General features: G+C 48.1%; 32 protein-coding genes and 4 pseudogenes. 7 read left to right on the top strand and 29 right to left on the bottom strand.

Annotation, left to right across the window (positions count from 1 at the left end; all coding sequences use genetic code 11):
* Positions 1–94: 94 nt before the first annotated feature.
* Together NDI45_RS23530 and NDI45_RS23525 are read right to left on the bottom strand one after the other, a co-directional pair.
* Positions 95–394: a GIY-YIG nuclease family protein gene (locus NDI45_RS23530; protein ID WP_190791634.1), complete on the bottom strand. Its 300-nt coding sequence runs from the start codon at positions 392–394 to the stop codon at positions 95–97.
* 180 nt (positions 395–574) lie between these two features.
* A complete protein-coding gene (locus tag NDI45_RS23525; RefSeq protein ID WP_190791635.1) occupies positions 575–940 on the bottom strand; it encodes a hypothetical protein in 366 nt (121 codons plus the stop codon).
* A 1,089-nt stretch (positions 941–2,029) separates the two neighbouring features.
* Between NDI45_RS23525 and NDI45_RS23520 the strand changes: the two genes are divergently transcribed.
* The 3 genes from NDI45_RS23520 to NDI45_RS23510 all read left to right on the top strand — a co-directional run bounded on the left by NDI45_RS23520 (position 2,030) and on the right by NDI45_RS23510 (position 3,729).
* Positions 2,030–2,455, top strand: a complete 426-nt coding sequence (locus NDI45_RS23520; protein WP_190791636.1) for a hypothetical protein — start codon at positions 2,030–2,032, stop codon at positions 2,453–2,455.
* Positions 2,456–2,645: 190 nt separating this feature from the next.
* Positions 2,646–3,191: a hypothetical protein gene (locus NDI45_RS23515; protein ID WP_190791637.1), complete on the top strand. Its 546-nt coding sequence runs from the start codon at positions 2,646–2,648 to the stop codon at positions 3,189–3,191.
* Positions 3,192–3,366: 175 nt separating this feature from the next.
* Complete coding sequence (locus NDI45_RS23510) at positions 3,367–3,729, top strand: hypothetical protein (protein WP_190791638.1); 363 nt, start codon at positions 3,367–3,369, stop codon at positions 3,727–3,729.
* Between the two features lie 277 nt (positions 3,730–4,006).
* On the opposite strand, the gene NDI45_RS23505 is transcribed toward NDI45_RS23510, so the two are convergent.
* The 3 genes and pseudogenes from NDI45_RS23505 to NDI45_RS23495 all read right to left on the bottom strand — a co-directional run bounded on the left by NDI45_RS23505 (position 4,007) and on the right by NDI45_RS23495 (position 6,233).
* A complete protein-coding gene (locus NDI45_RS23505; protein ID WP_190791639.1) occupies positions 4,007–4,918 on the bottom strand; it encodes a hypothetical protein in 912 nt (303 codons plus the stop codon).
* A gap of 375 nt (positions 4,919–5,293) precedes the next feature.
* Positions 5,294–5,818 (bottom strand): hypothetical protein, encoded by a 525-nt coding sequence (locus NDI45_RS23500; RefSeq protein ID WP_348249116.1) that lies wholly within the window; start codon positions 5,816–5,818, stop codon positions 5,294–5,296.
* A 182-nt stretch (positions 5,819–6,000) separates the two neighbouring features.
* Positions 6,001–6,233 (bottom strand): annotated as a pseudogene (locus NDI45_RS23495) (hypothetical protein).
* Between the two features lie 398 nt (positions 6,234–6,631).
* Here NDI45_RS23495 and NDI45_RS23490 point away from each other — a divergent pair.
* Together NDI45_RS23490 and NDI45_RS23485 are read left to right on the top strand one after the other, a co-directional pair.
* A complete protein-coding gene (locus NDI45_RS23490; protein WP_348249115.1) occupies positions 6,632–7,339 on the top strand; it encodes a TIGR02466 family protein in 708 nt (235 codons plus the stop codon).
* A 253-nt stretch (positions 7,340–7,592) separates the two neighbouring features.
* Positions 7,593–7,886: a transposase gene (locus tag NDI45_RS23485; protein ID WP_348249114.1), complete on the top strand. Its 294-nt coding sequence runs from the start codon at positions 7,593–7,595 to the stop codon at positions 7,884–7,886.
* 41 nt (positions 7,887–7,927) lie between these two features.
* Here NDI45_RS23485 and NDI45_RS23480 read toward each other — a convergent pair whose 3' ends face one another.
* The 10 genes and pseudogenes from NDI45_RS23480 to NDI45_RS23435 form a co-directional block, all read right to left on the bottom strand.
* The gene (locus NDI45_RS23480) at positions 7,928–8,677 is read right to left on the bottom strand and encodes an SDR family oxidoreductase (protein WP_348249113.1); all 750 of its coding nucleotides are present in this window, start codon (positions 8,675–8,677) and stop codon (positions 7,928–7,930) included.
* A gap of 148 nt (positions 8,678–8,825) precedes the next feature.
* On the bottom strand, positions 8,826–9,647 hold the full coding sequence (locus tag NDI45_RS23475; protein ID WP_348249112.1) for an alpha/beta hydrolase: 822 nt from the start codon (positions 9,645–9,647) through the stop codon (positions 8,826–8,828).
* A gap of 148 nt (positions 9,648–9,795) precedes the next feature.
* Positions 9,796–10,215 carry a DUF6130 family protein gene (locus tag NDI45_RS23470; protein WP_348249111.1) on the bottom strand — a complete coding sequence of 140 codons (420 nt, stop codon included), beginning with the start codon at positions 10,213–10,215 and terminating at the stop codon, positions 9,796–9,798.
* 251 nt (positions 10,216–10,466) lie between these two features.
* Positions 10,467–11,459 (bottom strand): alpha/beta hydrolase, encoded by a 993-nt coding sequence (locus tag NDI45_RS23465; protein ID WP_348249110.1) that lies wholly within the window; start codon positions 11,457–11,459, stop codon positions 10,467–10,469.
* Between the two features lie 165 nt (positions 11,460–11,624).
* Positions 11,625–13,064 (bottom strand): SidA/IucD/PvdA family monooxygenase, encoded by a 1,440-nt coding sequence (locus tag NDI45_RS23460; RefSeq protein ID WP_348249109.1) that lies wholly within the window; start codon positions 13,062–13,064, stop codon positions 11,625–11,627.
* 550 nt (positions 13,065–13,614) lie between these two features.
* The gene (locus tag NDI45_RS23455) at positions 13,615–14,244 is read right to left on the bottom strand and encodes a response regulator transcription factor (protein WP_190790637.1); all 630 of its coding nucleotides are present in this window, start codon (positions 14,242–14,244) and stop codon (positions 13,615–13,617) included.
* A complete protein-coding gene (locus NDI45_RS23450; protein ID WP_190790636.1) occupies positions 14,241–17,051 on the bottom strand; it encodes a PAS domain S-box protein in 2,811 nt (936 codons plus the stop codon). Before NDI45_RS23450 ends, NDI45_RS23455 begins: the two co-directional genes overlap by 4 nt.
* A gap of 38 nt (positions 17,052–17,089) precedes the next feature.
* A pseudogene (locus NDI45_RS23445) lies at positions 17,090–17,673 on the bottom strand (thioredoxin domain-containing protein).
* Positions 17,674–17,953: 280 nt separating this feature from the next.
* On the bottom strand, positions 17,954–18,583 hold the full coding sequence (locus NDI45_RS23440; protein WP_348249108.1) for a response regulator transcription factor: 630 nt from the start codon (positions 18,581–18,583) through the stop codon (positions 17,954–17,956).
* A gap of 6 nt (positions 18,584–18,589) precedes the next feature.
* Positions 18,590–25,444 (bottom strand): AAA family ATPase, encoded by a 6,855-nt coding sequence (locus NDI45_RS23435; RefSeq protein ID WP_348249107.1) that lies wholly within the window; start codon positions 25,442–25,444, stop codon positions 18,590–18,592.
* A 995-nt stretch (positions 25,445–26,439) separates the two neighbouring features.
* Here NDI45_RS23435 and NDI45_RS23430 point away from each other — a divergent pair.
* Positions 26,440–27,387 carry a transposase gene (locus NDI45_RS23430; protein WP_348249106.1) on the top strand — a complete coding sequence of 316 codons (948 nt, stop codon included), beginning with the start codon at positions 26,440–26,442 and terminating at the stop codon, positions 27,385–27,387.
* Between the two features lie 148 nt (positions 27,388–27,535).
* Here NDI45_RS23430 and NDI45_RS23425 read toward each other — a convergent pair whose 3' ends face one another.
* The 10 genes and pseudogenes from NDI45_RS23425 to rd form a co-directional block, all read right to left on the bottom strand.
* Complete coding sequence (locus NDI45_RS23425; RefSeq protein ID WP_348249105.1) at positions 27,536–28,753, bottom strand: IS256 family transposase; 1,218 nt, start codon at positions 28,751–28,753, stop codon at positions 27,536–27,538.
* A 310-nt stretch (positions 28,754–29,063) separates the two neighbouring features.
* A pseudogene (locus NDI45_RS23420) lies at positions 29,064–29,303 on the bottom strand (SDR family NAD(P)-dependent oxidoreductase); the annotation flags it as partial.
* An 88-nt stretch (positions 29,304–29,391) separates the two neighbouring features.
* A complete protein-coding gene (locus tag NDI45_RS23415) occupies positions 29,392–30,360 on the bottom strand; it encodes a zinc-dependent alcohol dehydrogenase family protein (RefSeq protein WP_348249118.1) in 969 nt (322 codons plus the stop codon).
* Between the two features lie 210 nt (positions 30,361–30,570).
* Positions 30,571–31,434 (bottom strand): MBL fold metallo-hydrolase, encoded by an 864-nt coding sequence (locus tag NDI45_RS23410; protein WP_348249104.1) that lies wholly within the window; start codon positions 31,432–31,434, stop codon positions 30,571–30,573.
* 140 nt (positions 31,435–31,574) lie between these two features.
* Positions 31,575–32,435, bottom strand: a complete 861-nt coding sequence (locus NDI45_RS23405; RefSeq protein WP_348249103.1) for an alpha/beta hydrolase — start codon at positions 32,433–32,435, stop codon at positions 31,575–31,577.
* Between the two features lie 434 nt (positions 32,436–32,869).
* Positions 32,870–33,328 (bottom strand): VOC family protein, encoded by a 459-nt coding sequence (locus NDI45_RS23400; RefSeq protein ID WP_348249102.1) that lies wholly within the window; start codon positions 33,326–33,328, stop codon positions 32,870–32,872.
* A 60-nt stretch (positions 33,329–33,388) separates the two neighbouring features.
* Positions 33,389–34,651, bottom strand: coding sequence for a condensation domain-containing protein (locus tag NDI45_RS23395; RefSeq protein WP_348249101.1), 1,263 nt, complete (start codon positions 34,649–34,651; stop codon positions 33,389–33,391).
* Positions 34,652–34,719: 68 nt separating this feature from the next.
* On the bottom strand, positions 34,720–35,448 hold the full coding sequence (locus NDI45_RS23390; RefSeq protein ID WP_348249100.1) for an alpha/beta hydrolase: 729 nt from the start codon (positions 35,446–35,448) through the stop codon (positions 34,720–34,722).
* Positions 35,449–35,494: 46 nt separating this feature from the next.
* Positions 35,495–36,223 (bottom strand): alpha/beta hydrolase, encoded by a 729-nt coding sequence (locus NDI45_RS23385; protein ID WP_348249099.1) that lies wholly within the window; start codon positions 36,221–36,223, stop codon positions 35,495–35,497.
* Between the two features lie 290 nt (positions 36,224–36,513).
* Positions 36,514–36,687 carry a rubredoxin gene (gene rd / locus NDI45_RS23380; protein ID WP_348249098.1) on the bottom strand — a complete coding sequence of 58 codons (174 nt, stop codon included), beginning with the start codon at positions 36,685–36,687 and terminating at the stop codon, positions 36,514–36,516.
* A 507-nt stretch (positions 36,688–37,194) separates the two neighbouring features.
* On the opposite strand from rd, the gene NDI45_RS23375 reads away from it, so the two are divergent.
* Positions 37,195–40,932, top strand: coding sequence for an NB-ARC domain-containing protein (locus NDI45_RS23375; protein ID WP_348249097.1), 3,738 nt, complete (start codon positions 37,195–37,197; stop codon positions 40,930–40,932).
* 758 nt (positions 40,933–41,690) lie between these two features.
* Here the strand turns inward: NDI45_RS23375 and NDI45_RS23370 are convergent.
* The 4 genes and pseudogenes from NDI45_RS23370 to NDI45_RS23355 all read right to left on the bottom strand — a co-directional run.
* Positions 41,691–42,749: a diguanylate cyclase gene (locus NDI45_RS23370; protein ID WP_348249117.1), complete on the bottom strand. Its 1,059-nt coding sequence runs from the start codon at positions 42,747–42,749 to the stop codon at positions 41,691–41,693.
* Positions 42,742–48,042: a PAS domain S-box protein gene (locus NDI45_RS23365; protein ID WP_348249096.1), complete on the bottom strand. Its 5,301-nt coding sequence runs from the start codon at positions 48,040–48,042 to the stop codon at positions 42,742–42,744. The genes NDI45_RS23370 and NDI45_RS23365 overlap by 8 nt, the downstream gene beginning before the upstream one ends.
* A 124-nt stretch (positions 48,043–48,166) precedes the next feature.
* Positions 48,167–48,642: pseudogene (locus tag NDI45_RS23360) on the bottom strand (IS6 family transposase); the annotation flags it as partial.
* 68 nt (positions 48,643–48,710) lie between these two features.
* A partial coding sequence (locus tag NDI45_RS23355; protein ID WP_348249095.1) for a DDE-type integrase/transposase/recombinase occupies positions 48,711–49,009 on the bottom strand: 299 nt, incomplete at its 5' end.

Here is a 49,009-nt window from a genome sequence, read left to right as displayed (position 1 = left end):
TAGTTGTCGATGAACGTGACGGTAGTGACTGCTTCACGGGGTGCAACCATTGCCCTGGCTCGCCTTCAGCAAACTTGTCCCTATTTTACTCCTTCTAGAGTGATGAAACAGGGATATAGTGCTTTTCCTGAAAGTCCAATTCCCCCAGCAAATAGGGGCAGTAGTAGATCTGGTAATTCCGCTTTTTATTTTGGCGGCTCAGTTGCCCATAGCGATGATGGGAGCGTCCACCCCAACGAGTTCTGAGATTGCTTGCCTTACCCACATACCAAACTTCTCCAGCCGCATCGATCACGGCATAAATCCCCGGTACATCTGGTAGATTCATCCTGCTAGAGAGCGAAACGTTTGCCCACTGCTGCCATTCAGGTTGAGACTGGGAAGATGAAGTCATGATTCTGAGACTAGCAACAGAACATCAAGGCAAGCGACCGCTTCGCGCAGCCGCCTGTGGCGGATCGATCTAAGCCATCCGCCTGTGGCGGATCGCAGGGATTACCACGCTGGTATTTGCTTATATCTTTGGCAGCGATCGCAGTTCACCACAGATAGCGATCGCTTGCGCTTCTATAAGCTACTCTTCCACCCACCATTGGTACACCACATCCGTCTGCGTCCCCTGCCCGACACTGACTGCTAGCGTTTGCCCCTGATTGCCATAAAACTCAAACCGACATAAGCCCATTCCTGTCCCAGCACAATCCACAATCTCCGTATAACCCAGTCCCCGAAAATAAGTGATTTTAGAGGACAACCCAAAGGGATTCGACTCTTGAGCGTTGTAGCTGGGACTCCATCCTGCATTCAAAATGAGCTGTCTTGCCTGAGCATAAGGCATTCCCTGTTGCAGGTTAGGAACCGATTGAGCCTGAACAGGTACTGTCCCTAGAAAGGGAGCCGTGAATAGAGCAGTGATAATCGGAAAAATAGAAATTCGCATAAATTGCTTCCAGGGCAAGGCACTCCTTACTGTAGAATGCCCAGGCAAGGCAGCAGGGTAACGGGAAGCGTGTTTCGGCTTGAGACTCTGACTACTGCCTTCGATCGCAAATCATCAAAGGGTGTTCGTTAGTCGAAACCCCTGTATTCTGCCGTCTGAGAGCGATCGCCAGATAGAGATTGTTTGAAGCTGCTATCAGGTTTCAGTAAACCTTCGAGATATTCCTCAGCAGCAGGGGAAAATTAAACAACCGTAGCATTCCCCTGCTGTATTTCATGCATTTTACAAAAGTTGCTCTACTGGCTCTAATACTGACTGCCACTGCCACTTGCCTTCCTGCTCAAGCTCAAGCCCAACGGTTAAGAACTGAGAATTTCCAAGTAACAGTAATTCACAATTGCGCCAACGACGGTCCTATTTGCGACGATGTTTCTTACGTTGGAACAAATCTCAACTTCGGTGAGATGATTCGTCTAAACGGAACTACAGTTCACACGATTTGTGCGGATGGAATCACTCCCTGTCGTTTCGTGGGGTATCAGTTCCATAGTGGACAGTATCGCTACCTTGTAACTCATGAGGGGACTTTAGAGGTTTACCGAGGGAGAGAGCTACTGCTGAAAGAGCAGGGAATCTGGGAAACACCTGAGTAGCAACGTGGACGTTGATAGACTCCCACGCCCCTACCCCACCCTCTTCTTAGCTCCACTCCTGCCAGCACTGCTAAAAGCCAAAAAGACAGAGGGAGCAACGATATTGAGACGCCATCGCAGCAGTTGCAGCTCTTCAGCAATGGAGCCAGCGAGTATCAGAAGCGATTGTAGGTTCACTTGGGCAAAAAATCGATTGCAGGATGACTGAGTAAGCACTACCTTCGCAGTTTGCCTAGTCAGGGCAGCAGGGTAGCAAGGAGGGCGATCGCTTTTCTTAGGAGCAGCGATCGGGCGGGATTGCAGGGGGCTTGCTAAGGAACCTACGCGGATTGAGGGAATCTACCAAGTTAAGGCAAAGCGAGTACAACCCGTCAAAGTCAATCTACTTGTACCGTATCTCCGATTTATAGAACCATAACCCTATGAATGACTCATTATGTTGAAGTTCAAGTTCAAACCATCGTCTCTGCTGATTAGTCTACTCGCCTGCTTAGCCATTACTTTCAATGCCATTACACAAACCGCGACCGCGACCACAGAGGTGGTGCAATGTTCTAGTACAGATGGTTCTGAACGGAGTAACCCCATCTTTTTTGCAGCCGTCCAGCCAACGTCACAAGGATATGACCTGTTGATTGTTGAAGAGCGGGGAAAGTACATTTTTACGCTTAAGCCGGATTTAACCATTCGTGAAGTCAGTTCCATTCAGGGGCAGGAGCTGATTCCCTGGAATCTCGCTGCCTATGATGGTTCTCCTATTTCTCTTGAACTGCAAAATGGCACGTTTACCATTGAAATGATGGTTAGTACCCGTTCATTTTGCAGCTTTCGTGGAAGGGCACAAATCCTCAATAGCCTTTGATCCAGTGCGTCGCAATGTGAATGTCACAAACTCCCAACATTCTGGTCGAGAGCTGTTTATTGTTTCAATGCTGCTTAACCCACACATTAGGACATCGCAATATTTACAGTCAGAATTTTGTAATTTCTGCCAGGATTCGAGAAAGGCTTTCTCCGTTCTATAAATACTCACAATCTCTCAGGTCACAGCGATGAAATATAGTTTTTTCTATGGATTAGCAGCGACGGTTACTCTCCTTACTGTATCCTGCCAATCCCCTTTACTACAGCAGGCTTCGCAGCAGCAAGTTGGAGCTGTAGCTCTCGCTACTTCTCCAGCACAGCCAAGTTCAGCAACCTGCGATCTAACCAGCAGCATTTATCGAGATGTGGGCAATGGAGGGTTTGAGCTGGAGTTTAGTTCCGCAGATCGGTCTTTATCCGGTGGTAACGTTGCAAGCGCGACGTTGAAGTATCCAAACGGTAGTATTCTCTATACATTCTCCTTGACTCAAGCCCAGGGTTATGGCACTGTTTCACTCATTCAAGCAGGGGGAAGAGACAGTTTTACAGTGAACTTTTTTAATGCTGACCTTACCCCTGCTTCCTGGGCGTCCTGGCGGCGGAGTGCAACACCCACCTACCTATTCATTAGCGGTCTAGGGACTGCTCAGTATTACCGTGAGAGGAATCAGGTCGGTGAAACGGTTCCGCTACTGGGCGACGTGATGTGGAAGTTCGATCGCTGCAAAAGTTGATCCGGACTGTTTGCTTGAGATTCTTGAAACGGGGATAGGTCGATCGAAAGAGAGATCAGGGGGCGATTGTCAGATAGGGATGCTTTGAAGCTGCCATTAGACTTCAGTAAACCATCAGGATTTGCTCCTACAGATGGGAACACTTAAGCATTCGCAAGCACTCCTTGTTCCCCTCATGTACTTCATAAAAGGTGTTCTAATCGCTGTCATGCTGGCTGGCTTTACGGCTGGTTTCCCTGTTCAAGCTCGGCAAGTTGTCACAGATGACGACAATCAGGTGGTAGACGACAATAATGCGACACCCAATGGTGCGACCATTACGCCACCTCAGTCAGCGATCCTCTCTGTCCCATGCGTTAATGGGGGTGGTTCAGGCGGATGGATGTATCAAAACCTGCCAGAACATTACTTTCCGATCGGGCTAATTACCGTGAATGAATGGTCTCCACGCTCAATTCCGGAGCATTCAATGTATGACCCAGAAGCTCTGTGGAGCCAGTACGGAACTTGCATTATCGTTCCTGCAAGATATCCATAGCCAAGACAAGACTTCTTCCTACCACACCACAGTGATTATAGAAATGAAAGCCCGATCGGCAAGCCAATCGGGGGAAGTGCTAACTTTTCTGGTTCAGTGTGTCCAGCAACAGCAACAGAATTTGCTATCGATAAGCTGCTTCGCTTTCCAATCTCCCAAGATCTAAAATAGTGGTGGGGCAATAGCAGGGGACGATTGTCTCTTCCAAGCCCATAGAGCTGGAAGCGGCTGTCAACAGCCCCATAACACCTAAGTCTCTTAAGTCTCTAAGCTCTGGTTAAGGAGCCTTGGGCAACCAGCGAAACTGGGACTGATGAATCCAGCAGTTCTGGTAAGTCTCGTAGTACCAGTCTTCAGCCCCAGGAAGGTGGCGATCGGGATTAACCTTGATGATTCCCTTAGCAAATACTTTGACGACTCTTCCAGTTTCTGGCTGCGCTCTACAGTTGCTTGGCGGATCAAACACTTCCGCGTTGAAATTCGCACTCGCCACATCTTGGGATCTTGATACAGATGAGGAATTAACAGTTGCTGCGGGAGCGGTTATACCTGGCTCTTTTACAGGATTGGTTGCTGGCGTCGCAGTTTGTGCAAGCGGGGTAGGTGTTACTGGAGTTTCGGATGGGGTTGTGGTTGGCGTTTCAGATAGGGTAGACGGCGATTGCTTCAGGGAGTCAATAAACTTTGCAAGCGAAGCGTCACTCAGCCCTGTGAATCTCCAGTAGCCATTGGTTCCTGTCATCTGAAATTCAACCACTTGCCCGGAAGGATTGAGCACTGATACGAGGGCTTCATTCCCCATGCGGTTGATGCTCAAGACCTTGAAGCTTCCTTTCTTGGCACTTTGATCCAGGTCGGTAATCGACTCTTCCAATTTCGTGCGAATTTGCTGCTCGATAATGGGGCGCATTTGTTGCAGCATCCCAAGACCAATCATCGTTCCCAATTGCTCAAACCCATTTTGAGAGGTTTGCAAGGTTGCAGTCGCCTCTTTTGAGGCATACGCCACAACTGCATCCGTAGTTTGGGTTGATATCTCTTTAATATCTACACGCGATTTCAGATCCTTGCTGAGATACCCAATATCAAAGAGCGCATAGCTTGGAGTCGTGCGCCAATACGCGAAGGTTCCACCCAACACTACCGTAAACGCGCCTAAAACCAGACCTACCTTATGCAGCGTTTTCATGGTCGTTCTACAGCCCTTATGCCACAACTTGCCCTCTTGCCCTAATTCTCAAGATACTCAGAGATTAAGCAAACAGACCAAGGCAGCCTCTTTCCTCAATTGGTTTTCATGGAGACTTTTTACGCTCTTTATCTTGAGCAGGTTTCTATCGATTGGTTGACGGTTCAGCTACAAACGGCGCTTGACTCGTCCATTAACCAATCCACGGCTCTCTCAGAAACTGAGTTTGCGGCACTGGACGGATGCCCCTGTCATTGTTCTATGCGGTTGGAAAACGGAAGTGAGCAATCGCTTGGCGACGGTACTGAAACTTGGGGTAACATTCTACCACTGAATTACACCCGCCTTGCAGCACAATGAACTCCAACAACGGAACTAAAACCAACCAGGAGAGTCCAGACGATCGCAAGTTCCGCTAGGTTGCCAACTACTGAATCCCGGCAACGGGACTGAAACACAACCTGAAATCGATGCCGATCGCTCAAACAGAGTCATCCAGCCACAGTTCAAGCAGTCCCAATGCACCTGAACCCCTTGAGTCGAACTGATCGGCATTTCACAATTCGGACACCGACCCGTAAAAAGAGGATGAGTATCCAGTAAGTCCAGTTGATCCGTTAACAGGCGTTGCCTGGGCTGTAAAACCAGTTCCCCGTTGTAATAAGCTGCCCCTTCTGGCTGCCATTGCTCCTCCGCCTTGGAAGCTTGGGTAATGCAAAGCTGTTCCCCTTGGGGAGCGATCCGCCTTTGGCGGCTGCGCGGAGCGGTCGCCCTAAAGTCACGACACTCCTCTGACTCCACGCCCAAAGGATGGAGGGTGCAGCGAAGATGCGGATTATGCGTGTAAAACTCACAGAGCTGCCATTGAGGCGGGTAGTAGGGATCGGGTGAACTGGACATCGACTGACTCAGACTTGGGGCATTCCCAGTGTTCCCTGCACCCACGGTAAAGACAGCTCCTTCTTTCTGTTTGCAGTCTGGGAATTTTGCTGCTTAAAACTCAGAAGAATTCCCAGAACCGATCGAGGCAATGCTTAGACCCGAACAACGCGATCGCGCTTGCTTACTGAACCCGTCATTCCTCAAGCAGATGTCCCAATCCCCAACCCCTGGTTACTGCGCTGCAACTGCTGCCACAGCCCCTCAATCTGCTCATACGCCTGCCTCCGGCGACAGCTTCCTGTGCCGTCTTCAGATTGGCAATATATCCCACGCGCTGGGCAAATTCTTGAAGGTTGGCATTAAACACCAATCGTTCTGACTTAACCCCACCTCGATAACGGCTGCGGGGATACAAGAATTCAGATCGATCCATCTTTGCCCCTCCTATCAATCGTTCCCTTCAAGCCGCATCAATCGTTCTCGGCAAAACAGCGCGTCCCGTCTGGCGCCCTTGTTCACCCGATGAGGCAATTGTGACTGAGCAATAAAACTTGCGCAATTAGCAAATCAGTTGCGCATTTTCTAAAACTCTGAAACCGTTATTACTTGGAGCTTTCAGATATTGAGACAAATCAAGTCACGAATCATAATACCCTACGTTTGAAGCCCAAAACGCTTGCCTAATATAGGATCAGGAATTTACGCAATTCATTTGCTAAGTGCACCAAATCATTTGCTCAGTCACACGTCCGCACCCCTCTTTCATGCAACAATGCCCAGCAAAGGTGCCAATCTAGTGTAAAACTGAAAACTGTCGTTACATCAATCAAAATGCCCATTGAAACCTGGTTTCCGCTGGCGATTTATTATGAGGATTTGCCAGATGCCTCGAAACATCGGCAACGTTTGATTGAAGCCGTCCTGGAGCTAGAGCAGGAAGGGATCGAACCTCAGAATTATACTGACATGGCGTGGACGGGAGATATTCACGGTGTGAATCAAATTCATACTTATCCAGCTTTTGAATGGATTGTGGAACAGGTTGAGCAGCACACAACGACGTATCTTGAAAGCATCGGTGTAGATCTCAGCAAAGTGAATTTATACATTCAAAGAGCATGGCCCATTGTCTCTCGCACCGGACAGGAAGTTGGGGCGCATTGCCACAACACAGCTCATGTGAGCGCAGTTTACTATATTCAAGTTCCCACGAATGAGATGAGCGACCCAGGGAGCCTCCTTTTTTTCAATGATGCGCGGGTGAATGAGGTGTGTCCGGGATTGGGCAGTGAAAACACAGACATCGTAGATGCAGAGAACGATCTCAATCAGCTTTATGTGGCTTACCCGCCTGTCGAAGGGCGATTGCTAATCTTCCCAGCAAAGCAACGCCATGCAGTTAGCATGAACGAAACTCAGGAATTACGTCTGTCTCTGTCGTTTGACATTGTATTGACAGCCACTGGAGAAGTCGCAGGTGCATACGAGTTTCTAAGCCCACCGCCAAATCAGTGGAAAAAATTTAAGACCGATCACTAAACGGGGTCATTGAAGCATAGATGTAATGGGCTGCAATGCTACAGCGTGAAGGGATTGAGCCTCGTGATGAGAATATAATTGTGGATGCCGACGCCGTTAGCAGTGCGGAAGGCAACACCAAAGAAGCCAACTGCCACGGCTTCGGAGGGCCCACCGGGGTCAAAGACCGTGGCACGTTACTAAGGCAAAGTCGGGAACTCGGGAGTCCCGTCGATTCCTCTGATATAAGGGGTAGGGCAGTACAACCAGACCAGTGGAAGGGCAAGAAGATGACCGGCATCCAGTGCATCGTTCAGGGGCAGTGAAACAGTGGTTGGACGAGCACGAGCAGGAGATCGAACTGCTGTACCTGCCGCCATACTCGCCGCAGTTGAACCCAGCCGAGTATCTCAACTGTGATGTGAAGCAGGGGGTGCGTGCCAAACCACTGACTAGAAATCAGGCTCAGTTGCAGCAGCGAGTGTCGTCTCATTTGCATAAACTCCAGAAGCTCCCACAGCGAGTCATGCGATATTTCAAGCATCGGTTTATTGCTTATGCTGCATAACTTCATGCCTCTTCTATGATTGCCGGGTTAATATCTGGATCTTAAATCTGTGCCATACCCCCATCAACAAATAACTCAATGCCGTTGACAAAGCTGCTGTCGTCTGAAGCCAGAAAAACAACGGCTTTGGCAATTTCATCAGGTGTGCCGACTCGCCCTAATGGAATGGTGACAGCCTGGCTATCTATGAATTCCTGCAACTGCTCATCACTCAGTCCTAAGTGATCGTAACCGGGAGTCAGAACCACGCCAGGACTAATGGCATTCACCCGGATCTGGCGTTCTTTAAGGTCGAGTATCCAATTACGGGCAAACGATCGCACGGCAGCTTTGGTGGCGCTGTAAACGCTGAAGGCTGGAGTGCCTTTGATGGAAGTGAGCGAGGCATTCAGGATGATTGAAGCCCCCTCTGGCAACAGCGGCAGTGCCTTCTGCACGGTGAACAGCAAACCTTTAACATTGATGCTGAATGTTTTGTCAAATTGTTCTTCAGTGATTGATCCGAGCGGGGCGATTTCGCCAACGCCAGCATTGGCAAAGAGGATATCGAGGTGTCCTTGCTCTTGCTTGATCGTAGCGAACAGTCGATCGAGATCTGCCAGATTAGAGACATCGCTTTGTACACCCCTGATATTCTCGCCGATCGCATTTACAGCGGCATCCAATTCAGCTTGACGACGACCTGTGATGAAAACGTAAGCCCCTTCAGCAACAAATTGCTTGGCAGTAGCAAGACCAATACCGCTGTTACCACCCGTGACAAGAGCGGCCTTTCCTTCTAGTCTTTTCATAGATTGAACCTCATGGGAATTCTAAGTTCGTATGAATCATTAAAGTGTTATCGATTGTTTGCAACGGACGTTGCAAAATGCTGCGTCACAACTTTGAGAACAGCAAATTTAACCCTTCAGTGTTGTTAATGTTCATCGGTTTTCCTTGCTATAGCGCAGTTGCAGCATGCTCGATGATCTCAGCGACAGCATCCGAATGAGAAATCATCACGACATGGGATGCGCCATTTACAGCAACGGTTTCCTTTGAGTTGGCCCGTTCCGCCATGAAAGCATGCACCGCTGGAGGAATGTTCAAGTCGCGCTCACCATAAATGAACCAGGACGGGATAGATTTCCAGGCGGGCGCACCAGAGGCTTCATTAAACGCGGATTCCATAATCGGACGCTGGGTACTAGCCATTAGCTCGGCGTCGCTAGCGGGTAAATCTGCCGCAAATTGAGCGTGGAACTTGCTCTGCTGAATATATAGATCTTTGCCACCATCGGGCAATGCAACCGGTGGCGCGAGGGTCAGTGTAAGCGTGCTACCCGGATAACGTCCTGAGAGTTCGGCGGCAGTCTCACCTTCCTCAGGAGCAAAGCCAGCAACGTAGACCAGTGCTTTCACGTTGTTGTTACCATTAACCGCGTTGGTCGTTACCGAACCTCCGTAGGAATGTGCAACCAGCACGATGGGACCGTTGATGTCTTTGAGGACGCTAGCAACATAATCTGCATCGCTCTTGACGCCACGCAGGGGATTAGCTACAGCAACCGTTGGGTAACCCTTTGTGATCAGTTTAGCCAATACACCATTCCAACTGGAAGACTCGGCGAATGCGCCATGAACAAACACGATCGTGGGCTTATTGGCTTGTGCGCTGGCAGGATTCATGATGTTTCCTAGGGAGGTGATTGTAATGGTTCCTAAAAAAAGGATGACAACCAGAAACAGGCGAATGCCGTTCCTGAAGGTGGGCATATTCATGTTGTGATTTCCTTTGAATTTATTTCGTTGGATAGGGTGCAACCGTGATATGAGAAATTGACGGATGTAGGTTGCGATAACGTTCGTGAAGCGTGTGCTTTGCACTCAGCGCTGCGAAGTGTCGATCGCATCATTTCACAGGCCTGACTCATCGCTTAACATGGGGCACTGTAAACGTGACTGTCTCACTGGTAATCGCTTTGTGCGTGGGATCTGCTAGTTCGATCAGCACCTTGTGTAAACCAGGTTCCAGACCAACCAGAATGATTGTTTCACCACTGGAATCGACAAAGTGCCACGGCGCATCGTCAACCGTAATGTGGATATGACCAATGCGCGGTGATACATGAAGGGCACCTTTGCCGAATACGGGCAGTACTCGCAGGTTCTCTGTCCGATACTGGATGAAAACACGACCCTGGGACAGCGGTTCGGGCAGCGGTGGATCGACAATTAGCTTAGCGGGTGCTTCATTTTCGATCGCGATCAGCGGAGATGAGCCGATGATATCCTTGGCGCTTGGGGTATAACTGTCCATTGTAGATAGGTGTTCAAGTATGGTTTTCATACCAGGCCCTTGGAGAAAGAGGAAAATTCCAAGATTGTCGCTTCGGAAAAGGTGTTAACGTTTTTTTGATCGCGATTTTTCATTCTCACAAATTAGGCAAAGATGAATTGCAGTCGTGATGGGAAAGATTAATTGTCTCTGACTAATCCAAGGAAGATCGAATTAGTCAGAGCAGTCTCACGCCTATGATGACCAAAACCTAATAAGAACGAGAATGACTGATAACTGGCAGCCAAAGAGACGATCGCAGCCTATTGTAGGTGTTTCTTCAGTTCAGCAGCAGCCTGGACAAACAGAGAACGAACTGCCGGAACCTCGGCTAAACCATTCAATAGTCCGAAGTCATGAATCATGCCGTCGTACTGCACAAGCGTCACGTCTACTCCAGCTTCGTCAAGCTTGCGTCCGTAGGCTGTACCTTCGTCGTGCAAAATATCACTCTCTGCCACCTGAATTAAGGCTGGTGGTAAGCCTTTCAATTGCTCAACCGTCGCCTGTAGAGGAGAAGCATGGATCTCTTTGCGTTTTTCTGGGTCAGGGATGTACAGGTCATACATCCACTTCATTGTGGGTGCGGTTAGATACCGTTTGTCGCCAAATTGGTGATAAGAATTCGTTTCAAAATCAGCATTGACGAGCGGCCACATCATGATTTGTAGCTTGATGTGCGGTCCTCCTTTTTCTTTCGCCTGCAAAGCAGTTACTGCTGTCATATTTCCGCCAACACTGTTGCCGACAACTGCCAAGTTTTTCCCGTCAACGCCAATTTCCTCACCATGCTCAGCGACCCATTTAGTAGCGGCGTAGATCTCATTGATAGCCTTTGGATACTGAGCATCTGGCGTGCGCGTGTAGTTGACAAAAACAGCCGCAAAACCAGAAAGCACAACGAGATCACGAACCATGCGCTTATGGGTTGGATAATCACCCAAGACCCATCCACCACCATGAATAAACATAAATACAGGCAATGTACCTTTGACCCCTTCAGGTCGCACGATATTGAGTGTAATTGTGTAATCATCAGCAGTAATCGTCTTCTCAGACTCTTCAATGCCTGAAAGATCTACTTGAACAGAAGCTTGTGCATCTACGAGTACTTGACGCGCTTCGAGTGGAGGTAATGTCTCTAGAGGCACACCTGCTGAATTCAGCTCTTTCAAAAATGCCTTCACCTCCCTAGAAAGACGTGGATCATCTGCAACTTCCAAAATCTTTGCTTGTGAGTTTACTTGAGCAACCATGACATTCTCCTTTAATATGTAGTAAACAATCCATTGAAATGACACTGTTAAGTGAATTGATGTAACAGTGATCCTTGATCAGCAGTGATTGTGAAATGGCAATCACTTTCTACTGACATCGTTTCCCAGCCGGAACTATTTGTTGCTGGTGAAAAGGTTATCGACCTAGCGCGTCGCTGCCCCGATCGGTTGTTTCCACACCGCAGCAGCATAGAGCGAGTTCTCAAAATCGGGGGCAACATCGCCTGTGATACGTGCCTCATGATGCGCCCAGTCCTCAAAGAATAAGTCGTGACTGATGCGCGATACGATTGCGGGCATGTCGCGACGAATGCTATGTATGTCACCGACTGGCAAGCCGAAGCTGACCAAACCAGCAGGATTAAATACATGAATGTCTTTTAGATAAGGGGCAGTGCCAGGTACTTTTTCTTGGTATTCGTGGGCGCTACCGAGGTAAGGGTGCATCCCCAAACCGTCGTTGCGCAGGTCTTCTGGTGGCTCGTAGCGATCGCGCCAGAGGGCAATATGCTGAGCAAAGTCAGCTAGTTCGGGACGCTTTGTTGGGTCAACGAAATAACCAGTGCCAGCGATCGCAAAATCAAACTCGAAAACATCATTGTTTACCTGGATGGCAATGCGATCGCCCATTTTCTGTGCTGATTTCCAGGGTGCAGATAGATGGATGTGAAAGTTCGGGAAAGCGATCGCTCGCTCAATCGACTTTGGGGGTGGTGCGGTACCTGCTTGATGAAAGCGCCAAGCCTGCAACCAGCGGGCTGCATCGGGTAGTTGGGGATAGTTGTCGTAAGCACCAGGGTAATCTCGTATCCGAAGTACTGACAGCGATGCGATCGCCGACCGCCGTACAAATAGGTGTACTGCCTTAGCTCCCGATTCCAGCGCCACTCCTGCCGCATCGAAAGCTGAAGCCGCCGCACCCAGCACTGCCACAGTCTTACCGCGCAGTGCTTCAAAATCAATGGCATCGGCGGTATGGGCGTACAGCGTGCGGGGTAAGTCAGCCAGTACTGGAGGGATGTATGAACCACCAGTACCAGCCACGCCATTGGCGAAGATAATTTTGCGTGTAGTCTCCACCTTTGGGACACCATTTACCTCAAGGTGTAGACGGAAGAAACCTGTGGCTGGCTCTATCCGTACCAACTTCGTCTGGTAACGAACCTGGATACCGAGAAAATGCCGATACCAGCTGAGGTACTCAGCCCAAGTCACCCGCTCAATGCGATCGATCTCTGCATAAGCTGCCGCACCATGCCGCGCTTCGTACCAGGCCTGGAAGGATAATTCTGGGATTCCTAGTTCTGGACCAGGCAAATTCTTTGGCGTGCGGAGCGTTCTCATCCGCGCTCGCGTCAACCACACGCCTGCATGAGCTTCGTCATCTGCTGCATCGATCTCTGTCACGTCACCGATTCCAGCACGCCGCAGCGCAAATACAAAGGTGCTACCGCTGCCGCTGCCACCGATTATCGTGACATTGTGATCGATGCCAGGGCGATCGGATACCCAGTTCTCGGGATCGGGACCAAGCAGGCGTAGTGCCTCACAGGCAGCAAAATTGGAATCGATCGTTGTTGTCATGTCGATCTCCTCAGATCTGGTCGCGATGGATAAGAAATTGGAGAAGAATGGAATAGCAAACAACTAACTTGTTACCAGGTTCTTGTTTGCGGATTTGGATGCGCTAGAACGTGTTATGAACTTGTTAGGCTAGGTAAACTAAAGAGAAACCTGAGTAACTTGCATTAACAATGGCTACTGTCAATTGCTCAATGTTCTAGCGATCAATATAGCAAGTCCCCCTTGTCGATAATCTCGCTCAGAGGCAGGAACAACCGGTTGATTGCGATTGTTAGGTACTTCAGCAGAAATGTCGTAACTCATTCTTAATTTGAAGAATGGAGCATTCACGGTACAAACAGCACGGTGACATCTCTTTTTTTCAAACCTACAATTGTTTGTAGGTTCTCGTTTGTATGTTCTTAATGTAAAAGGCAAACTCAAATCTGTCGCCAATTCAGAGTTTATGTTTTGAACCACAAGATGATCGCTATTTGAGCAATCTCAGGTGTTGGCATAACATCCACCTTAAGTTTAAATTTATCAACCACCTCAAGTTCACATCACTAGGCTACAAGCTGGTGATTCCTCGCTTTAAAGCAATAATGGTCGCTTGCGTGCGGTCTTTCGCTCCCAGTTTGCTCAAGATATGGTTGATGTTCGATTTGACGGTGCTTTCAGCAATATTCAAAGCAGCGCTGATTTGAATATTGCTCATCCCCTGAGCTACCAACTGAAGGACTTCTAGTTCGCGACCGCTCAACTCTGGATGGTTTATCCGCTGCGCTAGTTTAGCGCCAACATGAGTGGGAATGTACTGCTGACCCCTGTGAACAACATGAATAGCACTAAGGAGTTCGTCAGGTTCGGCATCCTTAAGTAGATAGCCTTTGGCTCCAGCGCGTAATCCCCGATAGATATCTTCATCTCCATCGTAAGTCGTCAGGATAATAATGTGGGCATGGGCAAACTCAGCACAAATTGCCATCGTTGCATCCACACCACTCACCTGCGGCATCCGTAAGTCCATTAAGGTGACATCGGGCTGTAGCTGGCGGTATTGGTCGATCGCTTCCTGCCCATTACCCGCTTGACCCACCAGCATCATGTCTGGTTGATTGTCAATCATTGCAACCAGTCCTTGTCGCACAATTGCGTGGTCATCAACAATCAAAACGCGAATAGCTGTGGGCTGACTCATGTTGCTGCCTCCCGTTGTATAGATACGATCACTGCTGTTCCCTGCCCCAATTGGCTCTCGATCGAGAGCAGGGCGCCAATGTGTTCCGCTCGTTCGGTCATACCCAATAACCCAAATCCCCGGCTGAGAGTGGTAGTGTTAGCTTCAAAGCCTCGTCCATTGTCTTTAATGCGTAAATGGCACGAGGTGGGTTCATAAACTAATTCAATCTGAATTTCCTTCGCCTGAGCATACTTGATTGCATTGGTAAACGCTTCCTGTCCAATTCTCAAGAGGTTATTCTCAGCGTCAGCGGGCAACGCATAGGGCGTGCCGATCACCTCATAAGTCAGGCAGGATTCTGTTGAGGATTGCATCATAGCAACAAATTGCTCCAGCGCTGTCCACAAGTTGCCATCTTCTAGTAACTGAGGACGCAATGCTGCAACGGAACGTCGAGCCTCTATCAGTCCGTTACGAGCCAGCTCACGCACGATGTCAATGTGAGTTTGTACGGCTTCTGGTTTAATGGTCACTAACTGAGAAACAGTTCCCATGTGAACCAGAACACCTGTAAAGGCTTGCGCTAGCGTGTCGTGGATCTCGCGCGCCATGCGGTTACGTTCTTCTAAAATTGACGCTGCTTCAGCACGTTTGCGATCGCTAATATCCAGAATCACCCCCAACATTCGTACAGGCTGTCCAGCTTCGTTATAAATGCCTCGCCCCCGACCCACCAACCAGTGAATAGTCCCATCCGGATAAATCACTCGATATTCAGTTTCAAAATCGGTATGGGTTGCTAGTGCGACCGCAACTGCTTGCTCGACTCGCTCAATATCCTCTAAGTGAACCCGATCGCGCCATGCTTGATAGCTGCTCTTCACTTCCCCAGGAACTAACCCCAGCAATCGAACGTGATTATCATTCCACTCGGTTATATTCTCTACGATGTTCCAATTCCAACTGCCGATATAGGAAAAGTCCATGGTCAGTCTGCGTTGCTCTTCGCTCTGTCGCAAGGCGTTTTCAACTTGCTGGCGCTCTTCGATCTCCTGGGAGAGCAGCAACGTTCGCTCAGTGACTTGCTGTTCTAAGGTCTGACTGTATTCGGATAAAAGCTTCTCTGCTTGCTTACGGTCGGTGATGTCTTGAAAGGCTGCGATCGCATACAGAATGTTGCCAGATTCATCAAAAATTGGAGTTCCCCAACTTTCAATCGGAATGATGCGATTCCCCTGATGAATTTCGATATCATCTACACTGCCCTGTTCGCCGTTTAGTGCTCGTATCATCATCAGTTGTTCAGTTGGGTAGGGGCGATCGGTTCCTGCCACATAGAGTTGATAGGCTTCGGCAATTTGTTCTGGGGAGACAGACGGCAGCACGCCTTTGCCCAAAAGTTGGATTGCCTTCTGATTTGCGTAATAAGGGTGACCTGTTGCGTCCAGAACCGCAATTCCTACCGGAATCGACTCTAAAATTTTCTGAAGGCGGGTTTCACTTTGGGCGAGAGTCTGGTTTAAAGACTGCATTTTAGCAAATGCGATTTGAAGCTGCTGTGCCATCTGGTTAAACGATCGAGCTAGTTCACCCAAATCACCCGATCGCTCAATTTCTACCGTCTGATCCCATGCACCGTCTGCTAGCGCTTTTGCTGATTGGCTGACGCTGACAATTGGTTTAGTGATCCACCGTGCAATTAAAATGCAGATCGCAATGCCAAGCAGCAAAGCGGCAATACAAAGCAGAATCGTCGTGTGAATGTTCTGATTAATCTTTGCCATAAAATCGGATTCAGGCAGCACCGTGACAATCAGCCAATCTAGCCCACGAGTATCTTTGAATGGCATTACCTGAATTAACTGCCGCCTGCCATCGAAATTAAAATCAAGCTGTTCCGCCGTTTGGATCTGCCACAAATTGCTGAAATGATCGCGCAAATAAGCAGCAGTCGCTCGCACGGTGGGGTTACGGCTCTCAACTGCAGACAATCGATTTGCCACCGCTCCACTACTGATAATCGCCTCTCCGGTGGAGGTAGCAACCAGTTGTCCCGATCGCTCTAGAATAAAGGCGATGCCTGTTTTACCGATTTGCAGGCTCGCTAAAAAACGGCTCATCTCATTAGGCAGAAATACATCGGTGGCGCAGACTCCCAACAGCGATCGATCAGCAGTGCTATAGACAGGCGTACTGGCAGTGATCGTTGGCAATTGGCTGGCAAAGTCGGCATAGATTCCACTCCAAACCGGTTCGCCTGCCGTCACTGCTGCTTTAAACCAGGGACGAAGCCGCGCATCGAAGGTTTTGTTACCTTGACTGACTAACTGGTCTGGCTGGCCATTGCGATCAAGGCTGTAGCCGTAGAGTTTATGATCTGTAGCAACATTACTCGATCGCAGTTCAATTGAGTTATCGGCAGGGCTGCGCCGCACTCCCAAAAGAGACCCGTTGCGATCGCCACAGTAGATATCACTTACCATTGGATAAATCTGAATTTGCTGCCAGAGTGGAAACTCACCTTTGACGGCGCTAGCGTCAATTTTTCCCTGAGCGAATGTGCTGGCATTGAGCCGATTGATGTTATGGGGTATCTCGGTGTAGGTTTGTAGTTTGCCTTCGATCCGGTTCGTCAGTTCGCGCCGTAGTTGACTGGCGAGATCGTTGATAGCTTCCTGTCTATTTCTGAAGGAAAAATACCCCACTAGTCCGACCGTCACCAACGTTTGCAGCACAAACGGCACAATCAAAACCGTCTGCAATGGCACCGTTCTAGAAATTTGAGCTACAACTTGCTTGAGGAACGCATTGGATAAGGAAATCATGATAAGAGCCGCACTGATGCAGTTGATTAACGAAACTACTAGTCGTGGAAAGCTTTAGTGATCGCAATGAGTAACGGCTCAAACTCTAAAGCGTCTGTATACTGCACGCCATTGATGAACAAAGCTGGAGTGCTAATCACCCCACTATCCATGCCGCTGGTAATGTCTTGATTGATATGAGCGACGTACACTTTCCGGGCAATGTCTCGAAGAAATTGAGTCACATCAAGCCCTAAACTGTCAGCGTATTCTGCTAAATCTCCATCCCCAGCTCTTGCTGATGCTTCAATAGCATCTCGTGCATCTGCCAAAACTGCCCTTGTGCTGCTGCCTTTTGAGCTTGAGGATGGATATGAGATTGAGGAAAATGTCGGAATATAAAGCACAAAGAATTTTCCCCGGATAAGGTCGCCTCAAACTCGCGTTGAATTGCCTGAATTGAGATGTAAAGTTCACCACATTGAGGACATTGATAATCCCCATACTCAACCAGCACAACATGGGCATTCAATGATCCTTGCCGATGGTCTTGCTCACAAGGGGGTACAACTAATTGATTGCGTTCACTCTGTATCTCCGTTGGAGAATCGCTAAGTGCATCGTCAGAAATAATATCGCTCATTCTAAATTCTTGAGGAAAAAAGATTCATCGCGTGTACTCTGAAATCTTTTCTCTTCAACCCTACAATCATTTGTATGGGTTTAGTGTATGAGGCTTGCTTAGGATTGTAGTCAATTTAAGGTCTGTATTTTGATCGACTTGAGGGAGTAGAACGAACCAAACTTAAGTTGGAGTTTGAATCAAACTTTGGTTTAATTGCCTGCTTCGTAAACCCATATCCTTCGCTCTACAGTAATGACGGGCAACAATTGCTGACCTAGGCAGAAAACCATCTTTGTTTTTACAAGTTAGCAATTCCGCGTCTCAACGCAATAATGGCTGCTTGGGTGCGGTCATTGACATCTAGCTTGCTGAAAATTCGGTTAATGTGAGTCTTCACGGTACTTTCACTAATCTTGAGAGCCGTGCTAATTTCCTGGTTGCTCATTCCCTGCCCGACTAACTGGAGAACTTCTAGCTCACGTTCGCTCAGTTCTGGAGCAGTTATCCGTTGGACTAGCTTGGCAGCCACATTGGGGGGAATATACTGTTGTCCCCTGTTCACGGTACGAATTGCTGTTAATAGTTCCTCTGGCTCAGAGTCCTTCAGTAAATATCCCTTTGCTCCTGCTCGCAATCCTCGATAAATCTCTTCATCAGTGTCATACGTAGTCAGCACAATAATCCGGGCGTTCGGAAACTCACTACAAATAGCTGTAATTGCCTGAACACCCTCTATTCCAGGCATCCGTAAATCCATCAAGGTCACATCAGGCTGCTGTTGCTGAAACACTGCGATCGCCTCATGCCCATTTCGCCCCTGACCCACAATGATGATATCCGGAGCCTTCTCTAACATCCCGATCAAACCCTGGAGAACAACGGGATGATCGTCCACAACAAGAACGCGAATGCGGCTGGGCTGATTCATGCTGACTTACTCCCGATTAATAGATACCACGATCTCTGTCCCTTGCCCTAAGTAGCTTTGAATCTTTAATTCAGCCTTGATGCGTTCAGCCCGTTGTGCCATCCCCAGTAGACCAAAGCCATTCCTCATTGCCTGGTTTTCTATATCAAATCCCTGCCCATTGTCTTTTATTCGTAAGATGCATTGGGTCGGTTCATAGACCAGTTCAATTCGGATTTCGTGCGCCTCGGCATATTTGATTGCATTGGTTAAAGCTTCCTGCCCAATCCGAAACAGATTATTTTCCAAATCGCAGGATAGGGGATAGGTTGTACCAATAACTTCGTAGACGATTTGGGTTGCGATCGAGGAGTCCAATTGAGCAGCAAGACGGCTTAATGCATCCTGTAAGTTACTGCTCTCTAAAAGGTATGGGCGGTGTAGCGCCTCTACTGAACGACGTGCCTCCGCAAGCCCAGAACGAGCTAAGCCGAGGATCTGGATGAGGAGAGTTTGCGCTTTTTCTGCATCCGTCGTTATCTCACTGGAGGCAGATCGAGTATGAATGATAATACCTGTAAATGCCTGTGCTAAAGTGTCGTGGATTTCCCGTGCCATGTGGTTGCGCTCTTCTAGAATGGAGGCTGCTTCGGCACGTTTGCGATCGGTGATATCTCTTGCCAGCCAAATGACAGAATGGTCTGAAATGGGAGAAATGCGAGTTGCAAACCAGGTTTCCCGTCTTCCCATCACCAAGCTATATTCTACTGTTAGAGGTTGCTGAGTGAGCAATGCTTGCCGAATATAGTCAAGAAATGTATCGGCTTGCGATCGCTCAAAAATTTCGTATAACGTTTGAGCCACCTGTTCGTCGATCGGTTGATGTAATTTCTCTAAGAGAATTGCTCTCAAAATACGCCCTTCTGCATTCACGACCAAGAGCGGATCGGGCATTGCTGAAAAGAGCGCACGAAGCTCTGCTTCAGAGGCTTGCAATGCTATTTCTGCCTGTTTGCGTTTAATTCCCAATGCAATCTCACGAGCTGCAAACTCCAACGCCTCAAAGTTGGGCACCGGAATGGGGTGTCGAGTAAACATCGCGATCACGCCAATAAGCTGATCATCCAGCAGTATCGGATAGCCCGCAAATGCTACCATGCCTTCTCGTTTTGCCCATTCTTGATCAATAGATGGCTCATCAAACACATTGTTGGTCAACAGAGGATAGCGATCCTGAGCAATTTGTCCAACTTTGAAGCTACCTACGGGAACTTGACTGTAGGTGCCGTCAAGACGGGTATACATCCCTGCACTGGCTTGTAACTCCAAAACATTCTGGTCTTGATTTACCGTCCAAATCCGAGCAAATGCCGCATTAAAGTGCTTAACAACGGCTTCAGCACAGCGATGCAGTATCAAGGGCAAACTAACACTTTGAGCAAGGGCACTATCCACATCGGCGCGAAAAGCGGAGAGGATTGCCTGTTCCCGAAATTGAGCCTCGGACTGGCGCAACACTTCTTCTACTTGTTTGTGAGCGCTAATATCTGTCATGAGACTGTAGAAACCTCTCACCTGAGCATTGTCATCGAAATCAGGAATAAAGGTTGCGCTGATGCACCGCTTGCCAGGTGGAAAAGCGACTTCTGTTTCTAGATGTACTGTTTGCCCTTCAAACACCTGATTGACATACGGCTCAACCCGTTGATAAACCGCTTCACCGAAAAGTTGGCGAACAGGGTTGCCCAGAATTTCATTGCGGCTACGGTTAAACCAAACCTCATAGGTACGGTTGATGAATTGATAACACCGATTGGTATCTACGTAGCTGATCAAAACTGGTAGAGCGTTGGCAATCAGTCGTAATTCCTGTTCCCGATGGCGCAGTTCTGCTTCGCTTTGCTGTAAAGCTGCCGTTCGTTCTGCTACCTGTTGCTCCAGGATACGGTTGTAATCAGCTAACAGTTTCTCCGATCGTTTCCGCTCCGTAATGTCTTGAAAAGCCACAATTGCGTAAGCCACGTTCTTATGTTCGTCAAAGACTGGAGTTCCGCATGCCTCAATAGGAATAATCGCCTCGCCCTGGTGAATCTCTAAATCATCCCTTCTTGTACGTTCACCTTTCAACGCTCGAACGATTGGCATCATCTCAGATGAACAGGTTTGATCCGTTCCAGCCTGGTAAACTTGATAAACTTCTGGAAGTTGATCGGGTGTTACGGTAGGGTCAACGCCTTTGCCTAATAGCTGAATGCCTTGTTGATTGAAATAGTAAGGGCGACCCGTCGTATCCAAGACCCCAATCCCTACGGGAACCGCCTCTAGAAATTGATTGAGCTGATTTTTGCTATCGCTTAGCTTTGAGTAGAGTTTAGCATTTTCGATTGAAATGGCTGCTTGGGTTGATAATAGATGCAAAACCTGCGATCGCGTAGCGTCTCCGGAGAATCGTTCTGGTGTGAAGGCTCCAGCCGCTAATTGGTTTTCTAGGTACAACACACCAACCAATTTACTTTGATTCAGCAGTGGTAAACAGAGTAGTGATTGAGTTTGGTTGCGTTGAATGTAAGGATCGTTGATGAAATTTCCTTCATGAGTTGCATCACTTAAAATCACAGATTGATGAGTTCGGATCACATACTGAATGACTGATTCAGGCAAACGGTTTACAATTGGAATCGATTGCAACACTTGCGTAGCCGAGACTTGCTCACCCTCATTGAGTTCACAAGCAGCCTCAATTACCCATTCTCCTGAGTTTTCTAAAATCAAGCATCCGGTTTGTGCACCCGCGTTCTCAATTAGGATCTGCATTAGAGAATGGAGTAATCGCTCCAATTCAATCTCACTCGAAATCGCTTGAGTTGCTTTCATCACTGTCGCTAAATCGAGAGCAGTATGTGAGGTACTTGAGATGGTTCCGGTCGTGGTGCAAACTGGTGTAGAAACTACGTTGGAAGACTGAGGAAATAGCTGCGGATAACGAGTTTCTAAATCTCTAACCTTTGCGATTGCTCCCCATCGTTCATAGCAATAGTGAGCTTCCTTCATGTAAAGCTGGGCAAACTTTTCTCTACCACGAGCTAAGTAGTGTTTGGCGGCTAATTCATAGGCTAATGCTTCTTCTTGCAGATACTCGTTGTTCTTGGCTCCTTGAATGGCTTGTTCATATAAGTCTTCTGCTTCAGAAAGTTGACCCAAGACTCGCGCGTTCTCTGCCTCAACGAGATGAAACTTGTGTAAAAAGTTTTCTGGACAGCTATCCGACCATACTTTCAAGCGCTCCTGATTTGATCGAATCTGTTTCAAAGCGTTCCTTTGTTCTGCTTGAGATGAACCAGGATACAAGTTGAGTAGAATCAGAGAACCATAATAGAAATAACTACTGTAGGTTGTAAATCCTACAATAGAATTTAGGATCTTTTCCGCTTCAACAAGATAATAGCGTCCTTGCTCAAAATCTGCTGTTAAACAGGAAAAATGCATTCTGAGAATGTAATAAAGACAAATTGAAAACTGTATTTGTGAGGTTTCACCCTGATGAACTATCTTTTCTGTCTCCCTGAGCAATTGATCATGCTCCTGTGCCGCTTGCCCTAAAGCAAGTTTTGCAATGAAAAATCTAGCTGCAGCCAGTGCCACCTTCGCAAGCTCGTCCTGAATCTGCTCCGCCACCAACTGATATTTTTTGTTGTCTGCTGCAACGGTTGTTAAATTTTCTCCTTGAAATAAGCGATTAAAAATGTTACCGACTAAGTTATAGGCTGCAAATTGAACATTTCCCGACTCCATGCTTGCCAGAAAACCTTTGTAATTGATCGTGGCTGCCCCTGCTAAAGGCTTTGACCAAACTTGAATAAAGCCTCCAAACAACATTTCAGCCTTACACTGCTGAGATTTACTGTTTAGCTTGTAGCTAAGCTGCACTGCTAAATCTGCAAACTCATAGCCTCGTTGATATTGCCCTTCCATCAAACCTAAGAGAAGACCATAATTTGCATAAGCCTTAATAGACTCAGCGATATTTCCATGTTCGATGGAAAGACGAACTACTCTTAAACTGACGAAGCAGTAAAGTTCAATATTAGCCGTAATGTAAGTTGGTATATCTACAGCAATTAGCAATCTAATCATTGCTTGAATCACCGGATCGCTCACTGTTGGTAAAGTTAAAAGCGAGGAAATTGAGCGATTTTCTAAGCTTTTGGCAACAGCAACAAACTCTTCACGGACTAGTTCCGTCAATTTTTTGCCCTTAATCTCAATTCCCAACTCATGCAACCCGATCAAACCTGTTTGAACTGCTTCCTCACATTTGCCTTGTAGGGTATATTGAGTGATTTGAAAAACACGAAAATCTGCGCGGTCAACGGCAGAAGAAATATGCTCTAAAGCAACTTTGGTTGTAGCGTTTAATTGCTCATAGCTAGCATTGCTCAACTGTGCTGCACAGAGAGTCCGATACAGGTTGAACATCAAGTCGTACTGGCTCATCCAGACCGATGCTTCGAGTAAGCCAATACCAGTCTCAAGATACCGAATCGCGGCTTCATAAGCTGTAGAAGAGATGGCTTTTTGAGCGGCAGCCAAATTAAGTCGTGCTATTTTCTCCTTTTCATCTTTCTGGGTCAAAAGGGATTGACCGAAGTTGATGTGGTTGACAATATCAAAAAGCATCTCACTTTGTTCGACCTCAGAGAGCCTGCTGAGCAGGAGTTGCCCAATAGAGTAGTGCGTTACTTGCTTTTGATCCTCAGGAATCAAAGCATAGGCAGCCTGCTGTACTCGGTCATGCAAGAACTTATACTCTTGAACTAACAAGTCCTCATCTAATTCAGACAGGGGTTGAATGAATCCTCCTTGTACCGCTGGTAGTAAATCCTGAAAAACCGTTTTGGGCGACTTCTCATATATAATCGCTAACGTATCTAAATCAAATTCGGCTCCGACACAAGCGGCTAAGCGGAGAATTTGCCGAGTTTTTTCTGGTAGTTTCTTCAGCTTTACGAGCATTAACTCCACTACATTATCGGTGATGTTTTGAGCTTTGATCTGAGCAATTTTCCACCGCCAGCTTAAATTTGACTCATCAAAAGTCAACAGACTTTCGCTATATAGCATTCTCAAAAATTCGCCGACAAAGAAAGGATTGCCCTCCGTTTTCCGCAGCACTAACTGGGCTAGAGCACAAACGGTTTCAACATCCTGATAGAGCGTCTCAGCAATCAATTGGCTCAACGGCTCTAGCGTTAAAGGTGCCAGGATAATCTCCTGAAGCATCACCCCTTGTTGTTGCAGCATTTCCAGCGTTAATGCCAATGGATGCGTTGAATTTACTTCATTATCTCGATAGGCTCCAATTAAAAATAGATATTGGGTCTGCTTATCCAGCAGCATCAGTTCGATTAACTTCAGTGTGGCGGAGTCTATCCACTGCAAATCATCCAAGAAGATTACGAGTGGATGTTCCTTAGAACAAAACACTCGGATAAAATGCTGAAAGACGCGATTGAAACGATTCTGAGTTTCCGCAACTCCCACTTCCGGTACGGATGGCTGCTTACCCGTAATTAACTCAACTTCTGGGATCACATCAATCATGATTTGCCCGTTACTTCCCAAAGCGGTGAGTAGGCGCGATCGCCACTGTTGCACCTGCTCATCGGGTTCACCAAGGAGTTGCTGCACCAATTTTCGTAGGGCATTGACGATGGCGCTGTAGGGAACATTGCGCTGGAACTGGTCAAACTTACCAGAGATAAAATAACCGCGCTTTGCTGTGATGGGTTTGTAGAGTTCTTGTACTAACGCCGATTTACCCACTCCGGAATAACCAGAAACTAACATCATTTCAGCAGACGCCGGAACATTGTCAATCCATACATCTCTGTGTCTCTCTATCTCCGTGTCACTTCCCCCTGTTACTCCCTCAAATACTGCCAATAATGCGGCTATTTCCGTGTCGCGTCCATACAACTTCTGGGGAATTTGAAACTGGTCTGAAGTATTTTGCAGCCCCAGTTGGATGTAATTAATCTGGCCGCTTGCTGATAATTGTTCAGCACACTGTTCCAAATCTGCTTTGATGCCCCAAGCGCTCTGATAGCGATCCTCCACATTCTTCGCCATCAGTTTCAAGATGATGTCTGAAACAGCTTCAGGGATCGTTCCATTGAGTTCATGCGGTGGAGTAGGCTGTTTAGCAATGTGACAGTGGACTAACTCTAAGACATCTGTTGTGGGAAACGGCAGTTGTTCAGTCAGCAGCTGGTAGAATGTCACTCCGAGTGAGTAAAAATCGGTGCGGTAGTCGATCGTCCGGTTCATCCGCCCGGTTTGTTCCGGAGAAAGATAGGCGAGTGTGCCTTCTAAAACGTGCGGACTTTTGAACGTCGGATTTGTGCGACTGAACTGAGTGGCAATGCCAAAGTCAATGATTTTGACAACGCCCGTATCGGGATTTAGAACAATGTTTCCAGGATTAATGTCCTTGTGAATAACATGAGCAGCATGGATTTTGCCTAGAATATCTGTGAGGTTGATGGCAAATTGGAGAAACGTGTCTAAGGGCATGAGACAGAAGCCTGAACGTTGCTGTCTCCAGTAATCTAAGGACTCACCCCCAAAGTCCTCTAGTAGGATAACGAGGGTACGCTGATACGCTTGCTGGTTGTAAGCTTTGACCACGCCTTCTAGATTTAGAGAACGGGTAATCGCATATTCGTGTCTGTAGCGCGTTAATTCTTGAGGAGAGGGATAATCTTGCTTCAGTACCTTGATAACAAGCGCTCGGCCATCTTCCTCACTGATGCCCCGATACACCAGAGACACCGAACTCTCGTAGATCTTGCGTTGAATGGCAACTCCAGGTAAAGCAATCATTTGAATTTTCTCCTGATGAGGTCATACCTCGGCTCTAACAAGCAACTATACTCATACCGCCGTAGCGATCGCCTACCACCATCCTTTGTTGTTATAGTTATGTTTCATTCTTCAACATTCGTTCAATTCACACCACTTAAGTTTGTTTAAGTTCACTTGAGTTCATTAAGTTGACCCTCAACTTAATGTAGCCTGGTCGCCTGAAATCTAAAAGGATAGAGAACTTCATACCTGATGTGGAATTTGAATTTGGTCTAGCTACCTCTTAATTAATAAAGTTTTATTACGGTAGTTTGGCTGGAACCTCTATGGTTTGTTCGGGTACCACGCTCGTTCTCAATGATTCTGATGTCATCGCAAAAGGCTAGACTCTATCGGGAAGTTGACCTGACGACGAAAGGATGGGATAGACATGAAGCTCACACCACCTACTAACGCTAGGTGGTGTCGGGTGCTAATCTATAGCTATCTGACTAGTCTATAGGTCACACGAACAAGCCCAGATGTGGATGAGCAGATGATTTGGCGCAATTAGCAAATGAATGGCGTAAATTTCTGATCTTCTGCTAAACAAGCGTTTTGAGCTTCAGAGGTAAGATATTGATGCTCCTTGGCTTGATTTGTCTCAATATCTGAAAGCCTCAAACGATACTGGCTTCAAAGGTTTATAAAGTGCGCAACTGATTTGCAAATTGCGCAAGTTTTCCGGTTGTGTCACAAAAGTTTATTAAGGACAAACGATCGGTATCGTTAGCATTCTCTTAAGCAGCAATTCCAAGGAGCGCTTCGATAAATTTCACTTGAGACACACTGTCCCCTGGTATGTTGAGACTGTGGTAGACCGATGTCCCCTAGGTTCGTCAAAGCCGTAATTCAAGCTTGGGTCGCCACACCTTCTCGAAACTAAGAACTCGCAAAATCGCCTGGGTCAGTGAATCCGCATGGAGCCAGAACGAGTGTAGTTTTCGAGCCATTCTAGAAGAGGCGATTGTCCAATGCAGCAACAACCACAATGGGTCGGTATCGATGTCAGCAAAGCAAATTTAGATGTTTACCTGCGACCGAGCGGCAAGCAGTTTCAGTTCAACAATCAAACCAGTGGCATTGTTGAATTAATCGAGCAACTCCAAGCCTTTGAGATTAAACAAGTGATCTTGGAAGCAAGTGGAGGGCTAGAACTTGAGGCGGCTCAAGCACTGCAAGAACAGGGATATGCCATTTCCATTATCAATCCTCGGCAAGGACGAGATTTTGCCAAAGCCAGTGGTAAATTGGCAAAAACAGACCGAATTGATGCGGCAGTGCTCGCTCATTTTGGGCAAGCGATGCAGCCTGCTGTTACTGTTTTACCCAATGCAAACGAACAAACACTGCAAGAGTTCGTGACGCGTCGCCGCCAGTTGGTAGACATGTTAGCGGCTGAGAAGAATCGTCAGAGTAGCTTGCGCGGTAAAATGCGGCAGGATGTTGAAGCTCATCTCGAATGGTTAGAGAAACGGATTGAACAACTCGATCGTGAGATTGAGGAACTGAGCCAAGAGCAAGAGCAATGGCGATGTCGCATCAAGGTACTCAAAAGTGTGCCAGGGATTGGAAAGGTGATTGCGACGACATTAGTTGCAGCATTACCAGAATTGGGACAGGTGAGTGATAAACGGATTAGTGCGCTAGTTGGGGTTGCGCCTTTCAATCGAGAGAGTGGCAAATACCGAGGTTCTCGCACGATTTGGGGAGGGCGATCGAGGGTGCGAAGTGTGTTGTACATGGGAGTTTTAGTTGCAGTGCGGCACAACCGTATATTGAAGAGTTTTTATGCTCGACTGTTGGCAGGGGGAAAGGCAAAGAAGGTAGCATTAATTGCGTGCATGCACAAGTTGCTGCGGATTCTCAATGCAATGGTTCGAGATGGTGAAACTTGGCGAGTGCCTGCATCAACAGATTAAGGCAGTCAATTGTTCATTTTGTTTCAACATTTGTATACAAGAAATAGTTATTGTATTCGTTCATTAGACTCTAACAATAGAGCAGAGTTTAATGTTTTTTGTGCTGAATTTATGAGTATGTCAACTGAATTGTGTCAAGGGTTAAAACTCAGCTTGGAAAGCGATCACCAAACTCAATAGCGAAGCGATTGAGGGCAGGTTTCCAATTTTGAATGGGCATCGTCCACTTTTTGGCAATATTCCCAATTGCGAGATAGATAACTTTGAGGGCAGATTCATCGGTTGGAGAAGCACGGTGGTTTTTAATCACCTTTCTGAGGGTCATATTCATCGATTCAATGGCATTCGTGGTGTAGATGGCTTTACGAATCTCAGGCGGGAAAGCAAAGAAGGGAACGATCCGCTGCCAATGATTGAGCCAGGACCTGCTAATGGTCGGATACTGCTTGTCCCACTTGTCGGCAAACTCGACCAAGCGCTGCTCTGCCTGAGTTTCTGTGCTTGCCGTGTAGATTAGCTTGAGGTCAGCCGCGACCGCTTTACGGTCTTTGTAGGACACGTAGTTAAGCGAATTTCGAACCATATGGACAATGCACAACTGCACACTCGTTTTAGGAAAGACCGCTTCAATGGCATCAGGAAAGCCGGTGAGTCCATCACAGCAGGCGATGAAGATGTCTTTAAGTCCTCTATTTTGAAGTTCTGTTAGCACCTGCAACCAAAATTTGGCGGACTCGTTCTGGGTCATCCACATGCCCAGGAGTTCTTTGGTGCCCGACAAGTTCACCCCAAGTGCCAAGTGGATTGCTTTGTTGATGACCCGTCCGTCTTGTCTGACTTTGACCACCAGGGCATCAAAATAGACAATGGGATAAACCGGGTCAAGGGCGCGGTTTTGCCAAATTTTACGCTCTGCTTCAACTGCCTCGGTGACGTTAGAGATCAGTCCTGCTGAAACCTCGACCCCATACAGCTCTTGCAGTTGAGCCTGGATATCACGGGTACTCATGCCCCTAGCGTAGAGTGACAAGATCTTGTCGTCAAAGCCGTCAAAGCGGCTCTGTCCCTTCTTGACGATCTGGGGTTCAAACTCACTGTTGCGGTCACGGGGAACACTGATTTGGGCTTCCCCAAACTCACCTTTAATGGTCTTCTTGCTGTGCCCATTGCGGCGGTTACGAGTTGGCTTGGCTTCGCTTTCAGGTTCCGCCTGTTGCTCCTCTAGATGCGTTTTCATTTCCGCATTCAAGCAGCGTTCCACTAAAGCAGCCGTCAGCTGTTTAAGAATCCCTCCGTCTCCCAGCAGGTCTTCAGGATTCTCATAGCCTTTGAGCAATTCATCAAGGAGTTCAGGTCGAAAAGTCATAGTTCAAGTGGCGTAGGTTCAGTAGTTCATTAGATCTCATTTCCTGACCTTTGACACACTTCAATTTACAATCCCACTCTACCTGCCGCCGTACTCGCCCCAGTTAAATCCAGCCGAGTATCTCAACTGTGATGTCAAGCAGGGAGTTCACGCGAAGCCCCCGACGCGAAACCAGGCGCAGTTGGAACAGTGGGTGTCATCTCATCTGCATAAGCTTCAGAAGTTGCCGGGGCGCATCGTGCGGTACTTTAAACATCCTGCCATTGCTTATGCTGCCTGACCTTATGCACTCTCTATACTTGCCAGGTTAATAGGTGGCGATCGTTTTCTGCACTAGGGCTTGCACGTCTGCTTCACTCGATACATCTGATTTCACAAACAAGCATTCTGCCCCAGTCTCGCGAACCAGAGCCGCAGTTTCTTCACCTTCTACATCGCGTATGTCCGAGAAGACTACTTTTGCTCCAGCAGCACCAAAAGCGATCGCGGTTGCTCGACCAATTCCCGATGCGCCTCCAGTCACTAAAGCCACTTTACCTTGCAGCATCATCCTGTTTCTCCTGTTTCAATCAAGATTGACCTTCAGCACAGAATCAAACTCCGATCCATTTAGCCATTACCAGTGCCGCAAAGCCGATCTAATCTTCTGTAAATTTCAGCACGACTTTGCCCCGTGTTCCTCCCTGCTCTAGACGCTGATGTGCCAGAACGACCTGATCCCAAGACCATACTGAATCAATCACTGGGCGAAGCTGATGACGCTCGATTAGTTTTGTCAAAGCCTCTAATTTTGCTCGGTACTGGGGTGAAAAAACAAAATGAATCGTCAGATTCTTACCCCATGCTTCAAGAAGCGATTGCGGTATTGCAATGTCTACAATGCTCACGAGTCTACCGAAGGGACGAATGATTTCTAGACTACGCTGAATTGTTTCTCCGCCGATCGTATCTAGAACTAAATCCACACCCAGTCCATTTGTTTCTTGACGAATGACTTCTACGTAATCTTCATTTTTGTAATCAATCACTCGATCTGCACCCAGTTCTGTCACAAAATCTCGGTTTCTAGAACTACACGTCGCAAAAACGTATGCCCCTATTGTTTTGGCGAGTTGAATTGCGATTGAACCCACTCCACCCGCACCCGCGTGGATGAGAACTGTTTCCCCAACTTGTAGATTGCCCCTAGTCACTAGACAATCCCAAGCAGTTCCGCCTGCAAGCGGAAAAGAAGCTGCTTCAATGTGCGATAGATTTACAGGCTTCAATGCAACAATCGCTGCATCAGCCACATGATACTGAGCGTAGCTACCGAATTCTCCAAAAATTTGCGGCGAGTAATACACATTGTCTCCCACCTTGAAATCAGTCACAGCTTCGCCAATTGCCTCAATCACCCCTGAAACATCGACTCCAAGGATGGCGGGTAATTGAACCAGTTCTTTGTAATCACCACGACGAGTTTGGTAATCGACCGGGTTAATCGAGGTTGCACAAACTCGGACTAACACCTGATTCGCCTTCATTGTTGGTATGGGAACAGTTTGAATTTCAAACTTCTCAGCATCACCAAACGCAGTTAATACGGCTGCTTTCATAGATTCCATCTGTGCCAACTCTCCTTGATTCAGAATAAACAGTGACGGGATTTCGATACCACTCAGCGGAGGTAACTCCCTAACTTCGCAATAGCCCGTTGCCGCTTGTGCAAAACTCACGGAACAATTTCTCTACTAACGCTTTAATATCTGCTTCACTACTGACCTCTGAAGGGGCGTATAAACATTCAGCGCCCATTTCACATTGCTATGAATCCTTTAGGGTTCACGCCAGCGGTAATCCACTGGCACCCAGGCATAACCTTGATCTGCTACCCGGAGGTGTCCAACGCCGGGAAAGGGCAAATGTGCGCCTGCTATCAAAATTCGGGATGCTTCCGCTCTCGCAAACTGTTCTTTGCGTTGTGCAGCAGCAGCATTGGCATCGACATCATAAGCAACTGTAATTTCTGGCTTGGGAAATTGCACCGAAGCAAAGTGAACAATATCGCCCCAAAACTCAATGCTCTCACCCTTGCTTGCCGCCACATAGCAGCTATGGCCAGGAGTGTGTCCGGGTGTGGGATGCGCGGTGATTCTCGGTAGCAGAGCTGTCTTGCCAGAAAACGATTTCACCTTGTCTGCATCTAAATAAGGTTTGACAGTTTTCGCGGCTTCGTCAAAGTATTTTTCAGCAACGTTGAATCGTGTGGCATTCGCTCGATCAAACCAGAAATCGACATCTGGCTTGCCGACATAGAGCGTGGCGGCAGGAAACACCCGTTTCCCTTGTTCGACCAGCCCCCCACTATGATCGGTATGAATATGAGTCAGAAGAATTGCATCAATTTCGTTAGGTGTGTAGCCTGCTGCTTTTAACGATGTTTGAAGCTTGCCGCCCAGTTTTGAACCAAAAAAGGTTCCGGCTCCCGTGTCCACGAGTACTTGTTGATCTCCCGTGTCGATCAGGAAAGCATTAATCGATGTTTCGACAGGATTAGTCAGAAAGTTTTTCTGAAGCAGGCGATCGGTTTCTGTTGGGTTCGTATTCGACAGCAGCGTATGTAAATCCTGGGGGAGTGTGCCGTCGCTCAGGGCTGTAATTTTGAAATCACCTAACTTGAATGGATAGACACCTGGCACTTGAGCAATCGCACTTTTGCTTGGTGCTATCGTTGGAAAGCTACAAGAGGTCACAATCGTTAGCACTGTGGTTGCAACCGCTATCATCAGTCTAGAAAACATATTAGAACCCTTTTAGCGATAAAGGACTCGATAGATAATCACCCCTGAAGAAAGTTCAACAACAAGGGATTGACCTGATCAGCATGAGTCCAATTGATGGCGTGCGGTCCGCCAGGGATGACAACCAGTTGACCGTTTTTAATCAGCTTCGGGAGTCTTGCTGCGGTGGACTCAAGTGGCAAAATGCGATCGGCATCGCCATGAATGATCAGAGTCGGCACATCAATGCGGGGCAGATCATCGCGGAAATCGGTGAGCCAGGATGGAACACAGTCCAAAGTCCCTTTCGCAGAAGCCCCTGCTGCCACATTCCAACTGGCTTGAATTGCCTCATTGCTGATGCGACCCCGCTTTGCGGGCAGCGCTTCGCGATCGCCCAGCAGCACATCCATATTGAAGAACTCTCTAAAGAATGCAGAAAAGTAGGCTGGACGGTCTTCAACAATCGCTTTCATAATGCCGTCGAAAACACTTTGATCAACACCCTCTGGATTGTCGTCCGTCTTTAACAGAAACGGTGGAACGGGAGCCATCAGCACGGCTTTCTGCACCCGCTGTGAGCCGTATTTGCCAAGATAGCGCGTGACTTCGCCTGTTCCCATCGAGAAGCCGACTAACACAGCGTCATGTAAGTCGAGTTTGGTCATTAGCGTGTTCAAATCGGCTGCAAAGGTGTCGTAGTCATAACCAAACGAGGGTTGGCTGGAAGCACCGAATCCTCGGCGATCGTAGGTAATCACCCGATACCCGGCATTGAGCAGCACTAAGACCTGCTTTTCCCAGGAATGTCCGTTGAGGGGAAATCCATGAATCAGAACGATCGGTTGACCTGTCCCCAGATCTTCGTAGTAAAGATCAATGTTTGCAGAGTTTTCTTGACCAACAGTAACGTAAGGCATTGCAATCTCCTATTAATGCTGAATTTGAATAGTTAGCTGGCTGTGGACACAGCACCCATTTAGATTTGTGCCATGCCGCCATCCACATTTTGAGACTCGTATCCGTGACGAAGGCGGCTTCAGGACGGGTGAGATAAGAGACCATGCCAGCCACCTCGCTGTCTATAGCGACTAAGGGCAGTCATCTTGGTCATCCTACGGCAACGTCTCCATCTGCGGGATACATATCGGTGTCGATCGCGACTTGGTCGCAACGTTTCGCACTGCCGATCAACTACTACGCTACCTACCCACCCTCTAACATCAATGTTTCACCTGTATTGATGGATGAACGACGATGATTTCTCGAACGATAGATGGAAAAATTTTCACCTGTCCGCCCTAATCAGTTTGTGATGCAGCGGCAACTGTTGGGATCTATTTCATTCATGAATTCATAATGGGGTGACAAACTCGATCAGATTGCCGTTATTGTCTTGAATCATACAGAGCCGAATACCCGGATCAGGGTAGCTTCCGAGTTCGAGAAATGTTTTCACACCACGTCGATTTAATTCAGCAAGAACTGCATCGACATCTCGAACTCGAAAACAAAAATGTCCGATACCTGTTGTCCTTAATCCCTCACCAAGATTAGTCGCGATCGGCATTCCTGATTGTGACTGAGTAGAGCCAATAATTTCGATGCGAAAGCCATATACACTGAGATAAGCCAATTTCAGATCTGGGAAAACGCCTACTGTCCATTCATGTTCGATCGTCGCATCTAGCTTTTCTTGATACCACTGAAGCGTTTCCTCATAGTTTGGTACATTCAAGCAAACATGATCGATTTGCATCGAACTCAGAGGATTTGAGCCTAGAGTTGAAGATGTTTGAGTTGAAATTGTCATTTGAATCTCCTGTAATTGTGAATGTTCTAGATACCTCAGAGTCTTACCCTGTGATGTGCATCAGGCAGCTTCAGAGGCAACTTCCTGTACTACTGCACACTCTAAATGCTTCACTCCTGACGATAGAAAAGCAGTTGCAGCTCGATCACTCTCAGCCCGATCCACATCCATCAGGGGTGTAGATGAAATTGTGAGGGCGAGGCGATCGCCCAAGGTCGCAACTTCAACGTTCCGCCCTGCCACACCTGAAGCGACAACAGGTGCATGGAGTGCTTTAATCCGAATATTGCTGTATTGTTGAGCCATATCGATGCGACCGAGATTTGTGACGTTCAGTTGACAGAAATATTGCGATTTCGCTGCTTCAACAAGGGCGGTGGCATCGGTGAGATTTGCCATTGTGGTTTGTCGAAGTTGGCGCTCCTCGACTATCTGCTGGGCAATGTCAATTTGTGAGAGTTGAGACTTGACCGATCGTGCCACGCCCCAAAACGCGGAATCCGCCTGAAGGGAATGAGTCGTCGTACAATTGCAAATATAAAGCCCAACTCCCTCTGGTATCGGCAAAGATAGCTGCGATCGCACGTTGACTGGGTGTAAACATCGCAACACATCGCTGGGTTTAACGTCTTGCTGAGTGAGTGCAAGCAAGAATGCTGCGCTGATTGCACCGTGTACGGTTGTGTGTTCAGATCGACTGCGTTGGATCAGTTGCTGGGTGAATTCGGGAGAGAGGAGAACGGTGTGAATGTGAGGTCGGGGACGACGAGACAGGGGTGGTGGATAGTCCGTGGGCTTAGCGGTCGCTTCTGGAGACGGTGCAATGCCAGGAAGCGCTGATTCGAGCGATAATGCCGCAGAAAGCTCCGATCGCTCAAATATTTTGCCTCCTAACCCTTGGAGAATATCTCGCATCAGATAAGCGCCAGATAGCCCATCTGCGATCGCATGATGGCAAACAATCATCAGTTCGGATTCAGCCTCCGATTGCAGCAGTATAACTCGCAGTAAAGGTGCAACCTGCCAATCCAATGAGCGAGCCAGTTCGACTTCGAGTTCTGCTTGCCAGTGCCGAGCGTCCGTTCTCGCGACCAGCCGCAGCGGAATCTCGTCGTCGGTTTCGACAAATTTAGGCTGTCCGATCGCGTCAGTGGCGATGCGGACTCGGAGCAGAGGATGGTGTTGCTGAACTTGCCTAAGCACCGTTGAAAGTTGCTCGGAACTAAACTGCCCCTGAAGTTTCGCAACGGTGGCAAAATCTAGCGGATAAAACTGGTTGTAGAGCCAACATAAATGTTCAAATGCGCCTAAATACCGTTCCATGAGGGACTCCTATTGCTATCCTCGGTTTGTTGGATCGAGAGACAGATGAGTGATAAGTAATGGTGTTGCTAGTCGCGCCCTGCCACAATCATCTTTTCTGCTAAACCGATCGGGTTAGAAAACATGACCTCGTGACTACCGGGCATTTGTACAAGCCGAAATAACCCCAAGCGGTTAGACATTCTCGGATGCCAACCCCACTGTTCGCCTTGAGGGAGGACATTATCTTCTGTACAGTAGAGGTAACTTTTAGGAATGGGCAGCGAGTAAAACTGCTTCAAGTCCAACTTGTCAATCCACGGTTGATACGGTTCAGGGGATAATCGTGCGTAACTCGATCGAGCTAGTTCGAGGTCAGCATCATTGAGAAGCACTTCTCGCCAAAGCTCAAACGGCATCATCAGCGTATGATCGTCCGATTCTCTAGCTAGGGAGTCAAATAACGCTTGATAGTGCGGCGGAATGTTATCTCTAAGGCTTTCTCCATCATTGAGGACAAAGGCATCGAAGAAGATGAGCCGTCGAATGCGCGAGGGAATCGCTTCAGCAACTTTCGCAATGATTGTTCCGGCAAAACTATGACCTAAGAGAACAATATCGGTTAAGTCTTTGTCCACAATGTAATCGACGATCGATTGCGTACATTGAGCATGGTTAACGTTTTTATCTACGTTTTTACCATGTCCGGCGATCGTGGGAGCAAATGCTTGATGCCCTTTCGCTTCTAGCTGTTTGATCACTTCGTTCCAAGCAGAACCCTCGTGCCATGCGCCGTGAACCAAGACAAAAGTTGACATAGGATTGCTCTTAAAGTGATTCAGCGTTCTAATGTTTACGCCTTATCTATGACGCGGTTGCAGCACGATCGATGAGATTGGCAACGGCATCTGAATGGGAAACCATCACGACATGGGACGCACCATTCACAACAACGGTCTCCTTTGAGTTAGCGCGGTTCGCCATGAAAGACAGTGCCGCTGGAGGAATGTTCAAGTCGCGATCGCCATAAATAAACCAGGACGGAGTAGATTTCCATGCGGGCGTACTGGAGGCTTCGTTCAGCGCGGCTTCCGTAATCGGGCGCTGGGTGCTAGCCATTAGTTGCGCGTCGTTAGCGGGCACATCCGCAGCAAACTGGGCGTGGAACTTGTCCTGCTGAATGTAGAGATCTTTACCACCATCGGGCAGTTCAACGGGTGGCGCGAGTGTTGGTCCGAGTGTGCTGCCCGGATAACGTCCTGAGAGTTCAATGGCAGTCTCGCCCGCCTCAGGAGCGAAGCCAGCAACGTAGACCAGTGCTTTCACGTTGCTGTTGTCGTTGACTGCATTGCTGATTACCGCACCTCCATAGGAGTGCCCAACCAGCACAATGGAACCCTCGATACCCTTGAGGACGCTGGCGACATAATCCGCATCGCTTTTGACTCCACGCAGGGGATTGGCAACAGCAACTGTTGGATAACCTTTCGTGATTAGCCTAGCTAATACACCATTCCAGCTAGAGGATTCGGCAAATGCACCGTGGACGAGGACGATCGTGGGCTTGTTGACTTGTGCACTTGCAGTACTCATGATGGCTCCTAGAGAAGTGATGGTAAGAGTTCCTAAAAAGAGAGTGACAATTAGAAGCAGGCGGATGCGATTCTTGAAGTTGAGTATGTTCATCGTGTGAGTTCCATTTGAATTTGGGTAGTGCTTTCCTTCTGTTTCAACGAGCATTGACTGAAAATGTAAAATGCTTCAATTACTGCATTAGAGGGCTTTGACTAAAGTGCTTCCTGGTTGTTGACTCTAGATAATCAGTGTCATCAGCAATCCATACTTCACGGTTTAGAACGCATTACCTTTTGGGATACAACCAGCTAAACTCCCCCTGGTAGTACTGGTTGAAATTTTGCTTTCTTCGCGCCACAGACTGGACATACCCAATCTTCTGACAGATCTTCAAAAGCTGTTCCCGGAGCAATTCCAGCCTTCGGGTCACCCTCTGCCGGCTCATAAATGTGACCACAGACCTTACAGCTGTACCGTTCCATCAATACCTCCTGGGTAGTATTAGAAAAGCTTGGAAGATCTGTCAGTTGTCAACTATGTCACTACACCAACTTGATAGCGAATCCGTTGCAGCAGAAACTTAGCCTGTCGACTATCTTTCGACCTGAGCTCAAGCCGAAGGTTCGGGGTCGTGAGACTGGATTACTGCTAGAAATCGGTGAATTATGAAAGTTATTAAGCGGTTAGCGATTAGGAGATAGTGGTTGCTAATTCCTTTGCCTTGCGTCTTTGAACCTGATGTCTCTACTGTAGGAGTGTTTTTTTGGTTTGTCGTTACAGGAAAATTAAGGACTTTAGTTCCCTAGAATTGAGTTATTACTAAGTCTAAATACTCAGTTCTACCTTAACTTTTGATCTGATTTTGCTGAGCCTGGAGAAGCTGTAGCCTTTACTGGAAGTCGATTGTAGACAATGTGATGCAGTGATCTAAAAGTTAAGGCCAGTCGCGGTAAAATCGGGCAATACTAACTGATTACGCTTGAGCAGTAATGGACGTTGAGCAGATACTACGGATTGCCAATTCAGCCATGTTTGCCCACAATGGCAGACGACTCAGCGAAGTAGAAGCCTCAATCCTGCTCGGCTCGATACAGCGACAGTCCTACGAGCAGATGGCCGCAACCTCTGGGTATGCTGTCAGCTATCTCAAGCATGATGTAGGTCCCAAGTTCTGGAAACTGTTAGGACAGGCTCTTGGAGAAACCGTCAGCAAGACCAACTTTCAAGCAGCTTTAGCAGCTTATTGGCACAGGTCATTGCTTATCGCCACACAAACCCAAGCATTTGCAGTGGATGGGTCAACCGATGCGATAGCGGATGCACTAGATGAGGTATCAGTGAGTCCCACCAACCTCCCCTCTGGTTTATCTGCGCCGGCATCGGTTGCCCCTCACGCAGATTGGGGAGAAGCGATGGATGTCACCCAGTTCTATGGGCGAACTGGGGAACTGCAAGCCCTGGAGCAATGGATTGTGACGGAGCGTTGTCGAGTCGTGGCACTGCTGGGAATTGGTGGCATTGGCAAAAGTGCCTTGGCCGCCAAACTGGGGCAGCAGATTCAAACTCAGTTTGAGGTGGTGGTGTGGCGATCGCTGCAAAATGCACCGCCGTTTGAAGCCTGGTTAGAGATGGTGCTGCCTATTCTACTGCGGGCGCAGGGAGAGGACATCGCTGTACCGAGCAGCCTGGATGGGAAACTATTGAAGCTAATACAGGGGTTGCGTCAAAAGCGCTGCTTACTGGTTCTGGACAATGCGGAGACGATTTTGAGTGCCGGACAAACCGGACAGTATCGAGCGGGCTACGAGGGATATGGTCAACTGTTCAAAGAGATTGGGGCGGTGTCCCATCAGAGTTGTTTGCTGCTTACCAGCCGCGAAAAGCCTAGAGAGGTTGTGCCACTGGAAGGTCAGGAACAATCAGTACGAACGCTGCTACTGCAGGGACTGCAACCCGAAGCCGGACGAGAACTCTTTCGCTCCAAAGGAATCTTTGCAGGTACAGCATCGGAATGGGAGAGATTAGTGACGCACTATCGCGGCAACCCCCTGGCGCTGAAGCTGGTGGCAGCCGCGACTCAAGAACTGTTTAATGGCAGAATTGTCGAGGTATTGAACTATGTGCAGCAGGGCTTAATCGTCTTCGATGACATTCGAGACTTGCTCCAGCGACAGTTTGACCGCCTGTCTGAGATTGAGCTGGAAATGATCGTTTGGTTAGCCATTAACCGAGAACCGATCTTGCTGGTTGAGTTGAGTCGGGATATTGTCACCACGGTTTCCAGGCGCAGGCTGCCGCATGCAATTCAGTCCTTATTGCGGCGATCGCTGATTGAGAAGGAGGGAGAGCGGTTCTTTCTCCAGCCAGTGGTACTGGAGTATGTGACTGACCAGTTCGTGCAGTATGTCTCTAGGGAAATTGCGACCCAAACACCAGAGCGACTCAAAACTCATGCCTTGATCAAAGCCCAGACAAAAGACTATGTCCGAGAGATGCAAAAGCGTTTGATCGTTGAGCCGATCTCTGAACAATTGCTGATTCAGTTTGGCAACCCCCAAGCCATTGAACACCACTTGAAAATCATGCTGGAGCAGCAACAGCAGCAAGCGCCACTTCAGCCAAACTATATTGCGGGTAACCTGCTCAACCTGCTGGTGCATCTGCAAAGCGATTTGCGCGGCTGCGACTTTTCGGAGCTAAGCGTATGGCAAGCCGACTTACGACAGATCAACCTGTCAGGGGTCAATTTTCGCAACGCTGATTTGGCAACATCTGTGTTTGCCGAGACCTTAAGTAGCGTTGTCTCAGTCTGCTTTAATCCAGATGGCAGCTTGCTGGCAACAGGCGATGTGGATGGTAAGATTTGCCTCTGGCGAGTGGTCGATGGTCAACAAGTTATGACATTGAAGGGACATACCGGTTGGATCTGGACAGTTGCCTTCAGTCCCGACGGCAAAACGCTAGCCAGTTGCAGTGATGACCCATTAATTCGGTTGTGGGATGTGCAGAACCTCGATTTTGAGCAGTCCAACACTGCAAACCTGGCTGAAGTGAGTGATTCCAGCCATCTCTCAGTCACCTGTCTCAACATACTGCGGGGTCATTCCGGTCGGGTTTGGACGATCGCATTCAGCCCCAATGGTCAAATGCTGGCGAGTGGCAGTGAAGATCAAACAATTCGGCTCTGGAATGCCCGCGACGGCACCTGCCTAACGGTTTTGCAGGGTCATACCGGTGGGGTCACTTCAGTCAACTTTAGTCCCAATGGACAGATTCTGGCCAGTGCCAGCGACAACTCCTCAATCCGATTGTGGAGTGTTGCTCACTGCACCACCCTCAAAACATTGTCAGGACATACCCGTTGGGTTTGGGCAGTTGCCTTCAGCCCGGACGGTCAAACCCTCGCCAGCGGTAGTGATGATCGCACGATTCGACTATGGGACATGCAGACCGGCATTTGCCGCAAAACACTGCAAGGGCATACTAGTTGGGTCACCTCACTCAGCTTCAGTCCCAATGGTCAAACCCTTGCCAGTGGTAGTGACGACGCCTCAGTACGGTTGTGGAGCGTGCAGGACGGAACGTGCTTTAAACGATTGCCAGGTCACAGCAGTTGTGTTTGGTCTGTCGCGTTCAGTCCCGATGGTCAAATCTTAGCAAGCAATAGCGAGAATGCCTCATTTCGACTGTGGGATGTCCAAGATGGCACCTGCCTCAAGACGCTTCAGGGGCAAACCAGTGGGGTCACTTCAGTCAGCTTTAGTCCGGATGGCTCCACTTTAGCCAGTGGTAGTTATGATGCCCTCGTGCGGCTATGGGATTGGCAGCAAGAAACTTGCAAAGCTTTGCCAGGACATACCAATTGGAGCTGGGCAGTGGCATTTCACCCCAATAGTCAAATGGTTGCAAGTGGCAGCATTGATCAAACCGTGCGGCTATGGGATGTGCGAGATGGCTCCTGCCTCAGAACCCTACACGGACATATGGGTTGGGTTTGCTCAGTCAGTTTCAGCCCCAATGGACAAATGTTAGCGAGTGGCAGCCATGACAATTCAGTGCGACTATGGGATGTGCGAGATGGCTCCTGCCTCAGAACCCTACACGGACATACGGGTTGGGTTTGGGCAGTCGCCTTCAGCCTAGATGGTCACATCCTTGCAAGTGGCAGCAACGATCAAACCGTGCGGCTATGGGATGTGCGAGATGGCTCCTGCCTCAAAACCCTACACGGACATACGGGTTGGGTTATATGTGTTGCCTTCAGCCCAGATGGTCAGACTCTAGCAACTGGCAGCTCAGACTTATCAGTTCGACTTTGGAATGTGCAAGACGGAGCGTGCTTGGCAACGTTACACGACCATACTAGTGAAGTTGGCTCAGTGGCCTTCAGCCCTAATGGTCGTCTCCTAGCCAGTGGCAGTGAAGACCAAACTATCCGGCTGTGGAATGTCCAAGATGGCACCTGTCAGAAAGTCCTGCAGGGGCACACCAGTCGGGTCAGAGTTCAGTTTAGTCCGGTGGACGTTAGCCTGCCATCCGGTACAGGTCCGATTTTGGTCAGTGGGAGTCAGGATGAAACCATTAAGCTGTGGAATCCTACAACAGGTGAGTGCCTCAAAACCCTGAGAGCCGATCGCCTGTACGAAGGTATGAACATCCGGGGCGCTCAAGGATTAACAGCCGCGCAGCAAGCTACGCTGAAAGCATTAGGGGCAGTCGAAATCTAAAAATCAGACATGGCCTGTGGAGTGTCTCACAAAATTCTTGGGAAGCAACACACTTGATTTACTAACTTGAGTGTACTGAGTTCTAATTCATGGTTTCTTTCAAATTCTCTGCTACGACCCTTCCAGTAATAAGCCGCCGACTGTGGCACATCCCCTCCTGCCAGCAGCCATCACCTCCACGCCCTTCATCATGAAGTTTGCGAGCCTCAGCAGCCGTCAACAAACTGCACGCCCAGCACGTTTCATTGAGCGATCGCCCCACACGCCCCTGCTCCAGAACGCACCCCTATTATGCCTACAACCCTTGTACTTCCAGAAATTAGCAATCATAATCTGAGAATAGTCAGATAGAGATAAGTGCAATTTATCTCTATCTAAAATCAACACAACTTCTCCTTCGACTATGCCTAAAACTTCCCCACGCGGCACAAAAGGTTTGAATAAACCGGAACAACCGGTGTGCTTCCTGAATCGGGAATACGGTGGGGAAAATTCAAGCTGAAATTGATGGGTCATTGTCACAAACTGTTCAGCTTGCTCCCTATGGAAACTTATTCATCGCCACATGCTATGCCCCGCCTCTTCACGTACACTATCCCGATAGATGACGGTGCTGCCCAGGGAATGGCAGAAGCTCAAAAGATGTTGGGGAGGCTCTCTTTGGGCCAGGAGTTGTGTGAGACGACAAGTCTCATGCACGGTTTCGCAGACCAGCGGAGTGGGTAACTGCTCTACTGAGTTCAACTCCGCTGATAATATCAAGCCAATAGTGGAGCTGCTATCCAAGTATCGCGTCCTTGCTGTTTCGCGTGATACAGTGCGGCATCTACTGCAGCAAGCAGTTCTTGGCAGGAAGAACTGGATGTAGGAAACAGGGAAGCAATTCCTAAGCTCAGGGTGATGTGAGCGGCAATGGCAGAACCTGCATGCGGAATTTGTAAGGCTTCCAGAGCTGCTCGAATTGCCTCAACAATCGAAACTGTCCCAGCTAGATCGGTGTTGGGTAAGATGATGGCAAACTCTTCTCCTCCGTAGCGAGCAACCATATCGGCAGGACGATTCACACATCCAGCAATTACCTGTGCTACCCGCTGTAAACAAACATCGCCTGCTGGGTGCCCGTAGCAATCGTTATATTGCTTGAAGTAGTCAATGTCACAGAGAATTAACGATAGGGGCTGCTGTTCGCGTTTGAGTCGTTGCCATTCTTGCGCAAGCACTGCATCAAAACACCGACGGTTGGCAACCTGAGTGAGGCTATCAGTGTTTGCAAGATGTTGTAACTGTAAATTTGCCTGTTGAAGCTTTGCTTCTACCTGCTCGCGTTGCTTGATCTCCTGACGCAATTGACAATTTTGTAGGGCAAGCTGTTGCTGCTGTTGCAGGAGTTGCTGTTGTTGTTGCAAGATTGTAATCTGATGGCGAACCCGCGCTAACACTTCTTCAGCTTGAAAGGGTTTGGTGACATAGTCTGCCCCTCCTACTGCAAAAGCTTGGATCTTGTTGTCTGTCTCATGTGAGGCACTCAAGAAAATAACTGGAACGTCACAGGTGCTTGGGTTTGCTTTGAGCCGTTCACAGACCTCATAGCCATCCATTTCAGGCATCCGCACATCCAACAGTATCAGGTCAGGCTTAGCAATCCGGATTGTTTCGAGTGCCATCTCGCCGCTCGTCGCTTTCCTGACTAAATACCCCGAATCACTCAATAGCAAAGCTAGCGAGCGGACATTATCGAGGTGGTCGTCTACAATTAGAAGGGTGGCATAGCAGCTGATGTCTGAGATAATACTCTTCCGTATCGGCTTTTCAAGCATTATCATTAGTAGCCCCTGATGTAGTTAAAGCAATAAGTTGTTTAAAGCTGTAGTTTTGCACCAGTTGCCGTAATCCCTTGATTAAAAAGGTTCGTTCAGCTGGAATTTGCTCAATCAAGTCTTCCACACTACTATCGTTGCAAAGCTGGGCAGCTTGACGAAGAGCAGCAATCCAATGAGATGGCATACCTGATAGATCAGAAGGCTGTAGCACCATTACAGCATGATCTAACGATTGGTCGGATGCATTGGTTTGCTCTGCTATGCAAAGGTACTTCAATCCCAAGTGTTCTGCCATCTTGCCAAACAGCACCTCCTCCTGAAATGGCTTACTCAAATAATCGTTACAGCCTGAGGCCAAGGCTAGTGTGCGATCGCTTCTAGAAGCCTGAGCTGTCAGGGCAATAATGATAGGAAATTGTCCATCAGAAGTAGCGCGAATTTGCTGAGTTGCCTCATAACCGTTTAGTAGCGGCATTCGTATATCCATGTAAATGAGATGCGGTTGCCAGTGTTGCCACTGGCTGACGGCCTCCTGCCCATTTGCGGCTTCTCGGACTTCTAACCCAATTTGAGTTAATAATTTTACCAAGAACTTGCGGTTCTCCGGTTGGTCATCCACGACCAGAATGCGGTAAGTCGGTTGGTTAGGGGCTAACCCGATCACCTGGCAGTTTGAGGCAGTCATCGAGGCATCAGCCGATTGCACTAAGTGAATTGGAAGCGTGAAGGCAAAGGTGCTGCCCTGACCCAGTGTGCTTTGAACGGTAATATCTCCGCCCATAAGTTGCACAAATTGACGGCTGATGGTTAATCCTAAGCCAGTGCCGCCGGGTGAATTTTTGCCAGCTTGAGTTTGCACAAAGGCGCTGAAAATCGTTTCTAGCTCAGCCGGATCGATGCCCATTCCAGTATCGCTCACCTCAAAGTGGATGAAGGACTGAGTTAGAGCTGAGGATCGACCGCCAACAGACTCTACTGTTCGTACTTGTAAGGCTACTTCCCCTTGCTCAGTGAACTTGATCGCATTACCCAGTAGATTAATCAGAACCTGCCGCAGCTTGTTAACATCGATCGTTACATATTGGGGTAGAGTTGAGGCGAGTTCTAGACGGAGCTGTAAGCCTTTGGCTTCTGCGCGCTGGCAAAACATCTGCTCTAGCGATCGCAACAAATCAATTAAATCCACGCTGCTTTGCTCTAGGGTGATATGTCCGGCTTCAATTTTGGACAAATCTAAAACATCGTTAATCAAACGCAACAGATGATCGCCACTCCGACGAATAATTTGCAGATTCTCTCGTTGCTCTGAATTCAGGGCTGGATCTCGATACATGACTTGAGCAAAGCCCAAAATCACATTGAGCGGGGTTCGCAATTCATGACTCATGTTTGCCAAGAAGCTGCTCTTAGCTCGGTTGGCAGCTTCTGCGGCTTCTTTTGCCTGCTGCAAAGCCTGTTCTGCCTGTTTCAGGGCTGTAATATTGGTAGTGGCTCCAATAATTCCTGTGACTTCCCCATCTATGCTAATTAAAGGACTAATCACAGTTTGATACCAGCGAGTTTCACCCGTACTACTTATAATGGCTTGTGAAAGATCAACATGAGGTTGTCGGGTTTGCATCACCTGTCGGTTAATAGACAGGAATTCTTCGAGCTGTTCTGCTGAAAAGTTAGGATTAAAATCGGTTTCTCGTCTGCCAATCATGGCTTCAGGAGTTGTTCCATGTATGGTTGCACTGGCGTGATTCACAACGAGGAGCCGTCCTTCTCGGTCTTTCACAAAAATGTTATTGGGAACAACATCAATAATCTGCCGCAGGAAGGCTTGTTGGGTTTTCAGTTCTGCTTCGGCTCGTTCTCGTTCCCGCAGAGCAGCCTGGCGATCGCTAATATCGCTAAAGGTACAAATCACTTGCCGAACATTACCCTTTTCATCGAGCTGGGGTTCTGCATCAACCAATAGCCAGACGCGATCGTTTTGCTGAGGACGATTAACACCCATAATCACATTGTGAACAGAGCGACCTGTGATGATCGCCTGTACGGAAGGGTGGGTTCGCCCAGGAAACGGAGAGCCATCTTCGTGGATAACATTCCAGTCTGGATCAAACGAGGTTTTACCCACCAGTTGTGCCTCTGTAAGACCCAGCAAATTTAATGCTTTGGAATTGCATAGCAGGATTTCAGCCTGATTGCCCTGCACCACAATCCCTACCTGTAAGTCTTCGATTAGCGTCCGAAAACGGGTTTCACTGTTTCGTAAGGCTTGCTCCATCTGCTTGCGATCGGTGATGTCGCGCACCATTAACAACACTTCATCTTCTTGAAGCGGCACAATGCGGGCTTCTTCAAAGTAACGTTGACCATCTATCGTTAATTGATATTCATGATGCTGCACTTCGCCCGTTTGCAAGGCTTGTTCTGCACAACGCAATCGCTCATGAGCAACCTGCGACGGTAGAACATCTAAAACATTGGTCCGTGTAAACACATCTTTGTTAGCTACCAAGTGCACACATCCCGAATTGATCAGCTCTAACTGTACGCCATCCCTTCTCATACGAATGAGTAGGTCGGGAATTGCCTGAAGCATAGCGCGTTTGGTATTTTCACTCTGGCGCAATTTCTCTTCGGTTTCTTTGCGACCGCTGATATCAGTGTGAGTTCCTATGACTCGCAACGGCTTTCCAGCTTTATCTCGGCTCATCACCATGCCGCGATCGAGAATCCACTTGTAAGAACCGTCTTTGCACAGAACTCGATGCTCACTGATATATTGCGGTGCTTCCCCCGAAAAATGCTGTTCAATGGCGACATACACCATTGCCTTATCATCGGGGTGAACTCGCTTGTCCCACTCACTGAGATTCTTTCCAATCTCGTCCTCCGCAAACCCAAGCATCGTTTTCCACTGCCGTGAGAAGAAAACTTCATTGGTTTGGGCGTTCCAGTCCCAAAGTCCATCCCCGTTGCCTTCTACTGCATATCTCCAGCGTTCTTCACTCTCTCGAAGCACCGCTTCGGCTTGCAAGCGCTCGCTAATATCATGCATGGAGGCAAAGTTATAGTCTTCGCCATCAAACTCCACATGATTTAGCGAGACTTCAACAGGCAGCAGTCTGCCGTCCTTAGCGCGTAGTTGGGTTACAAAGTTGAGGTGCTTTTGTTGCTTCAGCGCCTGCCAGTGCTCTGACCAAATCTCGACCGGAAAGTTAGGATCCAAGTCATACACATGCATCGATTGCAATTCTTCGCGAGAGTAGCCCAACGTTTGACAGGCGGCGGCGTTGACTCGCATAATACTTGCGTCTTGCCTGATCCAGGTAGCTGAGACAGAGGAAGACTCAAAGGAGAAGTCAGTTAACTGCAATGCGGCTTCGGCTTGTTTGCGATCGGTAATATCTTTGTGCGTACCAATCATCCGTAATGGCCGTCCTTGCTGATCCCGGGTGACAACTTTGCCGTAGTCTGCAATCCATCTCCACTCGCCTGATTGAGTCTGCATTCGATATTCACAGGCAAACTGTACAGATTTATTCTGTAAATGGGCGTTGAGATCATTGAATACTCGATCGCGATCGTCTGGGTGGATCGACGCTTCCCACGATCTAACAGTCTCCGGTAGTTCCTCATTCTCATAGCCCAAAATTTCTAGATAGCGGCAGCTTCTATATACTGCTCCCGTGTCTATCTGCCAATCCCATAGCCCTTCACCAGAGGCTTCTAAGGCAAGCTGTAGTCGCTCCTGGCTCAGTCGTAATTCTGCTTCTGCCTGTTTACGCTCAGTGATATCTCTGGCAGCTGCGTAAATGTATTTCCCTTTGGGAATCGATCGCCACTCTAGCCAGCGGTAGGACCCGTCTTGGTGACGATAGCGATTTACAAAGCTTAAAACTAGCTGCTTAGCTGCCTCAGCACAGGTAGCAAGCGTTGCCTGCAGATCATCTGGATGAACCAAGTCGAGAAAATATTTACCCTCTAATTCTTGCAGTTTGTAGCCCAGCGTTTGCTCCCACTCTGGGTTAAGCCGGAGAAAACGCCCCTCTGTGTTGGCAATACACAACAGATCGAGTGTGCTGGAGAAAAACCCTTCTAGTTCTTCGGTCTTCTGCTGTAAAGCAGCTTCAGTTTGTTTCAGCGTAGTGATGTCATTCGCAACACCCAATACATATCGTGTCTGCCCATCCGATAGTATTAACGGCTTCTTGGTGGTTTGAAGACAACGAGTTGTGCCTTCTGCAGTCGTGCAGTTTTCTTCTGAATTTAGTAAAGGCTGTAGCGTTTGCATCACCTGGCGATCGGCTCGGACATACGCTTCAGCTTCAGATAGGTTAAAGCTAAAATCAGCATCGGTTTTGCCAATCAAATCTTCAACTGTAGTGCTATAAATTTCGGCTACCGCTTGATTGGCTAAGATAAATTTGCCATCCCAATCTTTAACAAAAATCAGATTTGGGTTAATGTCAATTACCTGCCGCAGAAATTGCTGCTGTTCTTGAAGCTTTACCTCGGCTTGCTTGCGGTCGGTGATGTCGCGCAGAAATGCGGTAAAAATCTTTTCGCCTGCCACTTCTAGCTTTGAAATTGAAGCCTCGGCTGGAAATTCAGTACCATCCTTGCGACGACCAAAGATTTCACTGCGCTCTCCCATCCGCCGGGTATTTCCGTTTCGTTCCTTAAAGTTGCTGATGTGCTGATGATGTGGAGCTACAGATCTCTGGGGAAGCAGCAGATCGAGCGGTTGCCCCAAAGCTTCATCTGCCGTATAGCCAAACACTTTTTCGGCTGCCTGATTAAACAGGGTAATGCGTTGATGGGCATCGATCGAAATAATGGCATCACTGGCAATATCTAAAATGCCTGAAAACCGCGCTTGGGAAAGCTGCAATTCTATATTTAATCGCTGCAACTCAGCAGGGTTAGGGAGGGCAAGCAGCTTAGGAACCAGGGGGATCAGTTCGATCGCCGTGAACACCGAAATCAACGCTGTAATCGCCTTCATACCGCTAAAAAGCCAGTAGGTCGGATACCAGAGTGTCCCGATTTCTAGCAGGTAAGTAGTTCCGCAGGAGATGATGAACGCTCCAAACAGCAAAAATATCCATTTGAATGGCAAATCTTGACGCTGGCGAACGAAACAGAAGAGGGCGATCGGGATTGAATAGTAGGCAAGGACAATCAGGGCATCAGCCGTAATATGTAACTCTACCAGCCCTGTTTTCCAGAGGTAGCAGTGCCCATTCGGCACGAACGCGCTAAGGCTAAAAAGGGCTTGGAGAGTATCTAACATGGGTCAGCGATCCCAAGGACATGGTTTGATCAAGCAAGACTTAAAGTCTCGATAGCTAAGTATACCCAGGCTGGTTCTGTCGCAAGAATTTTAATGACGAATGATACAAATCATTCGTTCTGTTCTATGCAGCAATTCCAAAGATCGATTCAATAAATAATCTGGCTTGATGGACACTGCTCCCTTGTTCAACTCCTTTCACTTGTCCTTTACGGATCATATTCATTGCCTCAATCCCTTTCAGGGTTCTTCTCGCACTATCGAACGACTTGAATCCCATCATCAGTCTAGTGATTCGCTTGATATTTCTGTGGTCTTGTTTAACCACGTTATTCAAGTATTTTACCTGCCGCAATTTCGTTGTTTCAGTCAGTGTTTCTTCTTCCTTTAACGTTTCCATTGCCACTGGGTAAGCAGTGTTCTTGTCCACGTTAATCACTCGTGGAGTTTGAGCATGCTGGTTCTTAAGAACCTTACGAAAGAATCGTGCCGCTGCCTTGCTATTTCGCTTAGCGCTCAGCATGAAGTCCAGCGTATTCCCTGGGAATCCACGGCGCGATACAGATATTTCCACACCCCCCTGACTTTGATATAAGTTTCTACTGTCAACTTAACCAGAAAGATTTAAGAATCAGCACGGTAGTCTCTGGTGAGGTGGAATCACAGGACTATGCGGCAGATCTCAACCCAACAATCTCTTGCCAATCTTCAATGCGTTGACGCATTTGTTCGCGGTAGCAGTTGGCAGTCAGTTGGTGTTGTTTCGGGTGGAAGTGGTCTCGAATCGGTCCAAACGCAGAGAGAAATCGTTGTGCTTGCCCCGGTGACTTAAACTTTCGCATCCGGCGCTCTCGGGTGCGTGTCGGTTGATGCGAGTTCTCCGCTCGATTATTTAATCCCTTGTGCTGTCGGTGCTCTACGCTCTTGAGCATCTGGTTCTTGGCAGCTTGGTAACTCTTCAGTTTGT

It is taken from the genome of Leptolyngbya sp. GB1-A1 (assembly GCF_039962475.1).
Taxonomy (GTDB): domain Bacteria; phylum Cyanobacteriota; class Cyanobacteriia; order Elainellales; family Elainellaceae; genus Leptolyngbya_A.
This window is presented reverse-complemented; position numbering and strand designations above follow the sequence as displayed.

Bases quoted from the DNA above. Each gene is read 5' to 3' on its own strand.
- NDI45_RS23530 (WP_190791634.1), bottom strand. From the start codon at position 394: ATGACTTCATCTTCCCAGTCTCAACCTGAATGGCAGCAGTGGGCAAAC.
- NDI45_RS23525 (WP_190791635.1), bottom strand. From the start codon at position 940: ATGCGAATTTCTATTTTTCCGATTATCACTGCTCTATTCACGGCTCCC.
- NDI45_RS23520 (WP_190791636.1), top strand. From the start codon at position 2,030: ATGTTGAAGTTCAAGTTCAAACCATCGTCTCTGCTGATTAGTCTACTC.
- NDI45_RS23515 (WP_190791637.1), top strand. From the start codon at position 2,646: ATGAAATATAGTTTTTTCTATGGATTAGCAGCGACGGTTACTCTCCTT.
- NDI45_RS23510 (WP_190791638.1), top strand. From the start codon at position 3,367: ATGTACTTCATAAAAGGTGTTCTAATCGCTGTCATGCTGGCTGGCTTT.
- NDI45_RS23505 (WP_190791639.1), bottom strand. From the start codon at position 4,918: ATGAAAACGCTGCATAAGGTAGGTCTGGTTTTAGGCGCGTTTACGGTA.
- NDI45_RS23500 (WP_348249116.1), bottom strand. From the start codon at position 5,818: ATGTCCAGTTCACCCGATCCCTACTACCCGCCTCAATGGCAGCTCTGT.
- NDI45_RS23490 (WP_348249115.1), top strand. From the start codon at position 6,632: ATGCCCATTGAAACCTGGTTTCCGCTGGCGATTTATTATGAGGATTTG.
- NDI45_RS23480 (WP_348249113.1), bottom strand. From the start codon at position 8,677: ATGAAAAGACTAGAAGGAAAGGCCGCTCTTGTCACGGGTGGTAACAGC.
- NDI45_RS23475 (WP_348249112.1), bottom strand. From the start codon at position 9,647: ATGAATATGCCCACCTTCAGGAACGGCATTCGCCTGTTTCTGGTTGTC.
- NDI45_RS23470 (WP_348249111.1), bottom strand. From the start codon at position 10,215: ATGAAAACCATACTTGAACACCTATCTACAATGGACAGTTATACCCCA.
- NDI45_RS23465 (WP_348249110.1), bottom strand. From the start codon at position 11,459: ATGGTTGCTCAAGTAAACTCACAAGCAAAGATTTTGGAAGTTGCAGAT.
- NDI45_RS23460 (WP_348249109.1), bottom strand. From the start codon at position 13,064: ATGACAACAACGATCGATTCCAATTTTGCTGCCTGTGAGGCACTACGC.
- NDI45_RS23455 (WP_190790637.1), bottom strand. From the start codon at position 14,244: ATGAGTCAGCCCACAGCTATTCGCGTTTTGATTGTTGATGACCACGCA.
- NDI45_RS23450 (WP_190790636.1), bottom strand. From the start codon at position 17,051: ATGATTTCCTTATCCAATGCGTTCCTCAAGCAAGTTGTAGCTCAAATT.
- NDI45_RS23440 (WP_348249108.1), bottom strand. From the start codon at position 18,583: ATGAATCAGCCCAGCCGCATTCGCGTTCTTGTTGTGGACGATCATCCC.
- NDI45_RS23435 (WP_348249107.1), bottom strand. From the start codon at position 25,444: ATGATTGCTTTACCTGGAGTTGCCATTCAACGCAAGATCTACGAGAGT.
- NDI45_RS23430 (WP_348249106.1), top strand. From the start codon at position 26,440: ATGCAGCAACAACCACAATGGGTCGGTATCGATGTCAGCAAAGCAAAT.
- NDI45_RS23425 (WP_348249105.1), bottom strand. From the start codon at position 28,753: ATGACTTTTCGACCTGAACTCCTTGATGAATTGCTCAAAGGCTATGAG.
- NDI45_RS23415 (WP_348249118.1), bottom strand. From the start codon at position 30,360: ATGGAATCTATGAAAGCAGCCGTATTAACTGCGTTTGGTGATGCTGAG.
- NDI45_RS23405 (WP_348249103.1), bottom strand. From the start codon at position 32,435: ATGCCTTACGTTACTGTTGGTCAAGAAAACTCTGCAAACATTGATCTT.
- NDI45_RS23400 (WP_348249102.1), bottom strand. From the start codon at position 33,328: ATGACAATTTCAACTCAAACATCTTCAACTCTAGGCTCAAATCCTCTG.
- NDI45_RS23395 (WP_348249101.1), bottom strand. From the start codon at position 34,651: ATGGAACGGTATTTAGGCGCATTTGAACATTTATGTTGGCTCTACAAC.
- NDI45_RS23390 (WP_348249100.1), bottom strand. From the start codon at position 35,448: ATGTCAACTTTTGTCTTGGTTCACGGCGCATGGCACGAGGGTTCTGCT.
- NDI45_RS23385 (WP_348249099.1), bottom strand. From the start codon at position 36,223: ATGAGTACTGCAAGTGCACAAGTCAACAAGCCCACGATCGTCCTCGTC.
- rd (WP_348249098.1), bottom strand. From the start codon at position 36,687: ATGGAACGGTACAGCTGTAAGGTCTGTGGTCACATTTATGAGCCGGCA.
- NDI45_RS23375 (WP_348249097.1), top strand. From the start codon at position 37,195: ATGGACGTTGAGCAGATACTACGGATTGCCAATTCAGCCATGTTTGCC.
- NDI45_RS23370 (WP_348249117.1), bottom strand. From the start codon at position 42,749: ATGCTTGAAAAGCCGATACGGAAGAGTATTATCTCAGACATCAGCTGC.
- NDI45_RS23365 (WP_348249096.1), bottom strand. From the start codon at position 48,042: ATGTTAGATACTCTCCAAGCCCTTTTTAGCCTTAGCGCGTTCGTGCCG.